We start from the raw sequence: 56,667 nt of genomic DNA, 5'->3' as shown, positions 1-56,667 counted from the left end.
CTATCAGGGGGAGGCGGTCAAACTCACCCCCCATGAATACAAGCTGCTGCAGGAGCTGATCAGCCAGAGCGGCCGGGTGCTGAGCAAGGATCAGCTGCAACAGAGCCTCTACGGCTGGGACGAGGGGGCCGAGAGCAACGCGGTAGAGGTGCATATCCACCATCTGCGCAAGAAGTTCTACAGCGACCTCATCCGCAATATTCGCGGGGTCGGCTACATCATTCCCCAGCTCGAACAGCCAAGCCGGACACCCGCACGATGAAACGTCCCCGCTCCATCCGCCGCTTTCTGCTCACCGGTATCCTGACGATGGTGAGCCTGAGTCTCACCATCAGCGCCTTTATTGGCTACATGGAGGCGAGTCACGAGATGGAGGAGCTGTTTGATGCCCGCCTCGCCCAGTCGGCCCGCATCACCAACCAGCTGCTGGCCCGCTACATGGCTCAGCAGGGGCAGCTGCCCGCCAATGGCGCCGTCTATCAGGAGTGGGAGGCGCAAAATCCCGATGAGTGGCAAAAAGATCCCGGCCTCAACCTGACCGGCGAGGATCGGGAGATCACCCCCTACGGCCACGAGTTCGAGCGCAATCTCTACTTCCAGCTGCTCGATGAAAAGGGCGGCCTGCTGCTGCGCGCCCCCAGCGCCCCGGAGCAGCCACTGGTCACCCTGGCCATCGGCTTCGACACGGTCGAAAAAGATCGCCACCAGTGGCGCACCTTCACCCTCTACAACCAGCAGGAGCAGACCTGGCTGGTGGTGGCGGAGCGGGATGACGAGCGCAGCGAACTGGCCAGCAAGATGGCCACCCTCACCATGCTGCCGCTGCTGATCACCCTGCCCTTCCTGCTGGCCCTGCTCTGGTGGCTCATCACCCGCGGGCTGGCCCCCCTGCGCCAGCTGGCCCAAGCCATCAGCGAACGCCATCCCGCCAACCTGAGCCCGCTCAGCCTCAAGGTAAGCGCTCAGGAGCTGACCCCGCTCACCAACGAGATCAACCGGTTGATGCTGGCGCTGGCGGAGACCATAGAGCGGGAGAAACAGTTCACCAACGAGGCGGCCCACGAGCTGCGCACCCCGCTGGCGGTGCTGCGCATCCACAGTGAAAATGCCCTTGCAGCCGATGATGACGCCAGCCGCCAACAGTCCCTGCACAAGATGCTGCAGGCCCTCGATCGCAGCGATCGGCTGATCCGCCAACTGTTGACCCAGGCCCGTATTGATAACCAGCAGGGGCTGGTATTAACCGAACTGGAGGTGGGTCACCTGCTGCAAGGCACCCTCGCGACGCTGGCTCCCATTGCCCTCAAAAAGGATCAGCAGCTGTCGCTTGAGTGTGAATTGCCGCTGCTGGTGATGGGGCAGGCCACCCTGCTCGACTTGCTGTTCAGTAATCTCATCGACAATGCGCTGCGCTACACCCAGCCGGAGGGCGAGATCAAGGTACGGGTTCAGCGGGAGGGCAACCGGGTGAGGGTGGATGTGAGCGACAACGGCCCCGGCATTCCCGCCAGCGCCTTGCCCCGGCTGTGTGAACGCTTCTTTCGGGTCAATCCCCAGCAGGGGGATGGCGTCGGCCTCGGCATGGCCATCGTCTCGCGCATCGCCCAGCTGCACGGCGCCGATCTCGATGTCCACAACCGGCCGGAAGGGGGGCTGGAGGTGAGCGTTTTACTCCCGCTGCCGCCGGCAAGATAAGCGATAAGCAAACAGCCCGCGATGCGGGCTGTTTGCTTTCAATGACAAGCTGGCTGTACGGTAAAGGTTCGACTGGAGTCCACCGGGCCCAGCTCGGCCAGCAGGCGGCGGCCCAGCAGCACCGGATAGATCATCTTGCTGCGATCCCGCAGGGTGAACCACTCCTCATACACCTTGTCCCCCAGACAGATGGACATGGTCACCGTGGGCCGCTGCTCCATGCCGCCAGCCCCGCGCACCGTCACGCTGCGCTCGACCCGCCGCTCGAACTGCTGTTTGACCAGTTTGCCGCTGTCGGCATCGGTCACCACCAGCATGAAGCGCACCCATGGCTTGCCATCCCGTTTGAATCTGGTGATGGAGCGAGCATCGAGGGAAGAGGTGAGTGCGCCGGTGTCGAGTTTCATCTTCACCGCCACGCCGGTGGGCAAAATAAGTCCCTTCTCAATCCAGCCATAGCTGGTCGGGGTCTCTGCCAGTGCATTGCCACACAGTGCCACCATCAGGGTCATTCCCACCATCATCTTGCCCATTTTACGGTCCTGCCTTGTCAATCCTGCGCCCAGATCTACCACAGTCGCCTCGGGGGTCAATCCGATTTATTTCAGTGAGTTGGATAATGCCGGGCGGATCAGGAGAGAGGCGACAAAGAGTGGCAAGACGGCGGTCCAAGCGGGCGGGAATATCGACGGGGAGCAAGGCACCGAGCGGTGCTGGATGAAACTGGTGGTTAACCTCAGGTTGTGACGCCAAAGGCTACCACAACAGTGAGTGAATTATCAGTCTTGTTCTGGAGGGATTTTTGCCTACACTGTTGTAAACCGGAGGGCCTGAAAACCACCGGTTTTTTTGCGCCTGCCGAAAATTTGCCACTGCAAAAGTGACTTTCAACAAGGCTCAATAAGGAATTTGTAATGCGTATCGAAGAAGACTTGAAGCTCGGTTTCAAGGATGTCCTGTTCCGCCCCAAGCGCTCTACTCTCAAGAGCCGTTCCCAAGTCAGCCTGACCCGTCAGTTCACCTTCAAGCACACCCAGACTCAATGGCAAGGCGTTCCCGTTATCGCCGCCAACATGGATACCGTCGGCAGCTTCGCCATGGCCAGAACCCTGGCTGGCTTCGAGATGATGACCGCAGTCCACAAACACTACAGCCTTGAGCAGTGGCAAACCTTCGTCAACGAAACCGATCCGGCCCTGCTGGGCCATGTGATGGTATCGACCGGCACCTCGCCCGAGGACTTCACCAAGACCCGCCAGATCCTCGCCATGTCCGAAGCACTGCGCTTCATCTGCGTTGACGTGGCCAACGGCTACTCCGAGCACTTCGTCGAGTTCGTGCGCAAAATCCGTGACGCCTGCCCCAACCACGTCATTCTGGCGGGCAACGTGGTGACCGGCGAGATGGTGGAAGAGCTGATCCTCTCCGGCGCCGACATCGTCAAGGTCGGCATCGGCCCGGGCTCGGTCTGCACCACTCGCGTCAAGACCGGTGTGGGCTATCCGCAGCTCTCAGCCATCATCGAGTGTGCCGATGCGGCCCACGGTCTCGGTGGCCAGATCGTCGGTGACGGCGGCTGCACCTGCCCGGGTGACGTCGCCAAAGCGTTCGGCGGCGGCGCCGACTTCGTGATGCTGGGCGGCATGCTGGCAGCTCACGAGGAGTGCGGTGGCGAGATCGTTGATGTGAACGGCGAGCCCTTCATGAAGTTCTACGGCATGAGCTCCTCCAGCGCCATGGACAAGCACGCCGGTGGCGTTGCCGAGTATCGCGCTTCCGAAGGCAAGATGGTGCTGCTGCCCTATCGCGGCCCGGTCGAGAACGCGGTGCGCGACATTCTGGGCGGGGTGCGCTCCACCTGTACCTACGTCGGTGCCAGCCAGCTGAAAGAGCTGACCAAGCGCACCACCTTTATCCGGGTACGTGAGCAAGAGAACAACGTCTACGGCAAGGAGTAAACCTGGTTTATCTGCTTTGCCGCCAGCTTAAAGAGCTCAACAAAGCACACACCACCTTTATCCGGGTACGTGAGCAAGAAAACAACGTCTACGGCAAGGAGTAAACTTGGTTGATCTGCTTTACCGCCAGCTTAAAGAGCTCAACAAAGCACACACCACCTTTATCCGGGGGCGCGAGCAAGAGAACAACGTCTACGGCAAGGAGTAACCTGCCACAGACCGCCGTCACACGCTGACGGTTAGAAGCCAGCCAACCGGTGTGCTACCCTGCGCACCGGTTTTTTTTCATCTGGAACCCCGAGACATGACCAGCCCTCTGCCCCCGTTTGACTGGGATATCTTCTGTTGCGTCGTCGACAACTTCGGTGACATCGGCGTCACCTGGCGGCTCGCTCGCCAGCTGAAGCGGGAGGGGAAGATCCCCACCCACGGCAATGAGGTTCAGGTGCGGCTCTGGGTGGACGATCTGGCCAGTTTTGCCCGCATCTGTCCGGGACTGGATCCGGCGCAAGATGGCCAGTGGGTCGAGGGCATCTATATCCAGCACTGGCACGAGATCCTGCCTGCCGATGCCACACCGGCCACCGTGGTGATCGAGGCCTTTGCCTGCGAGCTGCCAGCCCCCTTCATTGAACGAATGGCCGAGCAGATGGCGAGCCAACCCAAGCCATCCTGCTGGATCAATCTGGAGTACCTCTCGGCGGAGAGCTGGGTCGAGGATTGCCACGCCCTCGCCTCGCCCCAGCGAGTGGGCAACCAGATCCTCAACAAATACTTCTTCTTTCCGGGTTTTACCGCCAAAACTGGCGGTCTCCTGTGCGAGCACGACCTCATCGCCGAGCGGGAGCAGTGGCAGCAGGATAAGGCAGGCCTTGCCGCCTACTGGGCCAGCCTCGGTTTGTCGCCAAAACAAGAGCACGAGCTGCGGGTCAGCCTCTTTACCTACGAAAGCGATGCGCTGGTAACTCTGGTCGAGAGCTGGTGCCAGAGCGCTACACCGATCACCCTGCTGCTGCCGCTGGGGCGCTCGCTGCAGGATGTGTTGCGCGGCGCAGGCCTTGAAGGCACCATCACCACCGCCAAGGCGGGGGATCTGCTCCACTCGGGCAACCTCACCATCAAGTTGCTGCCGATGACCGATCAGGCTGGCTACGATCGGCTGCTGTGGAGCTGCGATCTCAATCTGGTGCGCGGGGAGGACTCCTTCGTGCGGGCCCAGTGGGCAGCCCGACCTTTCCTCTGGCACATCTACCAGCAGGAGGAGGAAGCCCATCTGGTCAAGCTGGAGCAGTTCCTCGACCACTATCTTGCTGATCTGCCCGCCGAATGTGCTCAATGGCTGCGCCGGTTCAATCTGGCCCTCAATCGTGGCGAAGATTGCCGCGAACTTTGGGCCCAATGGTCCCGATATAGCGCCATTTGGCAGCAACATGGGCGAAGCTGGTCACAGAAGTTGCTCCGGGATGGGGATCTCGTCACGCGGTTGGTGAAATTTTTAGAAAGCCGTATATAATCTGGCAGTTTTTATCCGTCCGTTTCACGAACAGGAATTTTTTACATGAAAACCGCACAGGAAATCCGCGCTGGTAACGTAGTCATGATCGGCACCGAGCCGATGGTGGTTCAGAAGGCTGAATTCAACAAATCCGGCCGTAACTCCGCCGTGGTCAAAATGAAGCTGAAGGGCCTGCTGAACGGCAGCGCGACCGAGACCGTCTTCAAGGCCGACGACAAGCTGGACGTAGTTCAGCTGGAACGTAAAGAGTGCACCTACTCCTACTTCTCCGATCCCCTGTATGTCTTTATGGACACCGAGTACAACCAGTACGACGTAGAGAAAGACAACCTGGGTGACGTGCTGAACTACCTGGTAGACGGCATGGAAGACATCTGCGAAGTGACTTTCTACAACGAGAAAGCCATCTCCGTAGAACTGCCGACCACTATCGTGCGCGAAGTTGAGTACACCGAGCCGGCTGCCCGTGGCGACACCTCTGGTAAAGTGACCAAGCCTGCCCGTCTGAAAGGCACTACCTACGAGCTGGCTGTTGCCGCCTTCGTAGAGATCGGTGACAAGATCGAAATCGACAGCCGCACCGGCGAATTCAAGCGTCGCGTCAACTAATTGACCGCAATGCGTTGAATGAAGAAAGCGAGCCACCGGCTCGCTTTTTTTATGATGGGTTATCCCGGCAGCTGTATTCTGTACATCAACATGGCTAAATGGTGCCATGCATGCCAACTCTTGCCCGAGTGATACCCCATATGACATTGACCACCAAAATCCTCTTGCTGCTGGCCACCTTGCTCCTGCTGGCGCTCTCGGGCTGGCAGCCTTATGACAGGGCAACCTGGCTGATGGAGGTCGCGCCGGTGATCATCATCATCCCATTGCTGCTGCTGACCCATCGCTCATTTCCCCTCACCAGCCTGCTCTATCTCTGCATCTTCCTCCATGCCATGGTCTTGATGCTGGGAGGCGCCTATACCTATGCCCGCGTGCCACTCGGTTTCGAGCTGCAACAGTGGTTGGAACTTGGCCGCAACCCTTATGACAAGATTGGTCACTTCTTTCAGGGGTTTGTGCCCGCCCTGGCCTGTCGGGAGATCCTGCTGCGCGGCGGATATGTACAAGGAGGCCGCATGCTGGCGTTTCTGGTGGTCTGCGTGGTGCTCGCCATCAGCGCCACCTATGAATTTATCGAGTGGGGAGCGGCACTGGCGCTGGGTCAGGGAGCCGACGAGTTTCTCGGCACCCAGGGAGACCCCTGGGATACCCAATCCGATATGTTCTTCGCCCTGATCGGCGCCGTGGCCGCCCAGTTGTTGCTCTCGCGCCTGCACGACAGGCAGCTGACCGCTCTCTCTTCACTCCGACACCGATAGGGCAGCACGCAACCTCCCCCGAACGGCACGAGGCTCCCCCTGCCGGGGGAACCTCCTCTCAAGAAAACCCCGCTGCCGCCGCTAACCCAGATAACCGGGGGAGCACACTATGGCCAGATTATCCTTATCACTGCTGTTATTGACCTTGCTGGCTGGCCATGGGGCAGAGGCGAGCGAGGTCACGCCCCCCGTGGCCGAGCCACTGCCCCTCGACTACTGGCAAGCCGGCGACTGGAAAGGGCTGCCCGATGCCACCCGGATCGACAAGCAGACGGTATTGTTCGCCAAACACGACAGTGAAAACTATCTGGGACTGGCCATTTTGCTGCCCGACTGGCAGCACAGCGGCCAGCTGTGGCAACTGACCCGCGCCCTCGGCCAGCTGGGCTTTGATACCCTGCTGCTACTGCCCTCCCCCCAGCAGACCGAACTCGATCCTGCCGCCGAGAAAAAAGCGAAAAACAGCGATGAATTTCGCAAGCAGTTTGCCGAACGGATCAGCAAGCTGGCCGATGCCAAGCTGCAGGAAGGCGGCTTCAAGCTGATCCTGGCGCAAGGTACCGGCGCCGCCTGGACTGCCAACCTCATCGCCAGCGAACAGTTGCCCGCCCCCGATGCGCTGGTGCTGCTCGACGGCTTCTTCCCCAACCAGCAGAGCAACCAGACCCTGGCCAAACAGGTGGCTCAGGCGGCCATCCCCACCCTGGATCTCTATCAGGAGGATGGCGGCCGCTGGCCCCTGCAGGCCGCCGAGGCCCGCAAAAGCGAGAGCCGCCGCAGCCACAAGCTCAACTATCGCCCCTACGCCCTGATGGAACTGGAGGAGACCCCCACCCGCATTCAGGGCTGGCTCAACCATCTGGGCTGGCTCTAAACCGGCCGCCACCGTGGCGCAACAAAGCGCGCGCCAGCTCACATCTGCCGGATAAAGCGCCGCTCTGGCACAGCGGCGAGCTGGCCCTGACTGCATCCTGTTTGGCATCATGGCTCCTCGAACCTGAACAATGGCAGGAAGGTCCATGCAGCAAATCGTATTTCTCGACAGCGATACCCTGGATGCGGGCATCACCCTGCATCACCCCGACTTCCCCCATCACTGGCAGAGCTATCCGCGTACCGCCCCGGAACAGGTGGTGGAGCGGCTCAAAGATGCCCGCATCGCCATCATCAACAAGGTGCGGATCGGCGCCGCCGAGCTGGCCCAGCTGCCGGAGCTCAAACTCATTGCGCTGGCCGCCACCGGCAGCGACAACGTGGATCTGGAGGCGTGCCGCGCCGCCAACGTCGGGGTGTGCAACATCCGCAACTACTCGGGCCCCTCGGTGCCGGAGCACGCCATGGCGCTGATGCTGGCCCTGTCGCGCAACCTTTTCTGCTGGCGCCAGTCGCTGCTGGAGGGGCGCTGGCAACAGAGTGGCCAGTTCTGCTTCTTCGACCACAACATCATGGATCTGCATGGCAAGCAGCTCGGCATCATCGGCAAGGGGACGCTCGGTCAGGCGCTCGGCGAGCGGGCCAAAGGGATGGGGATGACGGTGCGCTACGCCCAGAGTCAGGTCGGCACCAGCCACGACGAGGATCGGTTGCCCCTCGACGAGTTGCTGCAAAGTTCGGACGTCATCAGCCTGCACTGCCCGCTTACCCCCTACACCCGCAACCTGATTGGCGAGCGGGAGCTGGATCTGATGAAACCGGGCGCCCTGCTGATCAACGTCGGCCGGGGCGGGCTGGTGGATGAGGAGGCGCTGCTGCAAGCGCTGGCCAACGGTCGGCTCGGCGGCGCCGGTTTCGATGTGGCGAGCGTCGAGCCGCCGCCCCCCGACCATCCCTTGATGAAGGCGCTGCAATACCCCCACTTCATTCTGACCCCTCATGTGGCGTGGGCCAGTGAGGAGTCGATGCAGCGTCTCGCCGATCAGCTGATCGACAACATCAACGCCTTTGCCGCCGGTCGCCGCCAGCACCGGCTGGTGTGACCGCGCGATCGGGTAACCGCAAAATCGAGTGACCACACCATGCAAAACGGGGCCAACAGGCCCCGCTTTGCATCTTCCACATTCACTGCGCACGCATCAATCGTCGTCGTGCCACCTGTGCTTCTTATGCTTTTTGTGCTTCTTGTGGTGTTTGTGATGGTGATGATCATCGTCGTCATCGTAATAGCGATCCTGACTCTTGTGACCATCGCCGGTTTTGGCGCCGATGGCCGAACCACCCGCCCCGCCGACCCCGGCGCCGATCAGTTGACCGGTATCGCCGCCGACACTCTTGCCGATGGCGGCACCACCCAGCGCCCCCACCGCGCCGCCAAGGGCCGCTTCATTCTTGTTGCCCTTGTTGGCCGTCGCCGCGCCACCGGCAGCGCCGCCCAACGCAGCCCCCACCAGCGCGCCGGTATCACCCCCCAGCTCCTTGCCGATCATGGTGCCCGCCACCCCACCCGCCCCGCCACCGAGAATGGTGTTGAGGGTTTCCGAACCGTGGGCCGCCGTACTGCCCAGCAGTAACGCCCCCAGCAGAGCCAGAGCGCCGATGCCACGCGTATTCATCTCCATGGATACTCCTGTCAAACCTGATTAATTTCCTCTGCACTATACAAACCGGCAGGCAGCAAGCCAGTGGGGGGCTGGCGGCAAATAGACTCTCAGTTGAAGCCCGGCAACAGGCGTGACTGGCAAGCTCGAATTCAATCGCTTGAATAACCACAAGAAAATTTCCATTTCACAGCAATGGCACGTCCCTCGGCAGGGCGGGGAGACTGTCGCAGCCCCACCCCGACCACTGGCGATCGGACAGCTCCTGTCACCAGCACAGGCCCTGGGGCCAAAACATCACAAACCCTGGCTGGCCAATTGTTCGATGATGGTCGTGCGCAGCAGCGTTCGCCCCTCATCAATACGGGCTGAGCGGGAGAGCCCTTTCGCCCACATCAGCGCCAACGTGCGACTCAGCACTGGCTCGTGCAGCGCCACGACTTTCAGCTGGGGATCGCGCTGGTTCGCGGCATAGAGTCCGGGCAGGATAGCAACTGCCAACCCTGAGCGCACCAAGCCGTAAAGCGTCTCGACATAATCTGTGGTGTATCTGGGCTTGAGCCCGGGCAACTGGCTCTGCGCCAGTCCGTTGACCTGTCGGCTGACGTTGCCTCTGGCAAAAAGGGAGATGTCGCGGCGGGTCAGCTCCTGCCAACTGATGACATCCTCCGTTGCCAGCGGATCTTGCCGGTTGATCACCGCCACCAGCGCATCGTCCAGCAGCGGCGTCACCTCCAGCGAATCGGGCAACTCGCCATCCAGCACGCCAATCCCTGCATCCAGAGACCCCTCGGCCAGCGCCTGCAACAGACCGTCGTTGGTGTGATCCTGAAACTCGACCCGCAAGCCCGGGAACTGCTGCTGCAGACGGGCGGCCGCCAGCGGAAACATCAGGGTGCAGGCCGACGGGATCAGACCGATGCGCAGGGTGCCATCGCCCCCTTCGACCATCACCTGCTGCATATCGGCAAAAGCGGCATGGGCCACATTGAGCAGCCCCTTGGCGTGAGGCAGGATCGCCTCCCCCTGTTCGGTCAGGGTGACCGCCTGCGCGGTGCGGTGAAACAGTTTGCCGCCAAGCACAGATTCAATCTGGCGCAGGGCACTGCTCAGGGCGGGCTGGCTGATGGCCATCTGATTGGCCGTTTCGGTGAAGTGGCGCAGCTGGGCCAGGGTGACAAAATACTGGATCTGTTTGAGAGAGAGCGCAGGCAGACGGCGCCAGGGTTCGGACATGGAAGCAACAACCGGAGAAAAACGTTTGCAGCAGCATAACCCTTTCTTATCCAGTTATAAATTCTTTGCGCTATGCACGGGCCAATCCCCTCCCTAAAGTGTGCCCATTATTCCCCTTGTCAGGCCCCCTCTGCCCATGTGTGAACAAGATGCTTCCCTTGAATTGCGCCGCCGCGCCGTACAGGCTGCCCTCGGCGAAGCGCCCTTCGATCTGCTGCTGACCAATGCCAACCTGATCGACATGGTGACCGGCGAGATCCGCCCCGCCGACGTGGGGCTGGTCGGCCCGCTGATCGCCAGCGTTCATCCGATCGGCACCTTCCAGCAGGCGCGCGAGACCCACGATCTGGCCGGTGCCTATCTCTCGCCCGGTCTTATCGACAGCCATGTCCATGTGGAGAGCTCCCACCTGACGCCAGAGCGCTACGCCGATGTGGTGGTTGCGCAGGGCACCACCACCATCTTCTGGGATCCCCACGAGCTGGCCAATGTGCTCGGGCTGGCGGGGGTACGCTATGCCATCGACGCCAGCCGCAACCTGCCGCTGCGGGTCATCTGCGCCGCGCCGTCCAGCGTTCCTTCCACCCCGGGTCTCGAGATGTCGGGCGCCGACTTCCACGGCCCCGAGATGGCCACCATGCTGGAGTGGCCGGAGGTGGCGGGTATCGCCGAAGTGATGGACATGCAGGGGGTGCTGGGCGGCAGCGAGCGGATGACCGGCATCCTGCACGCCGGTTTGCAGCGCAATGCCCTGATTGAGGGGCACGCCCGGGGCTTGTGTGGTCACCGGCTGCAAGCCTATCTGGCCGCCGGAGTCAGCTCGGATCACGAACTCACCTCGGCTGCCGATGCGCTGGAAAAGCTGCGGGCCGGGCTCACCCTCCAGTTGCGCGGCTCCCACCCCTATCTGCTGCCGGAGATCGTCGCGGCGCTGAAACAGCTGCCCCACCTCTCCTCCCAAATCACCCTCTGTACCGACGATGTGCCGCCCGACATGCTGCTGGAGAAGGGGGGCATGATTGCGCTGGTCAAGCTGCTGGCTGAGCTGGGGCTGGCGGTGCCCGACGTGCTGCGGATGGCCACCCTCAATGCCGCCATCCGGCTGCAGCGCAACGATCTGGGGCTGGTTGCCGCCGGCCGCTGCGCCGATCTGGTGGTGTTCGACAACCTCACCGATCTCAACCCGGTCTGGGTCTACAGCGGTGGCCAGCGGGTCGCCCGCCATGGCGCCATTCTCAGCCCCTCCGAGCCTGTCGCAGGTTGTCAGGCGCCGCGCGATACCATGCAGATCCCCCTGCGCACGCGGGAGGAGTTCATCATCCGGGTACCCGGGCTGACTGCGGGTCGTGCCCGCTTCAAGACCATCAAAGGGGCTCGCTTCACCCAGTGGAGTGAAACCGAGGTTGAGGTTCGGGATGGTCAGGTGATCGTGCCAGCGGGATTTAGCCTTATCTCGGTGCAACACCGTCACGGCCGCCATCAGGCAGGCACCCGGCTGGCACTACTGGAGGGGTGGGGCGAGCTGCAGGGGGCCATCGCCACCAGCTACTCCCACGACTCCCACAATCTGGTGGTGCTGGGGCGCGACCCGCAAGAGATGATGCTGGCCGCCAATACCCTGATCGCCAGCGGGGGCGGCATGGCAGTCGTCCAGCAGGGTGAGGTGCTGGCCCACGTTGCCATGCCCATCGCCGGCATGCTCTCCGACCTGCCAGCCAGCGAGCTGGCCGCCAGCTTCCACGCCCTGCGCGAAGTGAGCGGCAAGGTGGTGGAGTGGGAGCCCCCCTACCGTGTCTTCAAGGCCATCGAGGGAACCTGTCTTGCCTGCAATGCGGGGCCCCATCTGACCGATCTCGGCCTCACCGATGGCCTGACCCGCGAGATTGTCGACCCCTTCATCTGCTGCTGGCCCGACGCCGATGCCCGCCAAGCCGATTAACACCGAGGAGAACAGCGTGAACCCTGTCGCCATTATTCTGGATACCGACCCCGGCATCGATGATGCCGTTGCCATCGCCGCCGCCCTGTTTCATCCCGGGATCGAGCTGGCGCTCATCACCACGGTCGCCGGCAATGTCGATGTCAGCAAGACCACCCGCAACGCCCTGCGCCTGCTGCACTTTTTCGGCCAAGAAGTGCCGGTGGCACAGGGGGCCAGCCAACCCCTCGTGCGCCCCCTCGACAATGCCAGCCATATCCACGGCCATTCCGGCCTCGATGGTTACGAGTTTGCCGAGCCCGGGCAACAGCCGCAGCCAATGCATGCCGTCGAAGCCATGAAGGCCACCCTGCTCGCCAGCGAACAACCCATGACGCTGGTGCCCATCGGGCCGCTGACCAATATCGCCCTGCTGCTCACCCTGCACCCCGAGTGTCGGGAGAAGATCGCGCGGATCGTGCTGATGGGCGGCTCGGCCGGTCGGGGCAATCACACCCCCAATGCCGAGTTCAATATCTACGTGGATCCCGAGGCGGCCCACATCGTCTTCAGCAGCGGTCTGCCCATCGTGATGTGCGGGCTCGATGTCACCAGCCGGGCCACCCTGACCGGCGAGATGATTGCGGCGCTGCCCGCCCTCAACCGCACCGGCGCCATGCTCCACGCCCTGTTCGGCCACTATCGCGGTGGCAGCATGCAGACCGGACTCAAGATGCACGATCTCTGCGCCATCGCCTATCTGGTACGCCCCGACCTCTTTATCACCCGGGCCTGCCATGTGGCCATCGAGACCCGGGGTGAACACACCCTCGGCACCACCTCGGTGGATATCAACAACCGGCTCAAGCGACCGCCCAACGCCGAGGTGTGTCTCGATATCGACGTGCCCGGATTCAGGGCCTGGTGCATGGAGACCCTTGCCCGCGCCATCTGATCCCGAACCGCCAGCCCGCTGGCCCATTCACATCAAGAAGAGAGTGTTGGAAACATGCTGGAAATAATTGTCAGCACCCTGATCCTGGTCATCTGCGGCTATCTCATCGCCAAAAACTACGATGCCAAGATAGTGCTGTTTGGCGCTGGGCTGCTGCTGATGTTTGCCGCCGTCGGACTCGGCCACCCCCTGCTGCCTGTGGCGCAGAGCAGCGGCCTCAGCTGGCTTGATCCCTTCGTCCAGATCAAGCAGATCTTCATCAGCCAGATGGGCAATGTCGGCCTCACCATCATGGTGCTGTTCGGCTTCTCCAGCTACATGAGCCACATCGGCGCCAACGATGTCACCGTCATGCTGCTGACCCGCCCCTTGAGCCGCATCCGCTCCCCCTATCTGCTGGTGCCGGTGATTTTCCTGCTGGGCAACTTGCTCTCGCTGGTGGTGCCAAGCGCAGCCAGTCTGGCGGTGTTGCTGATGGCGACCCTCTATCCGGTGCTCAAGGCGTCGAACATGTCCTCCCTCACCGCGGGGGCCGTCATTGCCACCACTGCCACCATCATGCCCAGCCCGCTGGGGGCCGATAACGTGCTAGCCGCCCAGAAGCTGGGGATCCCGCTGGTGGAGTACATCGTCTCCTACCACGCTCCCATCTCGCTGCCGACGCTGGCGTTGATGGCGGTGGTGCACTACTTCTGGCAAAAGGCGATGGACAAGCGGCAGCAGGCGCGCGGTGGACTGGAGGAAAAAGAGGAGTCGCTCGCCGTGCCCACCGGCTTGCCGCCCGCCTACTACGGCCTCTTTCCGGTGCTGCCACTGGTGCTGGTACTGCTGTTCGGCATCTGCTTCACCCATATCTCCCTCGGTCTGGTGGAGATCACCTTCGTCTGCCTGCTGCTCACCATAGGGGTGGAGCTGCTGCGCAAAGGCAATATCAAGGAGACCAGCAAGGAGTTCGCCATCTTCTTCACCGGTATGGGGACCGGCCTGGCTCAGGTGGTGTCGCTCATCGTGGCGGCCAGCATGCTGGTGGAGGGGCTCAAAGCCATCGGCATCATCGATACTCTGGTGGATAGCGTGAAGCACATCGACGGGGTCGGCTCGATCCTGATGTTCTTCTTCTCCGGCACGGCGGCGCTGATCGGCTTTATCAGCGGCAGCGGGCTGGCGGTCTTCTACTCCTTTATCAACATCATTCCCGAGATCACCGAGAAGGTCGGGGTCAACAGCGTCGCGGTGGCCCTGCCGATGCAGCTCACCGCCAACCTGATCCGCTCCATGTCGCCGGTCGCCGCGGTGATCATCGTCATCGCCTCGATCACCGGCAGCAACCCCATCGAGATCATCAAGCGCACCTCGGTGCCCATCATCTCGGGCATCATCTGCTGCATGACCCTCTCCTACCTGCTGTTCAGCTAACCCGGCTCCATCTGCAGGCGATCAATCCGGTCGCCTGCAGACGGTTTTTTACCCCCGGTTGAAAGTGAACCCACTGCATGTAAACGCCCGGAAGATAATCGGGTGGTATAGTCTATAGCTTGAACAACAGGGGATGGCTGGCCACAAGGCTGGCGCCCGGTGACTATCAAGCAAAGGAGATGTTATGAGCAGTCCGTTTATCGAGCAGATCAAAGCACGTCGTACCATCTATGCCCTGGGTGATCAGGTCTCCCATACGCCGGAGCAGCTGACGGCCCTGATCCAGGATGCCATCAGGCACAGCCCCTCCTCCTTCAACTCCCAGAGCTCCCGCGCCGTCATCCTGTTTGGCGCCCAGCACCACAAGCTGTGGGATATCGTCAAAGCCGAGCTGAAAAAGATCGTGCCGCCGGAAGCCTATGCCCAGAGTGAAGCCAAGGTGGATGGCAGCTTCCGCGCAGGCTTTGGCACCGTGTTGTTCTTCGAGGACACCGACGTCATCAAGGATCTGCAGCAAAAATTCGCCCTCTATGCCGACAACTTCCCCGTCTGGTCGGAACATGCCACCGGCATCGCCCAGTTTGCGGTCTGGACGACGCTGGCTCAGGAAAAGATCGGTGCCTCCCTGCAGCACTACAACCCCCTCATCGACGAGGCGGTACGTAAGGAGTGGAACCTGCCCGCCAGCTGGCTGCTACGCGCCCAGATGCCCTTTGGCAGCATCAAGCAAGCGGCCGGCGACAAGACCTTTATCGACGACGCCACCCGCTTCCGCGTCTTCAAGTAATCGCCAGATAGCAAAACGCCCCCGCAGTTCGGGGGCGTTTTTATTGCGACAGGCGGTGCTGATTGCGCTGGCTCATGCCGCAATATGTGGCCGCTGCACATTCTCTTAGGCGCTCAAGCGGGTAACGTCACCAGCAGGGATTCGCCTTCCCCCAACATCATCTTCACCTCGCGCCAGTCGCGGATCACCGCCACCACCGCCGGATTGAGCGGCGCATCGCCTCCTACCTGCACCACGGCGCAGCCAGCACGCAGGGCGCTCTCGATACCAGCCGGTGCATCCTCGAACACCAGACAGCGAGCGGGCGCGACGCCAAGCCGTGCAGCCCCCAGCAGATAGGGTTCGGGATCGGGTTTACCCTTGGTCACCGCTTCGGCCCCCACCAGCAGGTTGGGCAGCGGCAAACCGGCACAACTCAGGCGATGGCGAGCAACCCGCTGGCTGGCGGAGGTCACGATGGCCCAGCACCGGGGCGGCAGGCGGCGCAGCAGCTGGCCAGCGCCCGCGATGGCATCGCCGCCGGTATGTTCCATCTCCAGCTCGTCAAGCCGCGCCGCTTCCCGCGCCACATCCAGTTGCGGCGCCAACGCCCGGATCACCTCCCGTGAGCGCATGCCGTGGCACATCGCCAGCACTGGCTCGGGGGCCAGCTGATGATGCTGGCACCAGAGCCGCCACACCTTCTCCACATCACCGGTCGAGCAGACCAGAGTGCCGTCCATATCGAGCAGCAGGGCGGATACCGACAAGGTGATGTGGCTCATGTCTGCATTCATACAGGCACCCCGGCCAGCTCGGGCGCAGCACCAGAGAGCGCATCGGCAAACGCCTGCTGCTGGGCGGCACGCTCATAACAGGCCAGCGCCTGCTCGGCACTGCCAGCCCACACTTGCAAGGGGCCGACCACAAACCCCTGTTGCAACAGGCTGGCGAGCAGCTCCCCCGTCTCCGGGGCCGCCAATGGCTGGGCCAGCACCAGCGTGCCCTTGATCAAAAAGAGATAGCGTTGGGTAGACATGATATGGCTCCTTGTTCCGGTTCTGAGGAGGGAGGCGCCCCCCTTGCCAAGCCATTAGAACAAGGCGATTAGATAATTTATAATCAATAAATCGCCACTTTGGATAACCAATTGGAATGAAATTCGACTTGAGGCAACTGCAGGCGTTTGTGACGCTGGCCGACACCGCCAACTACCGGGAAGCGGCCAGCCGCCTCTTTATCACCCAACCGGCCCTCACCAAGCAGATCCAGGGACTGGAGCAGACGCTGGGCTGCACCCTGTTCAAGCGGGGCCGCCACGGTGCCGAGCTGACGGCGCTCGGCGCCCAGCTGCTCACCCAGGCAAGCGCACTGGTCAAACACGGCAGGGAATTTGAACGTCACGCACTGGCGGTGGCGAGCGGCGTGGCCGGTCGGCTCAAGATCGGCTTCGGGCTGTCCAGCTTTGCGCTGGCTCCTTCGCTGGTCGCCCGCTTCAAGCAGCAGGTACCCGATGTGATGGTACACATGCAGGACATGACCTCAGCCACCCAGCATGAGCGTCTACTGTCGGGTCAGTTGCAACTGGGCTTCATGCGCAGACCACAGGCCCCTCAATTGCAAGAGTACAGATTGCTGACCGACCGGCTGGTGCTGGCCGTTCCCAGCCAGATGACGGGGCCGGATCCGGCCACCTTCGACGTTGAGTGGGCCCTCGCCAACCAGCCCCTGCTGCAAATGGTCGGCCATCGTTGTCCTGGGCTGAGCCAGCAGATCGCCAGCTTCCTTGGCGCCAACCGGCTGACCGCCATAGTCCAGGAAGCAGAGGATATACAGACACTGGTCGCGTTGGTGGCCGCCGGGATCGGCAACGCCATACTGCCACGCAGCGTCAGCTTTATCGCGGGCCAGGGCGTCACCCTCTACCCCTTGTCCGGGCCAAAGTCAGAGTGGGAAATCAGTCTGGTCTGGAATTCCGAGTTTGCCGATCCCATTCGCGATCGATTCCTGCAGCTGGTCATGGCGGCACATCCCGCACCTCAGCAGGCTGAGTCAGAAGGGATAAAGCCTCGCCACGGTCCCATTATCGAATGTGGCCTTCACTCAAGGGTTGGGTAATGAGGGACAAGCCACGCTGTGGCAACGGTTCTTCCCCTCCTTCTTGGCCGTGTAGAGAGCCATGTCGGCTGCGGCCAGCAGCTCATCTTCCGAGATCAGCACCCGCTCCGGGAGCTGGGTAGCAATGCCGATACTGGCGCTGAGCCGGGCATCGCCCAGCTCATTCATACTCAACTCCTTGATCCCGAGGCGAATCGCCTCCCCCATCCTCAAGGCTGCCTCCTTGCCGGTATTGCCGAGGACCACCGCAAATTCATCGCCCCCGAACCGGCTTGGCAGATCCGCAGGCCGCTGGCAAAAGGCGTTGAGCAGGTGACCCACCTGCCGCAAGAGATCATCTCCAACCTGATGGCCGAAGTGATCGTTGCACGCCTTGAAGTTATCGAGATCCAGCATGATGAGGGAGAGCGGGGTATGTTCACGCATGCTGCGGCGCCACTCGTTATGCAGAAAACTGTTGAACAGCCGCCGATTGGCCAGTCCGGTCAGGGGATCATGTTGGGAGAGGCTGGCCACCTCCAGCTCCAGCAGCTTGCGCTCGGTGATATTGGTATGAGCGATGGCATAAAACTCGGTGTCAATGCCGACCACAGGGGCCACCCGCATCATAAACCAGCGCTGGGTATCCGGACTGTGGCAGGGGTACTCCAGACAGAACTTCTCCTGAATGCGACGCAACACCCGGCGGATCCCCTCCACGGCACTCTGGGCTAACGGCTCATCGGCGTGGTCACAGACCTCCGTATAGTTGACCCCGACCCAGTCATACCCTTTGGGCATGCCATTTTGCTCGGCAAACAGATCCCAGGCGAGATTGGTGTAATGGATCACCCCATCCCGATCGATCACCGAGATCTGATCCTCCAGCGAATCCAGCAGCGCGGCCAGATAATGGGATCGCTCGGCAAACCGGCTCCGAGGCTTCTCTCTTTCATCCACCATAGTGGCCATCCTGTGGCAAACGTGGCGCATCGCCATCTATTAACAGTTGCATCAGCTGTTAGAGTAAAGCACCCAATAACCACTTGGCCAACTGAGACCATTCATCGCGAGGCCCCCATCCGGCAAGGTTTCAGGCCAGCGCCCCCGCACCGGATAACAAGAACAGGTTATGAATGTATTTGACTGATAAGTAACATTTAATGCCCACACCACTGATTTTCACAGGGGATGCCATCGCCCTCTCCGTCCATTTTGGTATTCGGGCAGTTTTGCAAAAACCAGGTTGCCTCCTCGCAGGAGGTCATCTGGGAACAATGCTGCCGGCCATCACACTGGTAGCGTTGAGCCGGTTGCGATGAGACTTCACTGAAACTGCTGCCACCGCTGCTAACAGAGGGGGTCGGCAAGGGCGCCATCGACTCGGCCGAGAAGCGGGAATAAATGGAAAAGAGACCGGCGAGCACCAGCAGGGGGATGAGTTTGCCGCGCCAGCTGCTCTTGCGGCGCCGATAGGGATTACTCCGCTCTCTGGTCGAGCTGGGTCGTGGCGGCTGACTTGCCGCCCGCCATGATGGCGTTGCCGATGGTGTTGCTGATCTTGCTGCTGATGGTGCAGAAAATGACGCGGCAGACGGCCCTGCATCCGCCAACGTGAGCGGCCGATCGGGGAAAAACACCTGTAGCGCCCTCGGTTTGCCATCCTGACCACTGCCGATCAGATAGGTGACGCGCTCCCCCGGCTCGGGTACGCGACCATCTGATTGCAGCGCCGTGATATGCACAAACAGCCCTGCACTGCGTGATCCATTGGCTGTCTGCTCGGTGCCCTCTTGCTCCGGCGTAATAAATCCAAAGCCGCGCGCCTCGTTCCAGCTCGCGATCCGTCCCTGATAACGCATCTGTCCATCCTTGTTGCTATCCATGTGAGCACTATTGCGCACTATCTTGCCTGGCAATCATGTTGCCCAAAAGCGCTGTGGCCCGACAGAGGGCCGCAGAGTCAATCTCAAAACGGTGATCGGGTACAGCCTGCGATGGGGCTCAGACCAGCTGGGACACCTTGATGATCTCGGCGATGCGGCTAAGCATCCGCAGCGAGGTGTGATGCTCGGTGGCATCCGCCGCCGCGCTGGCATCCTCCAGAATGGTGATGGCGTAGTCCCTGTCATGACCTTCCCGCGCCGCAGCCTGAATGGCCCAGCTGGTGCTCACCCCGCACAGATAGAGGTGATCGATATGGTTGGCCCGCAGCGCAGGCTCCAGCGCCGTGCCGTAGAAGGGGCTCACTCTGGGCTTGGCCAGCACCAGATCGCCGGGCTGCACATCCAAATCCGGGTGAAAATCGGTGCCTGGGTCGGTAAGCGAAAGCGCACCAAGCTGGTGAGCGCGGCCAAACATGGGGGAGCCCTTGGGTTGCAGCTGATAGCCGCCATCAAAGCCCACCTTGATCAGTACCACCAACCAGCCGTGAGCGCGGGCATAGGCCAGCGCCTGATTGGCATGCGCAATGGCATCCTGCGCCAGCACATGGGCTGCGGAGGTGGCGATACGCCCGTCGGGATGGGCAATATCGTTGATAAAATCGATCACCAGCAGTGCCTTGTTCATCACCTTTGCTCCTTCGTGAATTCAGCCCGTGCTATCTGGTTCCTACCTGTCAAACCAGCCCCAGCGCATATCGCAGCGCCATCTCCTTCAGAGGGCCCGCCTTGTCCGCCAGATTGAGAGCCAGATTGCGGGCCAGCTTGAGGGGGCCAATCTCGTTGCTGAACACCCCGTAGAAGAGATCCATCCCCGACTGCATCAACAGGTTGTCAGGGCGGCGGCGCCGCTCGTAACGGTCGGCCAGCGCCAGTTGATGCCAGTCGGCGCCAGCTCCTTGCAGCAGATCAGCCCAGCAAGCCACATCCTTGAAGCCGAGGTTGACCCCCTGCCCCGCCAGCGGGTTGATGGTGTGGGCGGCATCGCCGAGCAGCACCACCCGACCGGCGTGATAGTCGTTGGCGTGGCGGCGCACCAGCGGGAAGCTCCCCTTGCCAGTGACGGTGAACCCGCCGAGCCGACTCGGGAAGTGGCGGCGCACCTCGGCGGCGAGCGCCTCATTGCTCATGGCAGCCAGCGCCCGGATGCGGGCCGGACTGTCATACCACACCAGGGATCCGTGCTGGCCGGGCAGCGGCAGGAAGGCGCGCGGGCCGCTCGGGGTGAACTGCTGCCAGGTGATATCTTCCTGCGCAAAATCGGTATCGATATTGATCAGCATGCAGTGCTGGCGGTACTCGAAGCGCGATACCCCGATACCGGCCAGCTTGCGGGTGTGGGATTCGGCGCCGTCACAGGCCAGCACCCAGCGGGCCGCCAGCCCGGTGCCGTCATCCAGGGTCAGCACAGCTTCATCCGCACTCTGGCGCAGGCTGGTCACCGCTGCCGGGGTGTGGGTCTGGATGGTGGGGAAATCCTCCATCCGTTTGAGCAGAGCGAGCTGTACCAACCGGTTTTCGATGATGTAGCCGAGCTGGGGCAGACCGAGATCGGCGGCGTTGAAGCGGGTGGCAAAACCATCCAGCTCCCAGGTCTCCAGTCGGCGGTAGGGGCAGAGCCGCATCTGCTGCAGATGGTGCCAGGCACCGGCCTGCTCCAGCAGCGCCACCGAGGCCCGACTGATGGCAGAGACCCGCAGATCCAGCGGCTGCTCCGGCGCGTAATGCTCCGGCAGTTGGGTCTCGATGACCCGCACCGAGAGGCCCTGAGCTGCCAGCAGACAGGCGGTGGCGGCGCCCACCATGCCGGCGCCGACGATGGCGATATCACACTGTTCCATACATTTATTCCTGAAAGGGTGCGTCCGGCGACAGCGCCCGGACGTGAACCGGATGGCTGCATGATAGCGCAAGGTCGCCTGATAAACAGTGAGGCAAATGGGGAATTGCTGCGTCAAATCAAGGAGAAAGCTTATTGAGCTTGCTGGCAACAGGTATCGGGTGAGCACCATTGCCAGCTGGATATTAGCTAGGCAGTATCCAGATTGCGGAGTAAAATGCGCGGTCCTTTGACCATGCCGATTTCAAAACAAGTCAAGAGAAGCAATGAGCAAGAAACTTCACATTAAAACCTGGGGTTGCCAGATGAACGAGTATGACTCGTCCAAAATGGCCGACCTGTTGGATGCCAGCAATGGCTACACGCTTACCGAAGAGCCCGAAGAGGCAGATGTCTTGCTGCTCAATACCTGCTCCATCCGCGAAAAAGCGCAGGAGAAGGTGTTCCACCAGCTGGGACGCTGGAAAAAGCTCAAGGCCAAAAAGCCCGGTCTGGTGATCGGCGTGGGTGGCTGCGTTGCCTCTCAGGAAGGCGATGCGATTCGCCAGCGCGCTCCCTATGTGGATATCGTGTTCGGCCCGCAGACCCTGCATCGCCTGCCCGCCATGATCAAGGAAGTGCAAGAGGGCCGTGGTGCCCAGGTTGATATCGCCTTCCCCGAGATCGAAAAATTCGACAGCCTGCCCGAACCGCGCGCCGAAGGGGCCACCGCGTTCGTCTCCATCATGGAAGGCTGCTCCAAATACTGTACTTACTGCGTGGTGCCCTACACCCGCGGTGAAGAGGTGAGTCGACCGCTGGACGACGTGCTCTACGAAATCGCCCAGCTCGCCCAACAGGGCGTGCGCGAGGTGAACCTGCTCGGTCAGAACGTCAACGCCTGGCGCGGCCCGACCTTTGATGACGGCATCTGCACCTTCGCCGAGCTGCTGCGCCTGGTGGCCGCCATCGACGGTATCGATCGCATTCGCTACACCACCAGCCACCCGATCGAGTTCACCGACGACATCATCGAGGTCTACAAGGACACTCCGGAAGTAGTCAGCTTCCTGCACCTGCCGGTGCAAAGCGGCTCGGACCGGATCCTGACCATGATGAAGCGCCCGCACACCATCCTGGAGTACAAATCCAAGATCCGTCGCCTGCGTGCCGCCCGTCCCGACATCACCATCAGCTCCGACTTCATCGTGGGCTTCCCGAACGAAACAGACGAAGACTTTGAAGCGACCATGAAGCTGATCGAAGAGATCAACTTTGACATGAGCTACAGCTTCGTCTTCAGTCCGCGCCCCGGTACTCCGGCTGCCGACATGCCTGACGATGTCGACATGGAAGTGAAGAAAGCCCGGCTGGCCCGCCTGCAGCACGTCATCAACAATCAGGCAATGCAGATTGGCCGCGCCATGCTGGGCACCACCCAGCGCATTCTGGTGGAAGGGCCGTCCAAGCTCGACCCGATGCAGCTGTGTGGCCGCACCGAGAACAACCGGGTGGTCAACTTCGAAGGCCAGCACACCCTGATCGGCGGCTTTGCCGACGTGGAGATCACCGAGGTACGTCCCAACTCCCTGCGCGGCAAGTTCATCCGCGGCGAGAGCGAGATGAACCTGCGGATCGCCACCGCCCCGAGCGAAATCCTGGCCCGTCGTCCCGACAATGTGCCGGACGAGCTGGGCGTGGCCGCCTTCACACCCTATTAATCCCCTCCTCCCCATTCGCCAGGCGGATGGGGAGCGCCTTGAGACGAGGATATTTTGAGCCGACACATCTCGACCCTGAATCTGCATCTGGAGCCCGCCGACAACCAGCGCCTTGCCAGCCTGTGCGGCCCCTTCGATGACAACATCAAGCAGCTGGAGCGCCGCCTCGGCGTCGAGATCAGCTACCGTGACAGCCACTTCCAGCTGGTGGGCAAACCGGCCCAGCTGGATGCCGCAGCCGTCATCCTCAAGCACCTCTATGTGGAAACCCAACCGCTCAAGGGTGGCAAGGTGACCGACATCACTCCCGACATGGTCCATCTGGCCATTCAGGAGTCGCGAGTGCTGGAGCAGGATGACGAACCGGCGCCGGGCATCCCCTATGGCAAGGAGGTGACGGTCAAGACCAAGCGCGGTCTCATCAAGCCACGCAGCCCAAATCAGGCTCAGTACATCGCCAATATCGTGCGCCACGATATCTGCTTCGGCATCGGCCCGGCCGGTACCGGCAAAACCTATCTGGCGGTCGCGGCAGCCGTGGATGCCTTGGAACGTCAGGAAATTCGCCGCATTCTGCTAACTCGTCCGGCGGTGGAGGCGGGGGAAAAGCTCGGCTTCCTGCCCGGCGATCTCTCCCAGAAGGTGGACCCTTATCTGCGCCCGCTCTACGACGCCCTGTTCGAAATGCTGGGCTTTGAGCGAGTCGAGAAGCTGATGGAGCGCAACATCATCGAAGTGGCGCCGCTCGCCTACATGCGCGGAAGAACCCTCAATGACGCCTTTATCATTCTCGATGAGGCCCAGAACACCACCACCGAGCAGATGAAGATGTTCCTGACCCGCATCGGCTTCAACTCCAAGGCGGTGGTGACCGGTGACATCACCCAGGTAGACCTGCCACGCAACGCCAAATCCGGCCTGCGTCACGCGCTGGAAGTGCTGCAAGGGGTCGATGGCCTGTCGTTCAACTTCTTCGAGTCCAAAGACGTGGTGCGCCACCCGGTGGTGGCCCGCATCGTGCAGGCTTACGAGGCATTCGATGCCAAACAGGCGGCGGAAAAAGCAGCCCCCATTATTGGGAAAGAGAGCATCGGCAAAGAGAGCACCAGCAAAGAGAGCGAGCAATGAGCGTAACCCTGGATCTGCAGCTGGCCAGCGCCAGCACTGACGGCCTGCCCACCGAAGCCCAGCTGCAAGGCTGGCTCGATGGCACCATTCTCGGCTTCCAGCAAGAGGCTGAAGTGACGGTGCGTATCGTCGACGAGGCGGAGAGCAACGAGCTCAACCTCACCTATCGTGGCAAGGACAAGCCTACCAATGTGCTCTCCTTCCCGTTCGAGGCACCGCCCGGTCTGGAGCTGCCGCTGCTCGGCGATCTGGTGATCTGCCGTCAGGTGGTGGAGCACGAGGCCCAAGAGCAGGGCAAGCCCCTCATGGCCCACTGGGCCCACATGGTTGTGCATGGCAGTCTGCATCTGCTAGGTTATGACCATGTCGATGATGAGGAAGCCGAAGAGATGGAAGCGCTTGAGCGCGACATCATGCAGGAGCTCGGTTTTGCCGATCCTTATCTGAACGACGAAGAGTAAAACGCCGGACGGTCATCGACTTGAAACAGCAGATGACCATCCTTATATAACCCGAACAATTTCAAGTGTGTTGAAGCGAGTAACCAAGAGAAAAAATGACCGACGATCACCCTAGTACCGGCTCGCCGAAGAAAACCTGGCTCGACAAACTCAGCCAACTCTTCCAGGGCGAGCCAAAAGACCGCAATGATTTGGTAGACGTGATAGCCGATGCCGAAGAACGAGACCTCATCGATCAGGACACCAAGGACATGATCGAGGGGGTGCTGGAGATCGCCGATCTTCGCGTGCGCGATATCATGATCCCCCGCTCCCAGATGGTGACCATCGAGAAATCCCAACCGGTGGACGAGATCCTGCCGGTGATCATCGAGTCCGGTCACTCCCGCTTCCCGGTGATCAACGAAGACAAGGATCATGTGGAGGGCATTCTGCTCGCCAAGGATCTGCTCCCCTTCGGGTTTGGCGGCCATCACGCCAGCGAGCCGCTGCAGCTCGAGAAAATCTTGCGCCCCACGGTGATCGTGCCGGAAAGCAAACGGGTTGACCGTCTGCTCAAGGAGTTCCGTGAAGAGCGCTACCACATGGCCATCGTGGTCGACGAATTTGGTGGCGTCTCCGGTCTGGTGACCATCGAAGACATACTGGAACTGATCGTTGGCGAGATTGACGACGAGTTTGACGACATCGAAGATGAGCCGGACGAGATCCGCCGCCTCAGCAAGCGGGTCTTCTCCATCAGCGCCCTGACCGAGATCGAGGATTTCAACGACTTCTTCGGCACCAAATTCAGCGATGAAGAGGTGGATACGGTGGGCGGTCTGGTGATGCACGCCTTCAGCCACCTGCCCAAGAAGGGCGAGGAGATCGAGCTGGACGGCTACCTGTTCAAGGTGATGCATGCCGACCGACGCCGTCTGCAGCAGTTGCAGGTGAAGATCCCCGAGCACCACGCGGCGGCGCAATCCGAACCGCAGTAAGCAGATCCGCTCGATGTTTGAAACAACGCCCCGACCTCGGGGCGTTGTGCTCTCTGCCACCGGCATCGAGGCTCGCCGTTGCCCCGCTTACAGGTTAAGATACCGGCCATTCGACCCCAGTTGCACACCAAGACGAGCACAATCGCCCGTGAAATCATCTCCCGTTACATCAAGAATCCTGTTGAGCCTCAGCGCGCTGGCCTGTGGTGCCATCGCCGTGCTGGCCTTCTCCCCCTTCGGCTACTGGCCGCTGGTGATCCCCTCCCTGCTTGGCCTCTACGCCATGCTGGACAAAGCCACGCCGAAACAGGCCGCCTGGCGCGGTTTTGGCTACGCCATGGGACTCTTTTTGCCGGGGCTGTGGTGGATCCACGTCAGCATGACCGAGTTTGGCGGCATCCCGCTGCCGGTCGCCTTCGTGCTGCTGGCCGGGCTCTCCGCCTATCTGGCGCTCTACCCGACGCTCGCCTGCTGGGCCTTCGCCCGCTTCTTTGGCGGCCGTCACTGGAGCCGCTGGCTGCTCGCCTTCCCGGCCCTGTGGTTGGTGGCTGACTGGCTGCGCGGCTGGGTGATGACCGGCTTCCCCTGGCTCTGGTTTGGTTACAGCCAGATCGACGGCCCCCTCAAGGGCTTCGCCCCCATTCTCGGGGTGCAGGGCATCACCCTCGCCCTGTTGCTGTCCGCCTCCGCCATCTGGCTGGTGTGGAAATCCCGCTCCCCGCTCTGGCTGGCGGTGCCTGCCCTGCTGGTCGCAGGTGCTCACGGTCTGATGCAGCTCAACTGGGTCACCCGTGGCGAGCCGGTCAAGGTGGCACTGGTGCAGGGCAATATCGCCCAGTCCCTCAAGTGGGATCCGGAGGCGCTGGCCCCCACGGTGCGCACCTATCAGGACTTGAGCCGCGAGAATCAGGATGCCGACATCATCGTCTGGCCGGAGTCGGCGATCCCGGCCATCGAGAAGGCGATGGGCCCCTATCTGGAGAATCTGGACAAGGCGATGAAGGTGAACGATACCGGCCTGCTGGCGGGGATCATCCACTACGACGAGCAGCAACAGCGCTTCTACAATACCGTGCTCGGCATGGGGGTGCAGGATGCGGATAGCAAGGAGTCCTACTTCTACAACCACCCCAACCGCTACAACAAGTACCACCTGCTGCCCATCGGCGAGTTCGTGCCGTTTGAAGATCTGCTGCGCCCCATCGCCCCCTTCTTCAACCTGCCGATGTCCTCCTTCAGCCGGGGCGATGACATTCAGCCCAACCTGATCGCCAAAGGGCTCAAATTCGCCGCCGCCATCTGCTACGAGATCATCTTCCCGGAGGAGGTGCGCCGCAACGTCAATGACGATACCGACTTCCTGCTGACCGTCTCCAACGACGCCTGGTTCGGCACCAGCATCGGCCCCTGGCAGCATATGGAGATCGCCCGGATGCGCGCGCTGGAGCTGGCTCGTCCGCTGCTGCGGGACACCAACACCGGCATCACTATCGTTACCGACATCGACGGCAGCATCATCGGCCAGATCCCGCAGTTTGAAGCGGGTGTGCTGCGCAGCGAGGTGCGTCCCGCCCACGGCGAGACCCCCTACATGCGCTTTGGCAGCTGGCCCCTCTACGGCCTGACCGTGCTGCTGCTGGGTCTGGCGCTGGCGCTGCGCCCAAAGGCCCACCCCTGGGCCCGCGAGCTGTAACGCCAATCCGCAATCCCCGATAAACAACGAGGCGCCCGCAGGCGCCTCGTTGTTTACTACAACTTATCAAGCATCTTTTTGCAGGCAGCAGATCACATAGCCGTAACTGCCCAGATATTGGCGGTGGATGGCCACTTCCCGACTCAAGTCCTGCCAGGCAGCACTCTCCCCCAGCTCGTCTCGATAGCGCAACAGATTGACCTCGATGGGGTCCAGATAATTGTTCCAGGCACTCATCGGCAATGGGGTGTGTGACAGGCAGCGGTAGCCTGCCGCTTGTACCGTCTCAAGCAGGCCCGCCAGCGTCTGCATGGCGGGATAATCCTGCTGCCAGAATGCCAATGCCTCCTCGGGCGGATTATCGGTCAGCCAGACCGCATCACTCAGCACGATGCAAGCCTGCGGGCTCGCGAGCAGCGGACGCCACGCCTTCAGCGCATTGGCAACCCCCATCACGTAGGCGCTCCCCTCCGCCCAGATGAGGTCAGCCGGAGCCAGATCGTCCGGCAGTGCCGCCATGTTGGCGCAGAGGGTGGATACATGCTCAAAGCCCGCCGCACGGGCGGAGTGCGCCACGGCGGCCAGTGCCTCCTCTTCCAGATCGATGGCCACAATGGCGGCATCGGTCACCTGAGCCAGCGCCATGGTCGATGCCCCGCGCCCGCAGCCCATATCGAGGATCCGGCGCGGCCGGATGGGCAAAGCAGCAAACTGCTGCTGAGTGAAGGCTCGATCCCCCGGCCCCCAGTAACTCATGCCATCCAGCAGCTGGATAAAGTCCTTGATGTAACGCTCATGTTCATTCATGTCTTTGCTCAACCATTGCAAGTGGTAGCGATCTTTCTCGCTAAAACCCTGTTTCATCACCCACGCGAAGTAGGCCTCCGGTGCCTCGCGCTGCAGTTGCAGCTGCCAGGCTTTGAATTCCTCACCAGAGCGCAGGCTCAGCCCCGCCAGATCCGCAAGCAGATCCCGGGCGCGCCGCATCCTCTCCAGCTCCTCATCCAGTTCCCTGACCCGGGCCTGCAATGCCGCCTGATCTATCTCACCAGCCAGACAAGCGAGGCACTGCTTGAGGCTGAGACCACCCGCCTGCAGGGCCTGCACCATCTGCAGTCGCTGCAGATCCCCCTCGTCATAGTGGCGATAGCCGTTGGCGGCCCGGGTACCGGAAATCACCCCCAGCTTCTCGTAATAGAGCAGGGTGGAGCGGGCGAGGCCGCAGCGGAGGGCCAGTTCGGATATTTTCATGGCAATCACTCACGGTGCGGGCCCTCAGGTGACCCGATAGAGACGAGCTTAAACTGTGAAGCTATAGACAGGTCAACGCCCTTTTCCAGAGATCCGCCAACAAAAACGGCCACCCGAGGGTGGCCGTTGTCAGCGCTATCAGCGATGCTACCGGCTCAGAGACCAGCCGCTTCCAGATGCTCCACCAGCAGCTGCACGCTGCGGTTACCGCGCCACTCGTTGACATCGAGCCGGTAGACCAGCCGCACCCGCTTGACCGAGGCATCGGGCCAGCGCTTGAGATCGACGCCAAAGGCGATGGCATCCACCGCATAGCCGGAATCGGTAGTCAGCATCATCTTGAGGTGCTTCTCCCCCACCAGCCGCTGCTGCACCAGCACGAACTCGCCGTCAAACAGTGGCTCGGGGAAAGCCTGACCCCAGGGGCCGGAGGCGCGAATAAGCTCCGCCAGCTCGAGATTTAGCTCGTCCGGCAGCAGCTCGCCGTCGGTGAGCAGCACCCCGGTCAGCAGCTCCGGCGTCACCAGCTCGCTGATGACCGCCTCAAACGCCCGACCGAAGGCCTCGATATTGGCCTTGGGCAGGGTCAGCCCCGCCGCCATGGCGTGGCCGCCAAACTTGCCCATCAGGCCCGGGTGGCGGGTATCGAGCAGTTCCAGCGCATCGCGCAGGTGCACGCCGGGGATGGAGCGGCCGGAGCCCTTGAGCTCGCTCTCGCTGCTCTCGGCAAAGGCGATGACCGGGCGGTAGTACTTCTCCTTCACCTTGGAGGCCACCAGCCCCACCACCCCCTGATGCCACTCGTTGCGGTGCAGCACGATGCCCGACGGCACCTCGCCATCGCGAAACCGGATCTGCTCCAGGGTGGAGAGCGCCTCCTGCTGCATCCCCTGCTCGATCTCCTTGCGCTCCTGATTGAGGCTGTCCATCTCGGAGGCGAGCTGGCGCGCCAGATTGAGATCATCGCTCAGCAAACAGGCGACCCCGAGCGACATGTCATCGAGGCGGCCCACCGCGTTGAGGCGCGGCCCCAGCGCAAAACCGAGGTCAGCGGCGGTGAGGCGGCGACCATCGCGGCCCGACACATCCACCAGCGCCTGAATGCCCGGGCGACAGCGACCGGCCCGGATCCTCTGCAAGCCCTGATGGACCAGAATGCGGTTGTTGCCATCGAGCGCCACCACGTCAGCCACCGTGCCAAGCGCCACCAGATCGAGATAATCCGCCACATTGGGGGCACGCAGCCCTTGCCGCTCATACCAACCGAGCTGGCGCAGGTGGGTGTTGAGAGCCGCCATCAGATAGAAGGCCACCCCCACCCCGGCCAGCGACTTGGAGGGGAAATCGCAGCCATGCTGGTTCGGGTTGACGATGGCATCGGCGTCAGGCAGCTCCTGACCCGGCAAATGGTGATCGGTAACCAGTACCTGCATGCCCGCCGCCTTGGCCGCCGCCACCCCGGCGATGCTGGAGATACCGTTATCCACCGTGATCAGGAACTCGGCGCCACGGGCCACCGCCAGCTCGACAATTTCGGGGGTGAGGCCGTAGCCGAACTCGAAGCGGTTGGGCACCAGAAAATCGATGTGGCGACCGCTCATGGCGCGCAGCGCCAGCACGCACAGGGCCGAGCTGGTGGCGCCGTCGCAGTCGAAGTCACCAACGATCAGGATCCGTTTCTGGGCAGTCAGGGCCTCCGCCAGCAGCGGCACCGCCTGCTCCATGCCATAGAGGCGCTGGGGCGGCAACAGCTGGCTGGCGCTGCGCTCCAGCAGGGCGGGATCGTCTACGCCACGACTGGCGAAGATTTGGCGAAGCAGGGGATGCAGGGTGGCAGGCAGATGGGAATCATCAACTCGCGGACGACGACGGATTTGCAGGGACATCAATGTGATCCAGTATCTTGAGCAGCTGTTCGGGGCTCTGATACCCGCGCACCAGATCCCCGTCAGAGGAGACCCAGGCCGGCAGTACCTTGACCCCCAACCATTGGCTCAGGCCAATATTTTGGATAAGGGTCTCACTACATGCCGTTTGAGGCAAATAGGCTTTTAACGGATCATTTTGCAGCAGGGGGTCGCTGCACCAGTCAGCGGCCCGTTCGGCATGATCAATGACGGGATAGATCTCGACGCTAACTCCTAAGGCCTGCAACTGTTGCAGTGTGGCAGAGAGCTGACGGCGTGCCGCATCCTGTTCGCCGAGAAACAGCGCGACCCGGTGACGCTCATCCCGGGCCTTGAGCACAATGGGAGTATGGGCCACCTGAGCCAGGCCCAGTCGGCGCTGCTCACGCATGCCAGAGATGGTCAGGTTCTTCATGTCACGGGTCATATCCAGCATGATCCCCTGCACCACATAGTCCCCTTTGGCATCGCTGTAGAGCACCCCCTGGGAGGTACCCAGCATATACAACCCCGCAATCGGGGTCGGTTCAACCAGATAGACGGGTACCCCCAACCGGGCCGTGATGGTCTGTTTCAAGGCTTGGGTATCCATCCCCGCTCTGGCAGCAAATGTGCACAAAAGCATCATTCCCAGTAGTAAATACTTCACTTGTTTACTCACGTGGTATGAATGAATCGACCAAGCAAACTACAGCAGCACAGCTCATTATTCAATCTGCTACTTACCAAAAAATTAATATCACTTTGTACCAAAAAAATGATTCCCTCCGATTGCCAAGGACTCATAACGCCCGCAAGCTAGTCAGGACGACAGGAATAACGCGGCTTCGCCTCTGTTTTCCTGACAAGAGTTCGCCCTTTGGCAAGGGCCATCAACGCGCTATCTTGTTTAATTTCGGAGGAAATAATGAGTCTGATTCAAGAGTTCAAAGCCTTTGCCGCCCGCGGCAACGTCATCGACATGGCGGTCGGTATCATCATCGGTGCCGCCTTCGGCAAGATTGTCTCCTCCTTTGTCGGTGACGTGATCATGCCGCCCATCGGCCTGATCCTCGGCGGCGTGGACTTCAGCGACCTGGCGGTCACCCTGAAGGCCGCAGAGGGCAGCACCCCGGCCGTGGTCATCGCCTATGGCAAATTCATCCAGACCATCATCGACTTTCTAATCATCTCCTTCGCCATCTTCATGGGGCTGAAGGCCATCAACACCCTCAAGAAGAAGCAGGAAGAGGAAGCCGCCGCCCCGGCAGGCCCGACCAAGGATCAGGAGCTGCTGACCGAGATCCGCGATCTGCTCAAATCCCAACAGGGGAAATAAACGCCACCTCCTGTCGTGTAATGCCAAAAAAACCGCCTGCTGGCGGTTTTTTGTTTTTGGGAGGCCAAGCACTCAGGCTCTGGGGTGGTGCTCACCGTGCAGTACCTTGAGTCGCTCGTTGGCCACATGGGTGTAGATCTGGGTGGTGGAGAGATCCGCATGGCCCAGCAGCATCTGCACCACTCGCAAGTCGGCGCCGTGGTTAAGCAGATGGGTGGCAAAGGCGTGGCGCAAGGTATGGGGGGATAGCTCGCCGTTGATCCCGGCCCGCTGCGCGTAGAGCTTGATGCGGTGCCAGAAGGTCTGGCGGGTCATCATACGGGCCTGTTTGGAGGGAAACACCACGTCCGAACTGGTGCCCCCCAGCAGCAGGGTGCGAGCCTCCCGGTAGTAACGCTCCAGCCAGTGCATCGCCTCCTCGCCCATCGGCACCAGCCGCTCCTTGTTCCCCTTGCCTACCACCCGCACCAGCCCCTGACGCAGGCTGACATGCTCGGCGGTGAGCCCCACCAGCTCGGAGACCCGCAGCCCGGTGGCGTAGAGCAGTTCAAGCATCGCCTTGTCCCGCAGCTCCAGCGGATCATCCACCAAGGGCGCACTCAGCAGGGCATCCACTTCCGCCTCGCTTAAATCGGAGGGGAGTTTTTTCGGCAGCTTGGGCCCCTCCAGCAGCACGGTCGGATCATCGCTGCGCAGCTTCTCGCGGTTGAGATACTGGTAAAAGCGGCGCAGGGCCGACAGGAAGCGGGCGGTGCTGCTCGCCGCAAACTGGTGATCGACCCGCCAGGCAAGGTAGTGCTGGATCTCGTCCATCCCCGCCAGCAGCAGCGAGCTCCCCTGCTCGTCGAGCCAGAGGGAGAATTTCTCCAGATCGCTGCGATAGGAGCTGACCGTGTTGTCAGACAATCCCCGCTCCAGCCAGAGGGCGTCGAGGAAAGGTTCAATCAGGGGATGGGGGACGGGCTTGCTCATGGTGCGCTGCAATCAGGGGATCGATGGCCCATTGTAACGCGCCAACTCCTTGGAAAGACAAGGCACTTTCATTGGAAAGATAAGCCACGTTTGCCAGCCCCCTTGCCGGGCGGTGAAGGTCGAATGGCAATCTGCTAGACTGGCCCCCTCCCCTTACGTTACCCATCGTGTTGCCAACATGGCGCAGCCCACACGAGCATGCGAGAACGCGCCAAAAGCAAGCGAGAAAGCGCCAACAGAGAGAAGAGCGATGAAGATTGGTCTGTTTTACGGTTCCACCACCTGCTACACCGAGATGGCTGCCGAGAAGATCCGCGCCCTCATCGGCCCCGAGCTGGTGGATATTCACAATATCAAGGATGTCTCCCTGCGCCGGATGGAGGATTACGAGATCCTGATCCTCGGTATCTCCACCTGGGATTTTGGCGAACTGCAGGAAGACTGGGAGTCCCGCTGGGAAGATATCGCCGATCTCCACCTGGAGGGACGCATCGTGGCCCTGTTTGGCCTCGGCGATCAGCTCGGTTATGGCGAATGGTTCCAGGATGCCCTCGGCATGCTGCACGATCAGCTGGTGCCCAGAGGGGTCAAGCTGGTGGGCTACTGGCCCAACGAAGGGTACGAATTCGATGCCTCCAAGGCACTGATCGACGATGGCCGTCACTTCGTCGGGCTGGCGCTGGACGATGCCAATCAATATGACCAGACCGATCCGCGCATCGAGCAGTGGGTCGAGCAGATCCTGAGCGAAATCCACGCCCTGCTCTGATCTTTCCCACGTTTTGGCAAAACGCCCCTGAGCGCCTGGCCCTGGCCGCCGGGCGCAGTTATCGCACCGATTTTCTCAATCGGTATCATCGCGTGACCCTATAGCGACTTTTTTGTGCTGGTCTGCAACAATGGACTCGACATCCCATAACAATCAGAGCCGGATGTCGGAAGCAAACGGACAGACCAGAAAAGGATATTCTATGACCCCATTCTCCCTGTTGGCCCCCGCCATCGCCCGTGACGTGCTCGATCACGCGCTGGCGCTGGGTGCCGATTTCGCCGAACTGTTTGTCGAGCGCAAGCGCCGCAGCCAGCTTAGCCTGCTCTCCAGCCAAATAGAGAACATCAGCGGCGGCCTCGATTTTGGCATTGGCGTGCGCCTCTGTTACGGCCACAAGGTACTCTACGGCTACACCAATCTGGCCAGCCGCGACGAGCTGCTGCGCATCGTCACCCTGCTGGCGGCCAAAGACCGGCGTGACCCCGTGGTCACCGCTACCGCCTTCGATTTCACCCGATTGACCGATCGCAACCCGGTGGCCCTGCCGCTCTCGGCAGACAAGCTGCTGGAGCAGAAGATCGCCTACCTGCACGCCATGGATGCCGCAGCCCGTGCCGAGAGCGGCAAGGTGAGCCAGTTCTCCGGCAACGTGCTGGGCTGGGAGCAGGAGGTGGAGATCTTCAACAGCGAAGGAGTGCAAGTGGCCGATCGCCGCCACTACAACCGCATCATGGCCCAGACCATCGCCATGGAAGGGAGCGAGCAGAGCGTCGGTTATGAGGCCCCCGGCGCCCTGATGGGCTGGGAGCATGCCGATCGCATCGATCCGCGCGAGCTGGCCCTCACCGCCACCCGTCAGGCACTTGTGAAGCTGGGAGCGGCACCCTGCCCGAGCGGCACCCTGCCGGTCATCATGGAGAACGGCTTTGGCGGCGTCATCTTCCACGAGGCGTGCGGCCACCTGCTGGAGACCACATCGGTCGCCAAGAGGGCCTCGGTATTCCACGACAAAATGGGCCAGCTGATCGCCAATCCGGCAGTCAGCGCTGTGGATGAAGGCTTGCAGAGCAACGCCTGGGGCTCCATCAACGTCGATGACGAAGGGATGGCGACTCAGCATACCCAGCTCATCAAGGACGGCGTGCTAACCGGTTTTCTGGTGGACAGAATGGGGGCGCTCAAGACCGGCTACGCCCGCACCGGCTCCGGGCGGCGCGAATCGTACAAGTACGCCCCCACCTCGCGTATGCGCAACACCTATATCGAGCCGGGCAACCATAGCCTCGACGATATGCTGGCCACCGTCGAACACGGCATCTACGCCAAGAAGATGGGGGGCGGCTCGGTACAGCCCGGCACCGGCGAGTTCAACTTCAACGTGCAGGAGGCCTATCTCATCGAGCAAGGCAAGATCACCCGCCCGCTCAAATCGGCGACCCTGATCGGCACGGGCCCGCAAGTGCTCAAAGAGATCTCCATGGTCGGAAGCAATCTGGCGCTGGCCGCCGGCATGTGCGGCTCGGTCTCGGGCTCTGTCCCCACTTCGGTGGGCCAGCCGGCTCTCAAAGTGGACAACATTCTGGTGGGAGGGAACGCCTGATGAGCCAACTCGACATGAACCAACTGCTCACCCGCCTGCTGGATAAAGTGGCCGACCTCGGTGCCGAGGCAGACATCATCGCCAATCAGGAGAAGGCCTTCTCCCTCAAGGCAGACAAGGGCGAGCTGGGTGAATACAAAGTCACCAGCAGCCAGCAGCTCGGTATTCGCCTGATCAAAGAGGGTCGGGTCGGCATCGCCTACTCGGAATCCCTCGATGAGTTGGCGCTGGATGCCATGCTGCAGGATGCGCTCGATGCCAGCCGCTTTGCCAAGGTGGATGCGGATCAGCGCATCTCGGTCGCCAATAGCCGGATCACCACAGATTGCGCCGAGATCAACCAGCCCGATACCACGCCGGTTGAGGAGAAGATCGCCCTGGCCCTGCGCCTGGAATCTGACATGCTGGCCATGCCCGATGTGAGCGGCGCCCCCTACAACAGCTTCTTCGAAGGGGAGAGCCAGCTCTGGCTCGCCAACAGTCAGGGCACCCTCTGCCAGCACGGCGAGTTCAGTGTCGGCTGCTACACCTCTGCGCTGGTCGAACGGGGTGGCCGCCAGTCGATGCACTCGCAGGGGCAGTATGGCCGTCGCTTCGACGAGCTCGACAGCCAGGCCCTTATCGAACAAATCTACGCCATCGCCGATGGCCTGCTGCCCGGTGAAGCGGTGCCGAGCGGTCGCTACAGCGTCATCTTCAGCACCAACTGCTTCGCCAGCCTGTTTGGCAGCTTTCAGGGGGTGCTGTCAGGCAAATGGGCCCAGCAAGGGATCAACCCCTGGCGCAGCAAGGTGGGCCAAAGCGTGGCGTCACGCTGGCTCACTCTGGAGAGCCGGGTCTATATGCCGGGCGGCATGAACATCAAGGCGTTTGATGGCGAGGGAGCGGCCACCTCGGATCTGCTGCTGATTGGCGAAGGGGAGCTGAAAACTCTGCTCCACAACAGCGCCACCGCCCGCCACTTTGGCGTCGCCAGCAACGGCTCGGCCGCCCGCGGTGCCCGCAGCGCCCTCGATGTCACCGCTCGCCATCTGGTGTTTGGCGCGGGCCCCCACCGCGAAGCGGAGGTGCGGAGCGGCGACTATCTGGAGCTGGTCAAGCTGGACGGCCTGCATTCGGGGGCCGATGCGGTGAGCGGCGACTTCTCGTTTGGCGCGTCAGGGTTCCTCTGCCGCGATGGGGTTCGCCTGCAGCCGGTGCGCGGCATCACGGTAGCGGGCAACTTCTATCGCCTGCTGGGCGAGCTGGAAGCGGTCGGTGACACCCTGCACCACAACGATGGCAAGGGCTTCTTCGCCCCGCTGATCCGTTTTGGCGGACTCTCCGTCGCGGGCAAGTAAACGCCTCGACGAAACCTGCAAGTAAGAAAAAGGCGCCTGATGGCGCCTTTCTCACATTGGCAAGCAGAGTGTCGATGCCTCTGGATAAATGGACGATTACGCTTCGCTAATCGTCCCTACCGGTCGGTACCTTAGCCTGATGATACGGCCACTCAGGGTGAAAGCGGCTCACGGTGATACTCGGCGCAGCCACACTCGGGGCAGGTATCGAGCTGCTGGGGATGCAGCACGGTATGACGCCAGCCGCACTGGTCGCACACCATGACCCCGAGCCCCACCCAGTCACCGGCCTCATAGACGCCCTTGTGCTCCAACTCGTCGGCCAGCTCGCGCCACTCCACCTGGGCACGGTCGGTCACATCCGCCAGCCAGGACCAGGCGGTGTCTTTGAGGGCCAGCATAAAGGCCGACTCTTCCACCTGCGCACTATCGTCATGGCGCCCCTCGTCATAGTTGCCCAGATCCCGCTTCACGTACTCGGCGATCAGCGCCAGCTCGTCCTGGGTCAGGTCGCTGGCGGCCTCCAGATAGGCCTGCACCTTGGCGATCATCCGGTTGAGGCGCTCCCCCTGGAACTCTTCAGTCTCTTGCCACTGTTTTTGCAGCTCGGCAATGAAGGCTTCGTACCCTTTTTGACGTTTGTCCATGGCTCTAACTCCTCTACTAAACCCTGATCTGGCCCGGCTTAAGGCCCAAGGGACGCTGGCGGTTGTTGCCGCCGCAGGATATGGGTATTCTATTGCGATTTCCCAGCTGATTTATCTATTCATTTCACAGATCCGGATGTCACCAATGCAAGAGCAATACGTTCCCCAATCAATCGAACCAGCAGTGCAAAAGCACTGGGATGCCAAGAAAACCTTCAAGGCCGTGGAGAAAGTAGACAAGGAGAAGTTCTACTGCCTGTCCATGTTCCCCTATCCGTCTGGTCGACTACACATGGGGCACGTTCGTAACTACACCATAGGTGATGTGATCTCCCGTTATCAACGGCTCAATGGCAAGAACGTGCTGCAACCCATAGGTTGGGATGCATTCGGTCTGCCAGCGGAGAACGCCGCAGTCAAAAACAACACTGCCCCGGCGCCCTGGACCTACGAAAACATCGAATACATGAAGAACCAGCTGAAGATGCTGGGTCTGGGTTATGACTGGGATCGTGAAGTCGCCACCTGCAAGCCGGACTACTACCGCTGGGAGCAGTGGTTCTTCACCAAGCTCTACGAGAAGGGTCTGGTCTACAAGAAGACCTCCTCCGTCAACTGGTGCCCGAACGACATGACAGTGCTGGCCAACGAGCAGGTGGTCGACAACTGCTGCTGGCGCTGTGACACCCCGGTGGAGCAAAAAGAGATCCCCCAGTGGTTCATCAAAATCACCGACTACGCCGAAGAGCTGCTGAACGACATCGACAATCTGGAAGGCTGGCCAGAGATGGTCAAGACCATGCAGCGCAACTGGATTGGCCGCTCCGAAGGGGTCAACATCAGCTTCGCCATTGAGGGTCAGGCTGAGCAGCTGGAGGTCTACACCACCCGTCCGGACACCTTCATGGGCGTCACCTATGTCGGTATCGCCGCCGGTCACCCGCTGGCGCTGCAGGCTGCTGCCAGCAACCCGGAACTGGCCGCCTTTATCGAAGAGTGCAAGAACACCAAGGTAGCCGAAGCCGAACTGGCCACCATGGAGAAGAAAGGCATGGCCACCGGCCTCTATGCCATTCACCCGCTGGATGGCCGCAAGGTACCGGTCTGGGTCGCCAACTTCGTACTGATGAACTACGGCACCGGCGCCGTGATGGCAGTTCCGGCTCACGACCAGCGTGACTTCGAGTTCGCCACCAAATATGGCCTCGACATCAAGGCGGTGATCAAGCCGGTTGATGGCGACGTCGATGTGAGCGAAGCGGCTTATACCGAGAAGGGCGTACTGTTCAACTCCGGCGAGTTTGACGGTCTCGACTTCCAGGGCGCTTTTGACGCCATCGCCAACAAGCTGGAAGCGCTCGGCCACGGCAAGCGCACCGTCAACTTCCGTCTGCGCGACTGGGGTGTCTCCCGTCAGCGTTACTGGGGTGCCCCTATCCCGATGCTGACCCTGGCTGACGGTACAGTCGTACCGACGCCGGAAGATCAACTGCCGGTTCTGCTGCCGGAAGATGTGGTGATGGATGGTATCCAGAGCCCGATCAAGGCCGACGCCGAGTGGGCCAAAACCACCTATAACGGTCAGGAAGCGTTCCGCGAGACCGATACCTTCGACACCTTTATGGAGTCCTCCTGGTACTACGCCCGTTACTGCTCCCCGGACTACGACAAGGGCATGCTGGATCCGGCTGCTGCCAACCACTGGCTGCCGGTGGATCAGTACATCGGCGGTATCGAGCACGCCTGTATGCACCTGCTCTACGCCCGCTTCTTCCACAAGCTGCTGCGTGACGCGGGTCTGGTGAACAGTGACGAGCCGTTCAAGCGTCTGCTCTGCCAGGGCATGGTGCTGGCCGACGCCTTCTACTACAAAGACGAGAAGGGCGGCAACGTCTGGGTCAGCCCGACCGACGTCAAAGTAGAGCGTGACGAGAAGGGGCGTATCACCAAGGCCATCGACAACGAAGGCCGTGAGGTAATGCACTCCGGCATGACCAAGATGTCCAAGTCCAAGAACAACGGCATCGACCCGCAGCTGATGGTCGAGCGTTACGGCGCCGATACCGTCCGTCTGTTCATGATGTTCGCCTCCCCAGCCGAGATGACGCTGGAGTGGTCCGACTCCGGCGTAGAGGGTGCCCAGCGCTTCCTGCGTCGCCTCTGGCGCACCACCTTCGAGCACGTCTCCGGTGGCGCCGTTGCCGCACTGGACGTAGCAGCCCTCACCAACGAGCAGAAAGCGGTACGCCGTGAACTGCACAAGACCATCGCCAAGGTGAGCGATGACGTGGGTCGCCGTCAGACCTTCAACACCGCCATCGCCGCCATCATGGAGCTGATGAACAATCTGGCCAAGCTGGGCTCCGACGAGCAGGACCGCGCCCTGATGCAGGAAGCGCTGGAAGCCGTGGTGGTCATGCTCTACCCCATCACCCCGCACATCGGCTTCGAGCTGTGGAAGATGCTGGGCAAGGGCGACGACGTGGATCACGCTGCATGGCCGGTGGCCGATGAAGCGGCCATGGTCGAGACCGAGAAGCTGGTGGTGGTGCAGATCAACGGCAAGATGCGCGGCAAGCTGACCGTACCGGCCGAGATCAGCCAGGCTGATGTCGAGAAGCTGGCGATGGCCGATGCCTCCGTGCAGAAGTTCACCGACGGTCTGACCGTGCGCAAGGTGATCTACGTACCTGGCAAGCTGCTCAACATTGTCGCTAACTGATTGGCTACCAACTGATCATTGTCAATCTGTGACAGCAAACGGATGATAACGGCGGGCCCTGCGCCCGCCGCTTTCCCTTAATGCAAAGAGGATTTTCTATGGGCACCATCTTCACCCGCTGGATGGCCATCGTGCTGGCTGGTCTGCTGCTGCAAGGCTGCGGCTTTCACATGCGCGGCAACGGCATTCCGAGCGAGCTGATGACCATGAAGGTCGTGGGCGACAACAAGAGCGACTTCTACCGGCTGGTGACCACCCGTCTGAAGGCCTCTGGCGTGACCCTGGCCGACAAGGAGGGCATTCCGGTGCTCACTCTGGGCGGCGTAGGCAGCACCAGTCAGGTCGCCTCGGTCAACGCGCTGGGGACGGACACCGAATATGTGCTGGGCTTTGGTACCCAATTCACCATCTCGGTGCCGGGCAAGCCGACTCAGGTCTTCCCCATCAACTTCAACCGCAGCTTCCTCAACAAGCCGGATGCAGCGCTCGCCTCCTCCCGTGAGCAGGAGCAGCTCAACCGCGAAATGCAGGAGCAGGCGGCCAATCAGGTGATCCGGCAGTTGAGTCAGGTCAGCTTCTGATGCGAGTACTTTGATGAGAGTCTACCCTGAGCAATTTGGTGACCACCTCAAAGCAGGGCTTCGGCCCTGCTATCTCGTTTTTGGCGACGAGCCCCTGTTGCGACTGGAGGCCATCGATGCCATCCGTCAGGTCGCCCGCAAGCAAGGTTTCGATGAACGCCACACCTTCGTGGTGGAACAGGGGCTGGACTGGAATCAGGTCTACGATGCCTGTCAGGCCATGAGCCTCTTCTCCGCCCGCCAGATCATCGAGCTGGAGCTGCCCGCCAAGGTGGACAAGGATCTGGCGGCCCGCATCAGTGAAATCGGCAAGCAGCTCCATCCAGACCTGCTGCTGGTGCTGAGCGGCGGTCGCCTCAATCAGACCCAGATGAAGGCAGCCTGGTTCGACAAGCTCTACCAGATTGGCACCTATGTGCCGGTCAACCATCCGGAGCCCAAATTTTTCCCGCGCTGGATGAGTGCCCGTTTTGCGCGTTTCGGCCTCAAGGCGCTGCCGGATGCCATCAACTTCATGTGCCACTCCTACGAGGGTAACCTGCTGGCCGCCAGTCAGGAGATCGAGAAGTTGACCCTGCTCTCGCCGCCCCAGCCCATCAGCGTCACCTATCTGCAAGAGACCATCATCCGCCACGCCCACTTCACCCCGTTCCAGCTGGTCGATACCCTGCTGGAGGGCAAGGTGAACCGGGCCCAGCGCATTCTGGCCGCCCTGCGGGCCGAAGGCACCGAGCCGGGGATGCTGGCCTGGACCCTCTGCCGCGAGCTGGAGCAGCTGACCGAGCTGTCGCTGGCGATGCGCAACGGCCAGCCGCTGGGGGAGCACTTCAGCCGCCTGCGCATCTGGCAGAGCCGCCAGCAGCTCATTCAGCAGGCGCTGACCCGACTGCCGTTTGCCAAGTTGCAGCAACTGTGGCAACTGATGGCCCAGCTGGACGATGCCCAGCGCCGCTTCGATACCGAACAGGCCTGGCTGATGTTGCAGACCATTGCCCTCGGCTTTCGTGATGGCACCCCGCTGCCGCTGGTGATGGAGAGCAGCCCGTGCTGAAGGCGCCGGTCGGTTTGCTTGGCGGCACCTTCGACCCCATTCATATCGGTCATCTGCGCCCGGCCATCGAGGCGCGCGATGCCCTCGGGCTGGCCGAGATGCGGCTAATCCCGAACCATATCCCGCCCCACCGCGCCAATCCGTTCTGTTCCAGCGAACAGCGCCTCGCCATGGTCAGACTGGCGGCGGCGGAGAACCACCACTTTGTGGTGGATGAGCGGGAGCTGCGACGGGACAAGCCTTCTTACACCATCGATACCCTGATCGAGCTGCGTCATGAACTGCCCGATACGCCGCTCTGTTTTCTGATGGGGATGGATTCCCTGCTGAGCCTGCCAAGCTGGCACCGCTGGCAGGAGCTGCTCGACTATGCCCATCTGGTGGTGAGCGTGCGACCGGGCTGGCAACCGGAGTATCCGGCCGAGGTAGCGCAATTGTTGGCGCGCCATCACACCCGCGATGCAGGCGCGCTGCACCAGCGTCTGGCCGGTCATATCTGGCTGGCGGACAACCAGCCCATCGAACTGTCAGCCACCCGGCTGCGGGCCCTGCTGGATGCGGGGCAAGACACCCGCTACCTCTTGCCCGAGTCGGTTGCGCACTATATTGATCAACAGGGGCTCTACCGCGCCAATCGCCGCTAGCCCCTGTCGTAATCCCGCCCAGCCCGATGGGAAACGGGAGTGACCATGATATAATCCGCCGCCCTGACGCAAACGCTGCGCGCCGGAACAGAGGAGAGACTCATTGCAAGGCCAAGAACTGCATGCCTTTATCATCGACAAGATCGATGACATGAAAGGCCGCGACATCATCACCCTCGATGTACGCGGCAAATCCAGCATTACTGACACCATGATCGTCTGTTCCGGCAACTCCAGTCGTCACGTCAGCGCCATTGCCCACCATCTGGCCAGCGAGGCCCGCCACGCGGGTCTCGATCTGCTGAGCGTGGAAGGGCAGTTGAGCGGTGAATGGGTACTGGTAGATATGGGCTCGGTGATCGTGCATGTGATGCAGGATGAACATCGTGACTTCTACCAACTGGAAAAGCTGTGGAGCGGTGCCGCTCAAGTGAATACGCAATAAGAGCACAAGTGTAACGACCATGAAGATCCAGTTGATTGCGGTGGGCACCAAGATGCCCGCCTGGGTAGAGCATGGCTTCGAAGAGTATCGTCGCCGCTTCCCGAAAGACATGCCGTTTGAACTCGTCGAGATCGGCGCCGGTAAACGGGGCAAAAATGCCGACATTCCCCGCATCCTGCAGAAGGAAGGGGAAGCCATGCTGGCGGCCGCAGGCCGCTCGCGTATCGTCACCCTCGATATTCCGGGCAAACCCTGGACCACCGAGCAGCTGGCTACCCAGCTGGAAGCGTGGAAACTTGATGGCCGCGATGTCGCCCTGCTGGTCGGCGGGCCGGAAGGCTTGTCCCCCGAGTGCAAGGCTGCCGCCGAACAGAGCTGGTCGCTGTCACCGCTCACCCTGCCCCATCCGCTGGTGCGGGTACTGGTGGCCGAGAGCCTCTATCGGGCCTGGAGCATCACCACCAATCATCCGTATCATAGAGAGTGAGCCATGCGTCTCTGGAGTCTCACCTCTCATATTCACCCGTATCACAGAGAGTGAACAATGCAGTTCCTGCTGTTATTGCCCCCAAGGGTCTTGAGGTAAAGGCATGCTGAAACAACGCATCGAAATGCGCGATCACAGTGCCGAGGGCAATCTGTTCTTCCGGCGCACCCTGGTAGCCTACATCGGCATCGTCGTGCTGATGCTGGTGCTGCTGGGCAATCTCTATTATCTGCAGGTCGAGTCCTACGACACCTACCAGACTCGCTCCAACTCCAACCGTATCCGCGTGGTGCCAGTGGCGCCGCCACGGGGCCTGATCTATGACGCCAACGGCGTACTGCTGGCGGAAAACCGCCCGGTCTACAGTCTGGAAATCGTGCCGGAAGAGACCACAGATCTCGAAAAAACCGCCGACCAGCTGATCACCCTGCTGGGGCTGCCGGAAGGCACCAAGGAGAAGTTCCTCGCCGAAGTGAAGCGCCAACGCCGCTTCAAGCCGGTCGCCCTCTACGAGAAGCTGACCGAGTATCAGGTGGCCCTCTTCTCGGTCAACCAGCACAACTACCCGGGCGCCAGCATCGAGGCCTACCTCAAGCGCTACTACCCGTTTGGTGACACCCTCACCCATGCGCTGGGCTATGTGGCCAAGATCAACACCCGTGACGTGGAGCGCCTCGACAAGGAAGAGAAACTCGCCAACTACGCGGCCACCAAGGATATCGGCAAGCAGGGAGTGGAGAAGTATTACGAGGATCAGCTGCACGGCGTGGCGGGCTATCAGGAGGTCGAGGTGAACAACCGCGGCCGGATTGTCCGCACCCTCAAGTTCCAGCCGCCCATTCCCGGCCAAGATATCTACCTCAATATCGACGTCCGGATGCAGCTCAAGGCCCAGCAACTGCTGGCTGGCCAGCGCGGTGCCATCGTGATGATGGACCCGAGAACCGGCGCCATCCTGGCCCTGGAGTCGAGCCCGAGCTACGACCCCAACCTGTTCGTGACCGGCATCTCCAGCGCCAACTACTCGGCGCTGCTCAACGATCCGGCGCGGCCGCTGGTGAACCGCACCACTCAGGGCATCTATGCCCCCGCCTCCACCGTCAAACCCATGATGTCCATCATGGGCCTCAACGAGGGAGCCATCACCCCGGGCTACCGCTATTTCGGCGGCCCGAGCTTCTCCATTCCCGGCACCACCAAGAAGTTCCGTGACTGGCGCCGCTGGGGCCACGGCTGGCTCGATGTCTATCGCGCCATCGAGGTCTCGGCAGATACCTACTTCTACGATCTCGCCTATCGGGTCGGCATCGACAAAATCCACAGCTACATGACCAAGTTCGGCTTCGGTCAGTACACCGGCGTCGATCTCTATGAAGAGACCAAGGGCGTCATGCCGTCTCGCGACTGGAAGATGGCCCGCTGGCGCCAGCCCTGGTATCAGGGTGACACCATCTCGGTCGGTATCGGTCAGGGCTACTGGAGCGCCACCCCGCTCCAGCTGGCCAAGGCGATCAGCATCCTGACCCAGAACGGTCACGACGTGACCCCGCACCTGCTCAAGAGCACCGCCTCACAGGCGGGGGTGGTCGATGCCCCCATCAACCCCAATATTGCCCTCAAGCTCAAGAACGACAGCTTCTGGAAAGTGGCGCAAGAGGGGATGTGGCGCGTCAACCATGGCAGCGAAGGCAGTGGCCGTCACTCGTTTGCCAAGGCGCCTTACTCCTCGGGTGGCAAATCGGGCACCGCTCAGGTGGTCGGTCTGAAGGAAAATCAGGTGTACAACATCAAGACCGTCAAGGCGGAGCATCGCGATAACGCCCTGTTCGTCGCTTATGCCCCCTTTGAGGCGCCCAAAGCGGTAGTGGCACTGGTGCTGGAAAACTCCATCGGTGGTGGTGGTGGCCGGGCGGCATCGCCCATTGCTCGCCAGATGCTGGATGCCTATCTGCTGCCCCCTGATCCGCAACTGCCACCGGCACCGGAAAAGCCGTCCCAACCGAGTGAGGTCGCCCCCCATGAGTAATTCAGCTCGCCAGCAGAGTATCTGGTACAAGCTGCATATCGACTTGCCCCTGCTGCTCGGTCTGCTGGCCGTGATGACCCTCTCCATGGTGGTGCTCTACTCCGCCTCCGGTCAGGATATCGACTCCATCGTGCGCCAGCTGGTGCGCGGTGGTCTTGCCTTTGCCCTGATGATCGGCATGGCCCAGCTGCCACCCTCCCTCTACGCCCGCTGGTCGGTGCCGCTGTTCGCCGTGGTGGTGCTGATGCTGATTGCGGTGGACGTGTTCGGCCACATCGGCAAGGGGGCTCAGCGCTGGCTCGATCTGGGCTTTATGAAGTTCCAGCCCTCCGAGGTGATGAAGCTCTCCATGCCCATCATGGTGGCCGCCTGGCTCAGTCGCCACTCGCTGCCCCCCAAGTTCAGCCATGTGGTGATCGCCCTCATCATGGTGCTGCTGCCTACCCTGCTGATCGCCGCCCAGCCCGACCTTGGCACCTCCATTCTGGTGGCCGCCTCCGGCTTCTTCGTCATCTTCCTGGCGGGACTCAGCTGGTGGCTGATCGGGCTGGCGGTCATGTTGATGGTCGCCTTTATGCCGGTGCTCTGGTTCTTCCTGATGCACGACTACCAGCGCCAGCGGGTGCTGATGCTGCTCGACCCGGAGAAAGACCCGCTCGGCCGCGGCTATCACATCATCCAGTCCAAGATTGCCATCGGCTCCGGCGGCGTCTTTGGCAAGGGGTGGCTGCAAGGGACCCAGTCCCAGCTGGAGTTCCTGCCCGAGCGCCATACCGACTTCATCTTCGCGGTATTTAGCGAGGAGTTCGGTCTGGTGGGGGTTGCCCTGCTGCTGGTGCTCTACCTCTACGTCATCAGCCGCTGCCTGTTTATCTCGATGCAGGCCCAGAACAGCTTCGAGCGACTGCTGGGTGGCGCCATCACCCTCACCTTCTTCGTCTATGTGTTCGTCAACATGGGCATGGTGAGCGGCATCTTGCCGGTGGTGGGGGTGCCTCTGCCGCTGGTGAGCTATGGCGGCACCTCCATGGTGACCCTGATGGCAGGATTCGGTATCCTGATGTCCATCCAGACTCATAGAAGACTGCTCGCCTGATGAGACGGGTTGGATTGCTGCTCTCTCTCGCCGCCTCGATGGCGACCGCTGCCGTGGCGCCGGATCGCTTGGCCCTGCTCGCCGACCAGCAGCAGGTGCCGCTGGCGGAATTGCAGGCCGCGGTCGCCCGTGCCCAGCTACGGCAGGAGGTGCTCGACACCATCAGCAAGCCGTGGGAGGCCAAACCCTGGCATCGCTACCGGCCGCTGTTTGTCACCCCGGATCGCATCCGTGACGGCCAGCAGTTCTGGCAGCAACATGCCGAAACGCTGGCCCGCGCGGAGCAGACCTATCGGGTGCCTGCCTCGCTTATCGTAGCCATCATCGGGGTCGAGACCTTCTATGGTCGCCAGATGGGTCGTCATCCGGTGCTCGATAGCCTCTACACCCTGGGGTTTCACTACCCCGAGCGCAGCGACTTCTTTGCCAAGGAGTTTGCCCAGCTGGTGTTGCTGGCAAGGGAAGAGGGCTGGTCGCTGGAGCGCCTCAAGGGCTCTTATGCTGGCGCCATGGGGATGGGACAGTTCATGCCCTCCAGCTACCGCCACTACGCCGTCGATTTTGACGGGGATGGCAAGCGGGATCTGTTTGCCAACCCGGTCGATGCCATCGGCAGCGTGGCCAACTATTTTGCCAGCCACCAGTGGCGCTGGGGCGAATCCGTGGTGGAACCGGCCCAGATCGGGTTGATGGCAGTCGAACCTCTACTCAGGCCTGAGCCCGAGCTCACGCAACCGTGGTCAGAACTGGCGGCGGCAGGGATTGAGCTCGCCACGCCGCTGGCCCCACAGACGCCGGTCAAGTTACTGGCGTTTGCCCAAGCCGATGGACCGGAATACTGGGTCGCACGGCATAACTTTTATGTGATCACCCGCTACAATCGCAGCCCACTCTATGCGATGGCGGTGTATCAACTTAGCCAAGCCATTCAGGAAGCGTATGCATCTTCGTCACAAACTCCTCCCGCTCAGCCTGAGCTTGTTGCTGGCCGCCTGTAGCAGCCAGCCGGAACAGTCCGCCCCCGTCGAGCAGCAAGCACCGGTCAGCAAGCCACCCGTTATCGAGATCCCGCAAGCCACCGGCGCCATTCCGCGCCCCGAGCCCCTGAGTGCCAGCGGCAACCGGGACTACTGGATCGGCAAGCAGAAAAACGAGGTGTGGCGCGATATCAAGCACTACAGCGAAGAGGGCACCGCCAGCTGGCTGTCGCCGGATCTGGACGGCCAGAAGACCGCCAACGGCGATGTGCTGGACAGCAAGCTGTTCAGCGCCGCCCACCGCAACCTGCCCATCCCGAGCTATGTGCGGGTCACCAATCTGGACAACGGGCTGGAGACGATCGTGCGGGTCAACGATCGCGGCCCGTTCAACAGCCCTAACCTGATCGATCTCTCCTACGCGGCCGCCAAGCAGCTGGAGATGGTCGATAGCGGTGAAGCGCGAGTAAGGCTGGAGCTGATCAACGACACCCCGGATCAGATGGTGATCATGGAGCCGATGAAGCCCATCGAGATGACCCCGACCACCCCGGCCGCAGCTGCGCCGAACACAATGTCGCAAGATGGCTTCCTGGGTGAACCGACCGCGCTGGCGATGGCCACTCCCGCCGCCGACCCCACGCCTGCCCCCGTCAAGGCGCCAGCGGCCAAGCCCGCCCAAGCGGCGCCGGTTAAACCAGCGCCAGCCAAGGCCGCAGCGCCCGCCAGCAGTGGTGATGGCAAGATGATCCAGGTGCTGGCCAGCGGCTCCCGGGAGCGGGCCGAGGCGATGGGCAAGGTGATGACCCAGCGTTACGGCGTGCCCTACCGGGTCGATGCCCATGGCGCCATTTTCCGGGTGCTGATTGGCCCGGTCGCCGCCGACCAGCAGGCAAGTGTGCTGGAAAAAGTACGTCAGGGCGGGCTGGAACAGGCCTTTATCGTCCCCTGATCGCCCCCTTTTGCCGCGGATGTGACTAACCGCTTACTCACTGTCATCACGTCGTTTTATGGCGTGATGACAGGGAGTGATGGATAAAAAACCAGTTCTGATCGCCATGTCGGGCTATAACCTGCGGGCGCATCTGGTATAGTTAGGCCCGCATTTTATCCCCATCTGGCTCGCAGGAATTTCAAGATGTCCAAATTTGCCCGTTCAGTTCTTCTGGCCTCACTGATCAGCGTAACCGCCCAGGCCAATACGCCGGTGCCGACACCGACCCCGAATGCCATGCCCATGGTGGTACCCGCCGCGCCGGAGATCTCCGCCAAGGCTCATATTCTGATCGACTACTACTCCGGTCAGGTGCTGGCCGAGCAGAACGCCGAAGAGCGTCTGCCGCCCGCCAGTCTGACCAAGATGATGACCTCCTACATCATCGGCCAGGAGCTGCTGAAGGGGAACATCAAGCGCACCGACATGGTGACCATCAGCCAGAACGCCTGGTCCAAGAACTACTCCGACTCCTCCAAGATGTTTATCGAGGTGGGCAAGCAGGTCTCCGTCGATGACCTGAACAAGGGCATCATCATCCAGTCTGGCAACGACGCCTGCGTCGCCATGGCCGAGTTCCTGGCAGGCAGCACCGACTCCTTCGCCAGCCTGATGAACAGCTGGGCCGCCAAGCTCGGCATGAACGACAGCCACTTCATGAACCCGCACGGTCTGGATGCGGAAGGTCACTACAGTACCGCTCACGACATGGCCCGTCTGGGTCAGGCGCTGATCCGCGACCTGCCGGAGGAGTACAAGATCTACTCCCAGAAATCCTTCGTGTTCAACGGCATCACCCAGCACAACCGCAACCGCCTGCTGTGGGATCAATCCCTGCAAGTGGATGGCATCAAGACCGGCCACGTCAGCCAGGTCGGCTATAACCTGGTCTCTTCCGCCACCAACAACGAAGGCATGCGCCTGATCGCCGTGGTGCTGGGTGCCAGCAGCGAAGGTTCCCGCGCCGCCGAGAGCAAAAAACTGCTCACCTACGGCTTCCGCTTCTTCCAGAGCCTGACTCCGTACAAGGCTGGCACCGAGCTGGTCACCCAGAAGATCTGGATGGGCGACAAGTCTGAAGTGAAACTGGGTGTCGACAAAGATGTCTCCGTGCTGGTCACCCGTGGTCAGGGCAACAACCTGAAAGCGGACTTCCAGCTCGACAGCGAGCTGAAAGCGCCGCTGGCCAAGGGTCAACGGGTCGGTACCGTGTTCCTGAAGCAGGGCGACAAAGAGATCAAGCAAGTGCCGCTGGTTGCGCTGGAAGAGGTGCAGGAAGGTGGCCTGATCAGCCGTCTGTGGGACTACCTGGTACTGCTGGTCTCCAGCTGGTTCAAGTAATCCGGACGCACAATCCTCACTATACAGCGGCGCCAACAGGCGCCGCTGCTGTCTATACCGGGTAAAGGCAGTGAATAACCCTGCAAACTGCAGGTTCCGCCTTACCCTGATTTGTGGTAAAAAGCAGCACTTCCATCCTGGTCTGACCGATCCTGGCCTTGATCCCGGTCCGTGCCGCGCCCATATAGCTATGAGCCGTGCCCGTCTAGACTTGAAATGGCGGCCTTCACGGGCCATCGGCCACTAGCCATCCAAGATGAAGTCATCCCGTTGATGACGCAAAAGGTGAGTAAATGAATACCAAGTTTGATGAACTGCTGGAATTTCCCTGCAAATTCCCGTTCAAGGTGCTCGGCGTTGCCGACCCGGCGCTGCCGGAGATGGTGGTTGAGGTGCTGCAACAGCACGCCCCCGGCACCTACAGCCCGACCGTCCAGCCCAGCTCCAAGGGTAACTATCACTCGGTCCGCGTGACCGTGACGGCCCAGAGCAAAGAGCACATCGAAGCGATGTACCACGCTCTTGGCAAGATTGAGCTGGTGAAGTACGTACTGTAATTTCTCTCTCGCCCCGTTCTGCGGGGCGACTGTTTTTGGCCGCAGCACGCCGCGAGGACGCCATGTCATCCCAGATCCCCGCCCAGTCCAGCCTGATTGTCAGGCAGCTGGGTCGCCGCCCCTACCAGCCGGTATGGGACGCCATGAAAGCCTTCACCGATAACCGCACCAGCGACACCCCGGACGAGTTCTGGGTGGTCGAGCACGATCCCGTCTACACCCAGGGTCAGGCCGGCAAGGCCGAACACCTGCTCAATCCGGGCAATATCCCGGTGGTGCAGAGCGATCGCGGCGGTCAGGTGACCTATCACGGCCCCGGCCAGCTGGTCCTCTATGTACTGGTGGATGTCCGCCGCTGCAAATTCTCGGTCCGTGAGCTGGTGACCGCGCTGGAAACAGCCATCATCAACACCCTCGCCAAGAGCGATATCCAGGCCTATGCCAAGGCCGATGCCCCCGGGGTCTATGTGAAAAATGATCTCGGCATGGAGGCCAAACTGGCCTCGCTGGGGCTGCGCATCCGCAAGGGGTGCTCGTTCCACGGGCTGGCCCTCAACATCAACATGGACATGACCCCCTTCCTGCACATCAATCCGTGCGGCTATGCGGGCATGGCCATGACCCAGACCAGCGCCCTGGGCGGCCCGCAAAGCGTGGCCGAGGCGCAATCCATTCTGGTGGCCGAACTGGCCAACCTGATTGGCTATCAAACGATCATCAATACCGAAGAAGCAGCATGAGCAACCCCATGCCGTGCAACCATGAGGGCTCCGAGCAGACCCTTATGGCTACCAACCAGACAATAACAAACACCGAGAGTGAATCATGAGCAAACCCGTTCGTATGGAGCCGGGCGTCAAGCTGCGCGATGGCGACAAGATGGCCCTGATCCCGGTGAAATTCATGCCGGATCCCAACGAAGAACTCCTTCGCAAGCCGGACTGGATGCGGATCAAGCTGCCCCCCTCCAGCCAGAAGATCGAACACATCAAGAGCACCTTGCGCAAGAACAAGCTGCACTCGGTGTGTGAAGAGGCCTCCTGCCCCAACCTGGCTGAGTGCTTCAACCACGGCACCGCCACCTTCATGATCATGGGCGCCATCTGCACCCGTCGTTGCCCCTTCTGCGACGTGGCCCACGGCCGCCCGCTGGCGCTCGACCCGGAAGAGCCGAAGAAGCTGGCGCTGACCATCAAGGAGATGGGGCTGAAATATGTGGTGATCACCTCGGTGGACCGCGACGACCTGCGCGACGGCGGTGCCCAGCACTTCGCCGACTGCATCAAGCAGATCCGTGAGCACAGCCCGCAGACCCGCATCGAGATCCTGACCCCGGACTTCCGTGGCCGGATGGAGCAGGCCCTTGAGGTATTCCGCGACACCCCGCCGGACGTCTTCAACCACAACCTGGAAACCGCGCCGCGCATGTATCGCGTCGCCCGCCCGGGTGCCGACTACAAGTGGTCGCTGGAGCTGCTGCGCCGCATCAAGGAGATGCACCCCCATGTACCGACCAAATCCGGTGTCATGATGGGTCTTGGCGAAACCAACGAAGAGATCGTCGAGGTGCTGAAAGATCTGCGCGCCCACGGCGTCAACATGCTGACCCTGGGTCAGTATCTGCAGCCGAGCCGCCACCACCTGCCGGTGAAGCGCTACGTGCCGCCTGCAGAGTTTGACGAGCTGAAAGATGTCGCCATGGCGCTGGGCTTTACCCACGCAGCCTGCGGTCCTTTCGTCCGCTCCTCCTATCACGCGGATCTGCAAGCCAAAGGCGAAGAGGTCAAATAACGTCCTCCCTCGCAATAAAAAGAGCGCCTATTGGCGCTCTTTTTGTAGGTATCCCTGACAGCAACTGCTTGATGTGCTCAGCAGCCGTTATCGAAGATCCCCTGCTGATGCCAGCGTTGCAGCTGGGCCAGCACCCGGGTCTCCCGCGCCGTCCATTGGGGACAGGGCCCCGCCAACTGGGTCTTGTTGGTCTGCAGCGCCTCGTCGAGGGCAAACCAGCCGGGCATGAAGCCGAGGCGGATCTCGTAGGGCTGCGGCTGCGGGGCCACCAGCTGATCGCCAATCCGGCACAAGTAGTAGAGCGAGCGGATGCAGTAGGCATCAAACCCCGGCTCGCGAGCGGCGCGGTATTCACGGGTCTCGCCAAGCAGAGCCCCTACTTCCACCAGTTCGGCACCGCACTCTTCCAGCAGCTCTCGGGCCAGCGCCACATGGTGGCTCTCCCCCGCTTCAACGCCGCCACCGGGGAACATCAGATCGCCGTTGACCCGGGAGTGCACCAGCAGCAGCTCGTCGCCTCGGGGCACCACGGCACGCACCGTGAGCCGCTCCAGGGTGCGGCCATCGGTGATTACCTCGCCATGAACGAAACAGAGATCGAACGGATTGGGCCAGCAGCTGGCCGGGGAGAGCGTCGTCATCACTGCATCAGGGCCGGTAGTTGCCATGCTTTAGCTGCTCGACAATCTCGGCAGCCCGCACATCGTAGCCATCCTGCTCGGTCTTGCTCAGGGAGTGATAGATGCCAAAACGCTTGGCCGAGACCTCTGGCGCATCCTGAAACGATTCGCTCACCTTGCCCCACAGATAGGCCAGCCCGTACTGCTTCTGACCCATGTAGAGGGTGCTGAGAGAGGTGAGCATGCGACTGTTGACCTGCTCCCCCTCCCGATAGAGGGAGAGGCCGCGCTGCAGGGTGGCGATGGCCTTCTCGGGGTCGCTCTTGGCGTAGATACCGCCGAGCGCCAGTTGCAACTCCGGCTCGTCGAGCACCTTGGAACCTTCCAGCGCCATAAACTGCTGGCGGGCCAGCTCGTTGGTATTGTTGGTCCAGTGCCAGAGCAGCAGATAGGGATCCTGTGAATTGCGGGTTGCCACATCGAGCTGGGCCAGCTGATCCCCGGCCGCCAGCATCCCCTCCACCCGCGGGCTCTTCTGCTCGCGGGCATTCTTGTACTCGATGTTGGTGGAGCGCTCGGCACACTTGAGGTAGCGCTCAAGGTTGCGCATCAGCTCGTACTTGCGCCGATCCGTCCCCTCCTCCTTGAGGTAGAAGCGGCTGCGAATGATGTCGGTACGCTCGTAGCGGCACCAACCATCGTCTACCAGATCCTGACAGAGCTCGGGATGGTTGCTGCAAATATTGTGGATCCGGTCGTCATTGCAGCCCGCCACGACAAGGCCGACGGAAAGCATGATGAAAGTCTGTCGCAGGGGGAAATTGGCCATGGCTCACATCTTGTTGATAACGCAGGTTGGTAACAACGGGAGCCTCGAGTGGCCACCTACGGCTAGCAAACCGGTTACATATCCATTACAATGCGCGCGCCATATAAGGCCGCGATTGCAGAATAATATAACGAAATATACACCCCTACACTGATCTGCATTCGACGAATTTTCTATTTACACCAACAACGTGAAATAAAGGATCTGGTCAATGACCCACGAGCACTACTTGCAAGCGTGGCAGGAGAGCCAGGAGCTCGCCGAAGCCATGCAGCCCTTGATTGGTCGCCTCTACCGACAACAAGGGGTCGAGATCACCCTCTACGGCCGCCCGCTGCAAAACGCCTCCACCATCGATATCCTCAAGGCCCACCGGGTCGTCCGCCGCCACCAGGGCGCTCCCCTCCCCATCCAGCAAAGCTTCCCCCTGCTCCAGGCCATCGTTGCCCTGAAACCCACCGCCGCCGAGATCGATCTGGGCAAACTGGCGGTGGGTTACTGGCAGGATCATCAGGATGAGGCGGGGATCGAGGACTATCTGCAAGCCAGGCTGGCACCGGCCCTTGGCCGCAACCAGATGCCGCAAGCCACCGACGTGGTGCTCTACGGTTTTGGCCGTATCGGCCGCCTGCTGGCCCGCCTGCTCATCGAGCGTACCGGCGCCGCCAATCCGCTGCGCCTGCGTGCCATCGTGGTGCGCGGCGGTCGCGACGGGGATCTGGAGAAACGCGCCAGCCTGCTGCGCCGCGACTCGGTACATGGCCCCTTCAACGGCTCCATCGAAGTGGATGTGGAGCGCAGCGCCATCATCGCCAACGGCACCTTCATTCAGGTGATCTACGCAAACAGCCCGGCCGATATCGACTACACCGCCTACGGCATTCACGATGCGCTGATCGTCGACAACACCGGGGTCTGGCGCGATGAGGCGGGTCTCTCCGAGCACCTGAAAGCGCGTGGTGCCGGCAAGGTGCTGCTGACCGCCCCCGGCAAGGGGGAGATGAAGAACGTGGTGTTCGGCGTCAACCACGAGGTGATAGGGGCTGATGACAGGATCATCTCCGCCGCCTCCTGTACCACCAACGCCATCACCCCTGTGCTCAAGGTGATACAGGAGCGGTACGGCATCCGCCACGGCCACGTGGAGACGGTCCACTCCTACACCAACGACCAGAACCTCATCGACAACTATCACAAGGGCGAGCGCCGCGGTCGCAGCGCCGCCCTCAACATGGTGATGACCAGCACCGGCGCCGCCAAGGCGGTGGCCAAGGCACTGCCCGAGCTCAAGGGCAAGCTGACCGGCAACGCCATCCGGGTGCCGACCCCCAATGTCTCGCTGGCAATTATCAACCTGTCGCTGGAGCAGGCTACCGATCGGGAGAGCCTCAACGCCTATCTGCAACAGATGGCGTTAAGCTCGGCGCTCCATCGCCAGATCGACTTCAGCGCCAGCACCGAGCTGGTCTCCTCCGATATGGTGGGTTCCCGTTATGCAGGCATCGTTGACTCCCAGGCGACCATCGCCGAGGGGGATCACTGCGTGCTCTACGTATGGTATGACAACGAGTTCGGGTACAGTTGTCAGGTAGTGCGGGTGATGGAGCAGATGGCTGGCGTAGTCCGCCAGGATCTGCCAGCCTGATCCCATTTCGTCATGGCTCAATGTGCAAGGAGAAGGCCGGATGTCGTTTCAACAGGGTGAGTTTTTGCAAGCAATCAGGCAGATGCCACAAGAGGTGTACGAGCGCCTCAAAACCGCAGTCGAGCTGGGCAAGTGGCCCGATGGCAAGCCCCTGACCGACGAGCAGAAGGCCACATCGCTGCAAGCCGTGATGGCGTGGCAGGCGATGCACCTCGACAACCCCGAGCACATGAACATCGGTCGCGACGGCGAGATCGTGATGAAGAGCAAGAGCGAGCTAAAGCGGCTGTTTCGTGAAGAAAATCAGCCAGTTGAAGAGGAGATAGTGCGGGTCAATCTCAACCACTGAGACCGCTCGCCATCCCGTCTCGCGGCGGCCAATCGAATAGCGAGAGAGCAATACATAGTTCGATAAAGAGTGCGATAAATAGCAAAGAGGGGAGCCATCATGGCTCCCCTCTTCTAAACAACTCTTCCACCAAGTGTTCAACCTTTACAGCACAATAACCTCATCACTAAAGCTGTCAGCAACACGTTGGCCATGGCAGAGCACAGAATAAACAGAACAATCGAGTAATGTCTTTTTGGTCTGCAAGTGTTTGATAAAATCCTCCGAAAGAACGCAATCACCATCGGAAATCATCAGAATATCAGCCTTTTCGTAGCGCTTATCTTGCTCGATGATTTCACAGGCTCGGTTCAAAGGCATCTCGAAATCGGTCCCCCCTCCAAAACCCTGCCGTAAAAAGTGAAGCAGACCAGCGGCATTATTCTCCTCAGTCATCTCAAATTCTCTTACCTCTCCGCTATCGCCAAAGAGCAAGACATGTAAAGATCGCCGTTCTTGCTGCAGAATTGCCGACACCGCCAGCAATAATGCCCTGGCTTTTAATAGCGGTGTTCCATTCATGCTACCGGATGTATCCAGACAGGCGACCACAGGCCCTGTTCGTTTTTGCTCCAACTCCAGCAGTTCACCCGAAGTAAAAGTGGTTCCCTGCAACTCATAGGTCATCAAGTTTCGTTCCAGAAAACGGGCATAAAACAGGGTTTCCAGCGCCTCATCCTCCAGATTAAGCAACTCCGTGGGGAGTACACGAGCCAGATCGTCACTGCGATGGGTACCGTGTACCTCACTCTTGCTCGCCTGAGGGATCCGGGCCTGTTTTTTCTTCTCTTCCGAAATATAGGCCCGTCCCATCTTATGAGTTAACTCTTTAATGGCATGATTTTGCTGTAGCTGCTTGGCGAGCGGTTCAATATCATCCTTACATAGCTTGAGATCGTTATAAGAAAAATTGGCACCGGAACAGGCTAACAACAAAGGCTCGGACTTTTCATAGGTAATATCTATATCATCCAATAGCTGACCATAACCCGCCAGCTTTTTACGGATCTCGACAGGGATTCCCTCATCGGCCAGCTCTGCCTCATAGGCTTTACACTCGGCCAACTCGGCACGAAGAGCGGCAATCATCTCCTCATTAAGAGGCTGGTTTTTAAGGTGATCCTCCTGTACCTGCCAGTCCGGTTCGGGGGTAGGATTATCCGCCAGCGAACCGTCCCAGTCCCATAATCTCCATTTGGTTGCCCCCAACTTGTATCTGGCGGACTCTTTAAGCGCTTTGATGGTCGGTTCCCAGCTCTCGTCAAAAATATTTATTTTTGATAACAGGCTATTAAACCAAGAGGAACCTCTACTTTGTGGCGAATGTTTGACACATCGGGCAGAAAAAACATGGCAATTCGCAAATACCAGCCCATAAAAACCTCAGGGCGGGAGCACACTTTGTTGATATTTTAACCAAAGAATAACTGAGCCCGATAGTCGTCATTCCAGCCGGCTCT

At 61.1% G+C, this 56,667-nt stretch carries 55 protein-coding genes (1 of these 55 only partly in view); 38 read left to right on the top strand and 17 right to left on the bottom strand.

Annotation, left to right across the window (positions count from 1 at the left end; all coding sequences use genetic code 11):
• Both PG888_RS10160 and PG888_RS10155 read left to right on the top strand, forming a co-directional pair.
• On the top strand, window positions 1-262 hold the final stretch of the coding sequence (locus tag PG888_RS10160; RefSeq protein ID WP_058053600.1) for a response regulator. 425 nt of this gene lie to the left of the window's left edge; 262 of the gene's 687 nt are visible here — the last part of the coding sequence; its start codon lies beyond the left edge, outside the window; it ends in the stop codon at window positions 260-262.
• On the top strand, window positions 259-1,695 hold the full coding sequence (locus PG888_RS10155) for an ATP-binding protein (RefSeq protein ID WP_270693344.1): 1,437 nt from the start codon (window positions 259-261) through the stop codon (window positions 1,693-1,695). Before PG888_RS10160 ends, PG888_RS10155 begins: the two co-directional genes overlap by 4 nt.
• A 38-nt stretch (window positions 1,696-1,733) precedes the next feature.
• Here the strand turns inward: PG888_RS10155 and rloA3 are convergent, their stop codons facing one another.
• Window positions 1,734-2,228, bottom strand: coding sequence for a retropepsin-like aspartic peptidase RloA3 (gene rloA3 / locus PG888_RS10150; protein WP_270693343.1), 495 nt, complete (start codon window positions 2,226-2,228; stop codon window positions 1,734-1,736).
• 381 nt (window positions 2,229-2,609) lie between these two features.
• Between rloA3 and PG888_RS10145 the strand changes: the two genes are divergently transcribed.
• From PG888_RS10145 to PG888_RS10120, 6 genes are all read left to right on the top strand, one after another.
• Window positions 2,610-3,653: a GMP reductase gene (locus PG888_RS10145; RefSeq protein ID WP_270693342.1), complete on the top strand. Its 1,044-nt coding sequence runs from the start codon at window positions 2,610-2,612 to the stop codon at window positions 3,651-3,653.
• Between the two features lie 304 nt (window positions 3,654-3,957).
• The gene (earP, locus tag PG888_RS10140) at window positions 3,958-5,166 is read left to right on the top strand and encodes an elongation factor P maturation arginine rhamnosyltransferase EarP (RefSeq protein WP_270693341.1); all 1,209 of its coding nucleotides are present in this window, start codon (window positions 3,958-3,960) and stop codon (window positions 5,164-5,166) included.
• A 45-nt stretch (window positions 5,167-5,211) separates the two neighbouring features.
• On the top strand, window positions 5,212-5,778 hold the full coding sequence (gene efp / locus PG888_RS10135) for an elongation factor P (RefSeq protein ID WP_033137526.1): 567 nt from the start codon (window positions 5,212-5,214) through the stop codon (window positions 5,776-5,778).
• Window positions 5,779-5,918: 140 nt separating this feature from the next.
• Entirely contained in the window at window positions 5,919-6,539 is a 621-nt protein-coding gene (locus PG888_RS10130) for a DUF2238 domain-containing protein (RefSeq protein WP_270693340.1), read from the top strand.
• 109 nt (window positions 6,540-6,648) lie between these two features.
• Window positions 6,649-7,413: a DUF3530 family protein gene (locus PG888_RS10125; RefSeq protein ID WP_270693339.1), complete on the top strand. Its 765-nt coding sequence runs from the start codon at window positions 6,649-6,651 to the stop codon at window positions 7,411-7,413.
• Window positions 7,414-7,558: 145 nt separating this feature from the next.
• Window positions 7,559-8,515, top strand: coding sequence for a D-2-hydroxyacid dehydrogenase (locus PG888_RS10120; RefSeq protein ID WP_270693338.1), 957 nt, complete (start codon window positions 7,559-7,561; stop codon window positions 8,513-8,515).
• 96 nt (window positions 8,516-8,611) lie between these two features.
• Here the strand turns inward: PG888_RS10120 and PG888_RS10115 are convergent, their stop codons facing one another.
• Window positions 8,612-9,094, bottom strand: a complete 483-nt coding sequence (locus PG888_RS10115; RefSeq protein ID WP_075112260.1) for a YMGG-like glycine zipper-containing protein — start codon at window positions 9,092-9,094, stop codon at window positions 8,612-8,614.
• Window positions 9,095-9,370: 276 nt separating this feature from the next.
• Window positions 9,371-10,309, bottom strand: a complete 939-nt coding sequence (locus tag PG888_RS10110) for a LysR family transcriptional regulator (RefSeq protein ID WP_270693337.1) — start codon at window positions 10,307-10,309, stop codon at window positions 9,371-9,373.
• A 136-nt stretch (window positions 10,310-10,445) separates the two neighbouring features.
• Between PG888_RS10110 and PG888_RS10105 the strand changes: the two genes are divergently transcribed.
• From PG888_RS10105 to PG888_RS10090, 4 genes are all read left to right on the top strand, one after another.
• Window positions 10,446-12,248, top strand: a complete 1,803-nt coding sequence (locus tag PG888_RS10105; protein WP_270693336.1) for an adenine deaminase — start codon at window positions 10,446-10,448, stop codon at window positions 12,246-12,248.
• A 16-nt stretch (window positions 12,249-12,264) separates the two neighbouring features.
• Window positions 12,265-13,182, top strand: a complete 918-nt coding sequence (gene rihC / locus PG888_RS10100; RefSeq protein ID WP_333563457.1) for a ribonucleoside hydrolase RihC — start codon at window positions 12,265-12,267, stop codon at window positions 13,180-13,182.
• Between the two features lie 54 nt (window positions 13,183-13,236).
• Window positions 13,237-14,598 carry a C4-dicarboxylate transporter DcuC gene (dcuC, locus tag PG888_RS10095; protein WP_270693334.1) on the top strand — a complete coding sequence of 454 codons (1,362 nt, stop codon included), beginning with the start codon at window positions 13,237-13,239 and terminating at the stop codon, window positions 14,596-14,598.
• Window positions 14,599-14,782: 184 nt separating this feature from the next.
• Window positions 14,783-15,385: a nitroreductase family protein gene (locus PG888_RS10090; RefSeq protein WP_270693333.1), complete on the top strand. Its 603-nt coding sequence runs from the start codon at window positions 14,783-14,785 to the stop codon at window positions 15,383-15,385.
• Window positions 15,386-15,498: 113 nt separating this feature from the next.
• On the opposite strand, the gene PG888_RS10085 is transcribed toward PG888_RS10090, so the two are convergent.
• Both PG888_RS10085 and PG888_RS10080 read right to left on the bottom strand, forming a co-directional pair.
• Window positions 15,499-16,149, bottom strand: a complete 651-nt coding sequence (locus tag PG888_RS10085) for an HAD-IA family hydrolase (protein ID WP_270693349.1) — start codon at window positions 16,147-16,149, stop codon at window positions 15,499-15,501.
• 8 nt (window positions 16,150-16,157) lie between these two features.
• Window positions 16,158-16,403: a hypothetical protein gene (locus PG888_RS10080; protein ID WP_270693332.1), complete on the bottom strand. Its 246-nt coding sequence runs from the start codon at window positions 16,401-16,403 to the stop codon at window positions 16,158-16,160.
• 116 nt (window positions 16,404-16,519) lie between these two features.
• On the opposite strand from PG888_RS10080, the gene PG888_RS10075 reads away from it, so the two are divergent.
• Window positions 16,520-17,482: a LysR family transcriptional regulator gene (locus tag PG888_RS10075; protein WP_182938071.1), complete on the top strand. Its 963-nt coding sequence runs from the start codon at window positions 16,520-16,522 to the stop codon at window positions 17,480-17,482.
• Here PG888_RS10075 and PG888_RS10070 read toward each other — a convergent pair.
• From PG888_RS10070 to PG888_RS10055, 4 genes are all read right to left on the bottom strand, one after another.
• A complete protein-coding gene (locus PG888_RS10070) occupies window positions 17,468-18,424 on the bottom strand; it encodes a sensor domain-containing diguanylate cyclase (RefSeq protein WP_270693331.1) in 957 nt (318 codons plus the stop codon). The two genes, PG888_RS10075 and PG888_RS10070, sit on opposite strands and share 15 nt — an antisense overlap.
• 197 nt (window positions 18,425-18,621) lie before the next feature.
• Entirely contained in the window at window positions 18,622-19,323 is a 702-nt protein-coding gene (locus tag PG888_RS10065) for an excalibur calcium-binding domain-containing protein (RefSeq protein ID WP_270693348.1), read from the bottom strand.
• Between the two features lie 142 nt (window positions 19,324-19,465).
• Window positions 19,466-20,032 carry a cysteine hydrolase family protein gene (locus tag PG888_RS10060; RefSeq protein ID WP_270693330.1) on the bottom strand — a complete coding sequence of 189 codons (567 nt, stop codon included), beginning with the start codon at window positions 20,030-20,032 and terminating at the stop codon, window positions 19,466-19,468.
• Window positions 20,033-20,081: 49 nt separating this feature from the next.
• Window positions 20,082-21,245, bottom strand: coding sequence for an FAD-dependent oxidoreductase (locus tag PG888_RS10055; RefSeq protein ID WP_270693329.1), 1,164 nt, complete (start codon window positions 21,243-21,245; stop codon window positions 20,082-20,084).
• Window positions 21,246-21,510: 265 nt separating this feature from the next.
• Between PG888_RS10055 and miaB the strand changes: the two genes are divergently transcribed.
• From miaB to lnt, 5 genes are all read left to right on the top strand, one after another.
• Window positions 21,511-22,944, top strand: coding sequence for a tRNA (N6-isopentenyl adenosine(37)-C2)-methylthiotransferase MiaB (gene miaB, locus PG888_RS10050; protein WP_270693328.1), 1,434 nt, complete (start codon window positions 21,511-21,513; stop codon window positions 22,942-22,944).
• A 54-nt stretch (window positions 22,945-22,998) separates the two neighbouring features.
• Window positions 22,999-24,072, top strand: a complete 1,074-nt coding sequence (locus PG888_RS10045; RefSeq protein ID WP_234605592.1) for a PhoH family protein — start codon at window positions 22,999-23,001, stop codon at window positions 24,070-24,072.
• A complete protein-coding gene (gene ybeY / locus PG888_RS10040; protein ID WP_234605589.1) occupies window positions 24,069-24,533 on the top strand; it encodes an rRNA maturation RNase YbeY in 465 nt (154 codons plus the stop codon). The genes PG888_RS10045 and ybeY overlap by 4 nt, the downstream gene beginning before the upstream one ends.
• A gap of 95 nt (window positions 24,534-24,628) precedes the next feature.
• Entirely contained in the window at window positions 24,629-25,513 is an 885-nt protein-coding gene (corC, locus tag PG888_RS10035) for a CNNM family magnesium/cobalt transport protein CorC (RefSeq protein WP_111805274.1), read from the top strand.
• 148 nt (window positions 25,514-25,661) lie between these two features.
• Window positions 25,662-27,206: an apolipoprotein N-acyltransferase gene (lnt, locus tag PG888_RS10030; protein WP_270693327.1), complete on the top strand. Its 1,545-nt coding sequence runs from the start codon at window positions 25,662-25,664 to the stop codon at window positions 27,204-27,206.
• 66 nt (window positions 27,207-27,272) lie between these two features.
• Here the strand turns inward: lnt and PG888_RS10025 are convergent, their stop codons facing one another.
• From PG888_RS10025 to PG888_RS10015, 3 genes are all read right to left on the bottom strand, one after another.
• On the bottom strand, window positions 27,273-28,457 hold the full coding sequence (locus PG888_RS10025) for a MerR family transcriptional regulator (protein WP_270693326.1): 1,185 nt from the start codon (window positions 28,455-28,457) through the stop codon (window positions 27,273-27,275).
• A 155-nt stretch (window positions 28,458-28,612) separates the two neighbouring features.
• Entirely contained in the window at window positions 28,613-30,343 is a 1,731-nt protein-coding gene (gene recJ / locus PG888_RS10020; RefSeq protein WP_270693325.1) for a single-stranded-DNA-specific exonuclease RecJ, read from the bottom strand.
• A complete protein-coding gene (locus PG888_RS10015) occupies window positions 30,309-30,956 on the bottom strand; it encodes a disulfide isomerase DsbC N-terminal domain-containing protein (RefSeq protein ID WP_058052703.1) in 648 nt (215 codons plus the stop codon). The genes recJ and PG888_RS10015 overlap by 35 nt, the downstream gene beginning before the upstream one ends.
• A gap of 315 nt (window positions 30,957-31,271) precedes the next feature.
• On the opposite strand from PG888_RS10015, the gene mscL reads away from it, so the two are divergent.
• Window positions 31,272-31,682 carry a large-conductance mechanosensitive channel protein MscL gene (mscL, locus tag PG888_RS10010; protein ID WP_042658573.1) on the top strand — a complete coding sequence of 137 codons (411 nt, stop codon included), beginning with the start codon at window positions 31,272-31,274 and terminating at the stop codon, window positions 31,680-31,682.
• Window positions 31,683-31,754: 72 nt separating this feature from the next.
• Here the strand turns inward: mscL and xerD are convergent, their stop codons facing one another.
• A complete protein-coding gene (gene xerD / locus PG888_RS10005; RefSeq protein ID WP_270693324.1) occupies window positions 31,755-32,654 on the bottom strand; it encodes a site-specific tyrosine recombinase XerD in 900 nt (299 codons plus the stop codon).
• A gap of 250 nt (window positions 32,655-32,904) precedes the next feature.
• Between xerD and fldB the strand changes: the two genes are divergently transcribed.
• The 3 genes from fldB (at window position 32,905) to PG888_RS09990 (ending at window position 36,366) form a co-directional block, all read left to right on the top strand.
• Window positions 32,905-33,423 (top strand): flavodoxin FldB, encoded by a 519-nt coding sequence (fldB, locus tag PG888_RS10000; RefSeq protein ID WP_270693323.1) that lies wholly within the window; start codon window positions 32,905-32,907, stop codon window positions 33,421-33,423.
• A gap of 202 nt (window positions 33,424-33,625) precedes the next feature.
• Window positions 33,626-35,026: a TldD/PmbA family protein gene (locus tag PG888_RS09995; RefSeq protein WP_270693322.1), complete on the top strand. Its 1,401-nt coding sequence runs from the start codon at window positions 33,626-33,628 to the stop codon at window positions 35,024-35,026.
• Window positions 35,026-36,366 (top strand): TldD/PmbA family protein, encoded by a 1,341-nt coding sequence (locus tag PG888_RS09990; RefSeq protein ID WP_270693321.1) that lies wholly within the window; start codon window positions 35,026-35,028, stop codon window positions 36,364-36,366. The genes PG888_RS09995 and PG888_RS09990 overlap by 1 nt, the downstream gene beginning before the upstream one ends.
• A 152-nt stretch (window positions 36,367-36,518) precedes the next feature.
• On the opposite strand, the gene PG888_RS09985 is transcribed toward PG888_RS09990, so the two are convergent.
• The gene (locus tag PG888_RS09985) at window positions 36,519-37,013 is read right to left on the bottom strand and encodes a zinc ribbon-containing protein (RefSeq protein WP_005335155.1); all 495 of its coding nucleotides are present in this window, start codon (window positions 37,011-37,013) and stop codon (window positions 36,519-36,521) included.
• A 145-nt stretch (window positions 37,014-37,158) separates the two neighbouring features.
• On the opposite strand from PG888_RS09985, the gene leuS reads away from it, so the two are divergent.
• From leuS to lipA, 14 genes are all read left to right on the top strand, one after another.
• Window positions 37,159-39,735: a leucine--tRNA ligase gene (leuS, locus tag PG888_RS09980; protein WP_139409512.1), complete on the top strand. Its 2,577-nt coding sequence runs from the start codon at window positions 37,159-37,161 to the stop codon at window positions 39,733-39,735.
• A gap of 98 nt (window positions 39,736-39,833) precedes the next feature.
• Window positions 39,834-40,316, top strand: a complete 483-nt coding sequence (locus PG888_RS09975; RefSeq protein WP_058052709.1) for an LPS-assembly lipoprotein LptE — start codon at window positions 39,834-39,836, stop codon at window positions 40,314-40,316.
• 13 nt (window positions 40,317-40,329) lie between these two features.
• Window positions 40,330-41,367, top strand: a complete 1,038-nt coding sequence (holA, locus tag PG888_RS09970; RefSeq protein ID WP_005354117.1) for a DNA polymerase III subunit delta — start codon at window positions 40,330-40,332, stop codon at window positions 41,365-41,367.
• Window positions 41,361-42,011, top strand: coding sequence for a nicotinate-nucleotide adenylyltransferase (nadD, locus tag PG888_RS09965; protein ID WP_182970546.1), 651 nt, complete (start codon window positions 41,361-41,363; stop codon window positions 42,009-42,011). The genes holA and nadD overlap by 7 nt, the downstream gene beginning before the upstream one ends.
• A gap of 103 nt (window positions 42,012-42,114) precedes the next feature.
• Entirely contained in the window at window positions 42,115-42,456 is a 342-nt protein-coding gene (rsfS, locus tag PG888_RS09960) for a ribosome silencing factor (protein WP_033135359.1), read from the top strand.
• 19 nt (window positions 42,457-42,475) lie between these two features.
• Entirely contained in the window at window positions 42,476-42,943 is a 468-nt protein-coding gene (gene rlmH / locus PG888_RS09955) for a 23S rRNA (pseudouridine(1915)-N(3))-methyltransferase RlmH (RefSeq protein ID WP_005335166.1), read from the top strand.
• Between the two features lie 103 nt (window positions 42,944-43,046).
• Window positions 43,047-44,969, top strand: coding sequence for a penicillin-binding protein 2 (mrdA, locus tag PG888_RS09950; RefSeq protein ID WP_042061050.1), 1,923 nt, complete (start codon window positions 43,047-43,049; stop codon window positions 44,967-44,969).
• On the top strand, window positions 44,962-46,065 hold the full coding sequence (rodA, locus tag PG888_RS09945; RefSeq protein WP_042061047.1) for a rod shape-determining protein RodA: 1,104 nt from the start codon (window positions 44,962-44,964) through the stop codon (window positions 46,063-46,065). The genes mrdA and rodA overlap by 8 nt, the downstream gene beginning before the upstream one ends.
• On the top strand, window positions 46,065-47,063 hold the full coding sequence (mltB, locus tag PG888_RS09940) for a lytic murein transglycosylase B (RefSeq protein WP_270693320.1): 999 nt from the start codon (window positions 46,065-46,067) through the stop codon (window positions 47,061-47,063). The genes rodA and mltB overlap by 1 nt, the downstream gene beginning before the upstream one ends.
• Complete coding sequence (locus PG888_RS09935; RefSeq protein WP_270693319.1) at window positions 47,005-47,994, top strand: septal ring lytic transglycosylase RlpA family protein; 990 nt, start codon at window positions 47,005-47,007, stop codon at window positions 47,992-47,994. Before mltB ends, PG888_RS09935 begins: the two co-directional genes overlap by 59 nt.
• A gap of 186 nt (window positions 47,995-48,180) precedes the next feature.
• Window positions 48,181-49,377, top strand: coding sequence for a D-alanyl-D-alanine carboxypeptidase family protein (locus PG888_RS09930; protein ID WP_270693318.1), 1,197 nt, complete (start codon window positions 48,181-48,183; stop codon window positions 49,375-49,377).
• 293 nt (window positions 49,378-49,670) lie between these two features.
• Window positions 49,671-49,934 (top strand): DUF493 family protein YbeD, encoded by a 264-nt coding sequence (gene ybeD, locus PG888_RS09925; RefSeq protein WP_005335178.1) that lies wholly within the window; start codon window positions 49,671-49,673, stop codon window positions 49,932-49,934.
• Window positions 49,935-49,996: 62 nt separating this feature from the next.
• Window positions 49,997-50,674 carry a lipoyl(octanoyl) transferase LipB gene (gene lipB / locus PG888_RS09920; RefSeq protein WP_139477382.1) on the top strand — a complete coding sequence of 226 codons (678 nt, stop codon included), beginning with the start codon at window positions 49,997-49,999 and terminating at the stop codon, window positions 50,672-50,674.
• Window positions 50,675-50,759: 85 nt separating this feature from the next.
• Window positions 50,760-51,725, top strand: a complete 966-nt coding sequence (lipA, locus tag PG888_RS09915; protein ID WP_042658562.1) for a lipoyl synthase — start codon at window positions 50,760-50,762, stop codon at window positions 51,723-51,725.
• Window positions 51,726-51,802: 77 nt separating this feature from the next.
• Here lipA and PG888_RS09910 read toward each other — a convergent pair whose 3' ends face one another.
• Together PG888_RS09910 and PG888_RS09905 are read right to left on the bottom strand one after the other, a co-directional pair.
• On the bottom strand, window positions 51,803-52,366 hold the full coding sequence (locus PG888_RS09910) for an NUDIX domain-containing protein (RefSeq protein WP_270693347.1): 564 nt from the start codon (window positions 52,364-52,366) through the stop codon (window positions 51,803-51,805).
• Between the two features lie 7 nt (window positions 52,367-52,373).
• A complete protein-coding gene (locus tag PG888_RS09905; RefSeq protein ID WP_042061030.1) occupies window positions 52,374-53,174 on the bottom strand; it encodes a DUF2989 domain-containing protein in 801 nt (266 codons plus the stop codon).
• Between the two features lie 211 nt (window positions 53,175-53,385).
• Between PG888_RS09905 and PG888_RS09900 the strand changes: the two genes are divergently transcribed.
• Together PG888_RS09900 and PG888_RS09895 are read left to right on the top strand one after the other, a co-directional pair.
• Window positions 53,386-54,819: a glyceraldehyde-3-phosphate dehydrogenase gene (locus tag PG888_RS09900; protein WP_270693317.1), complete on the top strand. Its 1,434-nt coding sequence runs from the start codon at window positions 53,386-53,388 to the stop codon at window positions 54,817-54,819.
• Window positions 54,820-54,859: 40 nt separating this feature from the next.
• Window positions 54,860-55,168 (top strand): YeaC family protein, encoded by a 309-nt coding sequence (locus PG888_RS09895; protein ID WP_075113493.1) that lies wholly within the window; start codon window positions 54,860-54,862, stop codon window positions 55,166-55,168.
• A 144-nt stretch (window positions 55,169-55,312) separates the two neighbouring features.
• On the opposite strand, the gene PG888_RS09890 is transcribed toward PG888_RS09895, so the two are convergent.
• Window positions 55,313-56,416: a VWA domain-containing protein gene (locus PG888_RS09890; protein WP_270693316.1), complete on the bottom strand. Its 1,104-nt coding sequence runs from the start codon at window positions 56,414-56,416 to the stop codon at window positions 55,313-55,315.
• Window positions 56,417-56,667: the final 251 nt, after the last annotated feature.

Source organism: Aeromonas sp. QDB23 (genome assembly GCF_027707745.1).
GTDB classification, from domain to species: domain Bacteria; phylum Pseudomonadota; class Gammaproteobacteria; order Enterobacterales; family Aeromonadaceae; genus Aeromonas; species Aeromonas allosaccharophila.
The sequence above is the reverse complement of the archived record's forward strand: the minus strand, read 5'-3'. Positions and strand labels throughout refer to the sequence as shown.

Excerpts from the sequence above, each read along its gene's own strand:
- PG888_RS10155 (WP_270693344.1), top strand. The coding sequence starts at position 259 with ATGAAACGTCCCCGCTCCATCCGCCGCTTTCTGCTCACCGGTATCCTG.
- rloA3 (WP_270693343.1), bottom strand. The coding sequence starts at position 2,228 with ATGGGCAAGATGATGGTGGGAATGACCCTGATGGTGGCACTGTGTGGC.
- PG888_RS10145 (WP_270693342.1), top strand. The coding sequence starts at position 2,610 with ATGCGTATCGAAGAAGACTTGAAGCTCGGTTTCAAGGATGTCCTGTTC.
- earP (WP_270693341.1), top strand. The coding sequence starts at position 3,958 with ATGACCAGCCCTCTGCCCCCGTTTGACTGGGATATCTTCTGTTGCGTC.
- efp (WP_033137526.1), top strand. The coding sequence starts at position 5,212 with ATGAAAACCGCACAGGAAATCCGCGCTGGTAACGTAGTCATGATCGGC.
- PG888_RS10130 (WP_270693340.1), top strand. The coding sequence starts at position 5,919 with ATGACATTGACCACCAAAATCCTCTTGCTGCTGGCCACCTTGCTCCTG.
- PG888_RS10125 (WP_270693339.1), top strand. The coding sequence starts at position 6,649 with ATGGCCAGATTATCCTTATCACTGCTGTTATTGACCTTGCTGGCTGGC.
- PG888_RS10120 (WP_270693338.1), top strand. The coding sequence starts at position 7,559 with ATGCAGCAAATCGTATTTCTCGACAGCGATACCCTGGATGCGGGCATC.
- PG888_RS10115 (WP_075112260.1), bottom strand. The coding sequence starts at position 9,094 with ATGGAGATGAATACGCGTGGCATCGGCGCTCTGGCTCTGCTGGGGGCG.
- PG888_RS10110 (WP_270693337.1), bottom strand. The coding sequence starts at position 10,309 with ATGTCCGAACCCTGGCGCCGTCTGCCTGCGCTCTCTCTCAAACAGATC.
- PG888_RS10105 (WP_270693336.1), top strand. The coding sequence starts at position 10,446 with ATGTGTGAACAAGATGCTTCCCTTGAATTGCGCCGCCGCGCCGTACAG.
- dcuC (WP_270693334.1), top strand. The coding sequence starts at position 13,237 with ATGCTGGAAATAATTGTCAGCACCCTGATCCTGGTCATCTGCGGCTAT.
- PG888_RS10090 (WP_270693333.1), top strand. The coding sequence starts at position 14,783 with ATGAGCAGTCCGTTTATCGAGCAGATCAAAGCACGTCGTACCATCTAT.
- PG888_RS10085 (WP_270693349.1), bottom strand. The coding sequence starts at position 16,149 with ATGAGCCACATCACCTTGTCGGTATCCGCCCTGCTGCTCGATATGGAC.
- PG888_RS10080 (WP_270693332.1), bottom strand. The coding sequence starts at position 16,403 with ATGTCTACCCAACGCTATCTCTTTTTGATCAAGGGCACGCTGGTGCTG.
- PG888_RS10075 (WP_182938071.1), top strand. The coding sequence starts at position 16,520 with ATGAAATTCGACTTGAGGCAACTGCAGGCGTTTGTGACGCTGGCCGAC.
- PG888_RS10070 (WP_270693331.1), bottom strand. The coding sequence starts at position 18,424 with ATGGTGGATGAAAGAGAGAAGCCTCGGAGCCGGTTTGCCGAGCGATCC.
- PG888_RS10065 (WP_270693348.1), bottom strand. The coding sequence starts at position 19,323 with ATGCGTTATCAGGGACGGATCGCGAGCTGGAACGAGGCGCGCGGCTTT.
- PG888_RS10060 (WP_270693330.1), bottom strand. The coding sequence starts at position 20,032 with ATGAACAAGGCACTGCTGGTGATCGATTTTATCAACGATATTGCCCAT.
- PG888_RS10055 (WP_270693329.1), bottom strand. The coding sequence starts at position 21,245 with ATGGAACAGTGTGATATCGCCATCGTCGGCGCCGGCATGGTGGGCGCC.
- miaB (WP_270693328.1), top strand. The coding sequence starts at position 21,511 with ATGAGCAAGAAACTTCACATTAAAACCTGGGGTTGCCAGATGAACGAG.
- ybeY (WP_234605589.1), top strand. The coding sequence starts at position 24,069 with ATGAGCGTAACCCTGGATCTGCAGCTGGCCAGCGCCAGCACTGACGGC.
- corC (WP_111805274.1), top strand. The coding sequence starts at position 24,629 with ATGACCGACGATCACCCTAGTACCGGCTCGCCGAAGAAAACCTGGCTC.
- PG888_RS10025 (WP_270693326.1), bottom strand. The coding sequence starts at position 28,457 with ATGAAAATATCCGAACTGGCCCTCCGCTGCGGCCTCGCCCGCTCCACC.
- recJ (WP_270693325.1), bottom strand. The coding sequence starts at position 30,343 with ATGTCCCTGCAAATCCGTCGTCGTCCGCGAGTTGATGATTCCCATCTG.
- PG888_RS10015 (WP_058052703.1), bottom strand. The coding sequence starts at position 30,956 with ATGGATACCCAAGCCTTGAAACAGACCATCACGGCCCGGTTGGGGGTA.
- mscL (WP_042658573.1), top strand. The coding sequence starts at position 31,272 with ATGAGTCTGATTCAAGAGTTCAAAGCCTTTGCCGCCCGCGGCAACGTC.
- xerD (WP_270693324.1), bottom strand. The coding sequence starts at position 32,654 with ATGAGCAAGCCCGTCCCCCATCCCCTGATTGAACCTTTCCTCGACGCC.
- fldB (WP_270693323.1), top strand. The coding sequence starts at position 32,905 with ATGAAGATTGGTCTGTTTTACGGTTCCACCACCTGCTACACCGAGATG.
- PG888_RS09995 (WP_270693322.1), top strand. The coding sequence starts at position 33,626 with ATGACCCCATTCTCCCTGTTGGCCCCCGCCATCGCCCGTGACGTGCTC.
- PG888_RS09990 (WP_270693321.1), top strand. The coding sequence starts at position 35,026 with ATGAGCCAACTCGACATGAACCAACTGCTCACCCGCCTGCTGGATAAA.
- PG888_RS09985 (WP_005335155.1), bottom strand. The coding sequence starts at position 37,013 with ATGGACAAACGTCAAAAAGGGTACGAAGCCTTCATTGCCGAGCTGCAA.
- leuS (WP_139409512.1), top strand. The coding sequence starts at position 37,159 with ATGCAAGAGCAATACGTTCCCCAATCAATCGAACCAGCAGTGCAAAAG.
- PG888_RS09975 (WP_058052709.1), top strand. The coding sequence starts at position 39,834 with ATGGGCACCATCTTCACCCGCTGGATGGCCATCGTGCTGGCTGGTCTG.
- holA (WP_005354117.1), top strand. The coding sequence starts at position 40,330 with ATGAGAGTCTACCCTGAGCAATTTGGTGACCACCTCAAAGCAGGGCTT.
- rlmH (WP_005335166.1), top strand. The coding sequence starts at position 42,476 with ATGAAGATCCAGTTGATTGCGGTGGGCACCAAGATGCCCGCCTGGGTA.
- mrdA (WP_042061050.1), top strand. The coding sequence starts at position 43,047 with ATGCTGAAACAACGCATCGAAATGCGCGATCACAGTGCCGAGGGCAAT.
- rodA (WP_042061047.1), top strand. The coding sequence starts at position 44,962 with ATGAGTAATTCAGCTCGCCAGCAGAGTATCTGGTACAAGCTGCATATC.
- mltB (WP_270693320.1), top strand. The coding sequence starts at position 46,065 with ATGAGACGGGTTGGATTGCTGCTCTCTCTCGCCGCCTCGATGGCGACC.
- PG888_RS09935 (WP_270693319.1), top strand. The coding sequence starts at position 47,005 with ATGCATCTTCGTCACAAACTCCTCCCGCTCAGCCTGAGCTTGTTGCTG.
- PG888_RS09930 (WP_270693318.1), top strand. The coding sequence starts at position 48,181 with ATGTCCAAATTTGCCCGTTCAGTTCTTCTGGCCTCACTGATCAGCGTA.
- ybeD (WP_005335178.1), top strand. The coding sequence starts at position 49,671 with ATGAATACCAAGTTTGATGAACTGCTGGAATTTCCCTGCAAATTCCCG.
- lipB (WP_139477382.1), top strand. The coding sequence starts at position 49,997 with ATGTCATCCCAGATCCCCGCCCAGTCCAGCCTGATTGTCAGGCAGCTG.
- lipA (WP_042658562.1), top strand. The coding sequence starts at position 50,760 with ATGAGCAAACCCGTTCGTATGGAGCCGGGCGTCAAGCTGCGCGATGGC.
- PG888_RS09910 (WP_270693347.1), bottom strand. The coding sequence starts at position 52,366 with ATGACGACGCTCTCCCCGGCCAGCTGCTGGCCCAATCCGTTCGATCTC.
- PG888_RS09905 (WP_042061030.1), bottom strand. The coding sequence starts at position 53,174 with ATGGCCAATTTCCCCCTGCGACAGACTTTCATCATGCTTTCCGTCGGC.
- PG888_RS09900 (WP_270693317.1), top strand. The coding sequence starts at position 53,386 with ATGACCCACGAGCACTACTTGCAAGCGTGGCAGGAGAGCCAGGAGCTC.
- PG888_RS09895 (WP_075113493.1), top strand. The coding sequence starts at position 54,860 with ATGTCGTTTCAACAGGGTGAGTTTTTGCAAGCAATCAGGCAGATGCCA.